Raw genomic sequence first — 57,671 nt, 5'->3', positions numbered from 1 at the left:
AACCACCTGCGCGCGCTTTACGCCCAATAATTCCGGACAACGCTTGCCACCTACGTATTACCGCGGCTGCTGGCACGTAGTTAGCCGTGGCTTTCTAACAAGGTACCGTCAAGGTAGCGCCAGTTACTACGCTACTTGTTCTTCCCTTGCAACAGAGTTTTACGAACCGAAATCCTTCTTCACTCACGCGGCGTTGCTCCATCAGACTTTCGTCCATTGTGGAAGATTCCCTACTGCTGCCTCCCGTAGGAGTCTGGGCCGTGTCTCAGTCCCAGTGTGGCCGATCACCCTCTCAGGTCGGCTACGCATCGTTGCCTTGGTGAGCCGTTACCTCACCAACTAGCTAATGCGCCGCGGGTCCATCTTATAGTGACAGCCGAAACCGTCTTTCAACTTTAAAACATGTGTTAAAAAGTATTATTCGGTATTAGCCCCGGTTTCCCGGAGTTATCCCAATCTATAAGGTAGGTTACCCACGTGTTACTCACCCGTCCGCCGCTAAAATTTTAAAGGTGCAAGCACCAATAAAATTTCCGCTCGACTTGCATGTATTAGGCACGCCGCCAGCGTTCGTCCTGAGCCAGGATCAAACTCTCCATAAAAGTAGTTTGAAAGCTCATTTGCTTTGCTAGCGATCCAACTTCGTTAGAAGTTGAAATCTATTGTTTGCTTCATTTAAGTAGCTTGTTTCATTAACGTTGCTTGTTCAGTTTTCAAGGTTCATTGTGTTGTCGTTGTGACAACTTTTATATCTTACCATTTACATAAGGTGAATGTCAACAACTTTTTTAAAAAGTTTTTAATTCATTTTTCCGATGTAAATTTAGTAACTTTTTTACTTTATCACTCTAAAGTCGAAAAGTAAAGATGTTTGTAATTTTTTGCGTCATGTTTTAGCGACAAGAAATAATATACCACCCTCACAACTATATTACAATAGTTATTTCAAAAAAATATTACTTTTTATCAAATTCTATATCCCTTCCCTTAATTCCTTTTAATTAATATAGAATGGAATGCCTAACAGCTTCCCCATCTTTATATTTTTCTATACCTCTAACTGCCAACACACTCTCGCAGTCGCTCACAAACAAATAATAATGCCTTTCTTTCTATAATAAAGAAAAGAGCCCTGCGAATACCGCTGGACTCTTTTAAAATTAAACTTATTTCATTGTATGACGCATTGTCGGGAATAATAAAACATCACGAATTGATGGTGAATTCGTTAATAGCATTACTAAGCGGTCGATACCGATACCTAAACCACCAGTTGGCGGCATACCGTATTCTAATGCTTCGATGAAATCATTATCCATTTCATGTGCTTCATCATTACCTGCTTCTTTCTCGGCCATTTGAGCTTCAAAGCGCTCGCGTTGATCGATTGGATCATTTAATTCTGTGAAGGCATTTGCATGCTCACGACGAACGATAAATAGCTCAAAACGGTCTGTGAAGCGTGGGTCTTCAGGATTTTTCTTCGCTAACGGAGAAATTTCCACTGGGTGACCTGTTACGAATGTAGGTTGTACTAATGTTTCTTCTACTTTTTGTTCAAAGAACTCATTAATGATGTGTCCTACTTCGTGTGTATCTTTAATTTCCACACCGTGTTCAGCAGCGAGTTTACGTGCTTCTTCTACAGTCATTGGTGCCCAGAAGTCTACACCTGTTGCTTCTTTAACTGCATCTACCATGTGCACGCGTTTCCAGCCAACACCTAATTCAATTGTATCTTCACCATATTGTACAGATGTTGTGCCAAGTACGTCTTGAGCCACATGTGCAATAAGGTTTTCTGTTAAATCCATAATATCGTTATAGTCTGCATATGCTTCATATAATTCAATCATTGTGAATTCCGGATTGTGACGAGTTGAAATACCTTCGTTACGGAATACACGGCCGATTTCATATACTTTCTCCAAGCCACCAACGATTAAGCGTTTTAAATGCAGCTCAATTGCGATACGCATATATAATTCCATATCCAATGCATTGTGATGTGTAATAAACGGACGAGCCGCCGCACCACCTGCAATTGTATGCAGCATTGGTGTTTCCACTTCCAAATAACCATTGTTATCTAAATAGTTGCGGATTGCGCGAATGATCTTTGAACGTTGGATGAATGTTGTTTTCGACTCATCATTTGTCATTAAGTCAACATAGCGTTGACGGTAACGTTGTTCTACATCTGTAAGACCGTGGAATTTATCAGGTAATGGGCGTAACGCTTTTGTTAGGAAAGTGAACTCTGTCGCTTTAACAGATAATTCTCCTACTTGTGTACGGAATACTTTACCTTTTACCCCTACGATATCTCCAAGATCTGCTTTGTTGAATAATTCATACGCTTCTTCACCGATTGCATCTTTACGTACATAAATTTGGATTTGGCCAGCTAAGTCCTGGATATGCGCAAAACCTGCTTTACCTTTACCGCGCTTTGTCATAATACGTCCAGCGATTACAACTTCACGTGGGTTTTCTTCTAATTGCTCTTTATCAAATTGCTCATTTTCTGCAATAACTTCGTTCGATAAATGTGTGCGTTCAAAACGGCTGCCGAATGGGTCCATACCGTTTTCGCGAATATCTGTCATCTTCTGGCGTCTCACCAAAAGTTGGTCGTTTAATTCTTCGATATTTGACACGTATTTCACTCCTTAATGTTTTTGCGCTCCAAAACGGCACAATAGTCCATAATGTTTCCATTGTACAGTATTTCTTTTAGTGATTCACCTGTTTCGAATTAATTTTAAATATCAGATAATTCTGTTAAGCGAATTTCCTTTACATAATAAAAAGGCATCATAAGCTGATGCCTTTTACTACTGTTTATACTATAACCGCTTCTTCTTCGTATTCATCTGCAACACTGTTTAATAGAATACGTAAATCCTGCTCAGTCTCAGTTAAATTGATAGCATTACGGATTTTCCCGTTTCCGCGAATTCCTTTTAAATACCATGATGCATGTTTACGCATTTCTCTTACCGCCACTTTTTCGCCTTTAAGTGCTTTTAAGCGTTCAAAATGAAGTAAACAAACGTCCATCTTTTCACGGATTGAAGGCTCTGGAATTTGAATACCTGATTCCAAGTATTTCACCGTTTGATAAATCATCCATGGATTCCCTAAAGCAGCACGACCAATCATAACGGCGTCTGCATTCGTATGTTCCAGAATGCGCTTTGCATCTTCCGGTGTTTCCACGTCCCCATTTGCGATAAATGGAATGCTAATATTTTTCTTCACTTCTGCTAAGACATCCCAGTTTGCCTTACCTTCATACATTTGCACACGTGTTCGGCCATGCATGGCAATTGCAGCTGCACCTGCTCGTTCTGCTGCTTGGGCATTTTCTACAGCGAATACACGCTCTTCATCCCATCCGATACGCATTTTTACTGAAACCGGCTTATCAACTGCATCGACAACAGCTGAAACCATCTCGTAAATTTTGTTCGGATCAAGAAGCCATTTTGCGCCGGCTTCACATTTAATAATTTTGTTTACAGGACATCCCATATTGATATCGATAATATCGGCTGTTGTATGTTTGTCTACAAACTTTGCTGCCTCTACTAAATTTTCTTTGTCTCCTCCGAAAATTTGCAGTGTCATCGGATTTTCGCGCTCATCGATATAAAGCATGTCCAATGTTTTTTTGTTGCGGATATTCAACGCCTTATCACTGATCATTTCCGCGTATACTAACCCTGCTCCAAACTCTTTTACAGTTAAACGGAAAGCCGAGTTGCAAATTCCGGCCATCGGGGCAAGAACGACACGGTTATCCATAATAATATCGCCTATTTGGAATGGCTTTTGGTCGATGTTTGACACCTTTTTGTTCCCTCCACTAGGTTATTCACCTTTTAATTCGTTTATATCTATTTGTAATACATCTGCAATTGTTTGAAGTTGTTCTTGTGAGGCAATTTTCTCGCCTCGTTCAATACGCCCTAAAATGGTTACAGATATACCTATATATTTTGCAAATTCGGTTTGCTGAATTCGTTTCAATTTTCGAAAGGCCCGAATTCTGCGACCGTATTGATTTTCTTCCACAGATTGACGCCTTCTTTCTCTATATCAAGTGCATGTAACGCTTTTTGCACGCCTACAAGCATATCATAGTTTTGCGTCATAATCTCTTCTAACGGTACAAGCACGAATGCACGCTCATACATACGAGGATGTGGAACCGTTAAATTTTCTGTTTCATACTGTTCTTGACCATACAGCAAAATGTCCAAATCGATAATTCGCGGTCCCCAACGGAATTCACGAATACGACCAAGATCGTTTTCGATTTTTTGGCATTGCGCTAGAAGCTCAAAAGCATCTAGCTCTGTTTCAAGAGCGACGGCAATATTTAAAAAATCGGCCTGATCTGTATAGCCTACTGCTGCTGTTTCATAAATTGAAGAAATCGCTGTTACTTTAATCGCCTCTTGTGCAATGAGCAGTTTCACCGCGTCCTGTAAGTTTTGCTCACGCTCACCGATATTCGTACCAATCGATAAATACGCTGTCGTCGTCATACGAATTGCCCTCTTGTAATTTCGACTGCGACTTCTTTATAATGCCCAGGAATTGGAGGATCAGGCTTAATAATTTCGACGCGGCACCCAAAAATCTGACCTTCATACTGCGTTAAAATACTCGAAGCAACTTTTTCGGCAACCGCTTCAATTAATTTATACGGTTTCCCTTCAATCACTTCTTTACAAATATCATAAACGCCAACATAGCTTACCGTATGATCCAGCTCATCCGTCTCACCAGCAAGCTTCATATCAACAGCAAGCGAAACATTAGCACGAAAGCGTTGTCCTAATACGTTTTCTTCCGGTAATACACCGTGATAACCAAAAAACTGCATTTCTTTTAAATGAATGTAATCCATTGCAAACTCCTTAATGTCTCGGTGCCAATTCACCTTGTACTTCAAATTTCCCTACAAGTGCATCCATCATTTTCACTGTCCGCGCCACTTCCTTCACATCATGAACACGCATCATATGGCAGCCTTTTTGAACACCAAATGCACAAGTAGCGGCTGTCCCTTCCACTCGTTCCTCAACAGGTAATTCTAAAATTGATCCAATCATACGCTTGCGTGATGTCGCAAGCAATACCGGATATCCTAATGCAACAAGCTCATCGAGGCGCTGCATCGTTTCAATACTTTCACTTAGACTCTTCACAAAACCGATGCCCGGATCAAGGAAAATATGCTCATCACGTACTCCTGCTGCTTTTGCAATTGCAATGCTTTCCTGCATATCGGCCATATATTCGGCAAAGTAGTTATCATACTGATCTGATAGGCGGTTATGCATTAAAATGATCGGCACATCAAGTTCCGCTGCAACATTTGCCATTTCCGGATCTGCTTTTGCGCCCCATATGTCATTAATAATATGTGCACCTGCTTCAATTGCAGCCCGCGCTACATTGGATTTATACGTATCGATGGAGATAATCGCAGGTACTTCTTTTAAAAGCGCTCGAATTACCGGTACGACACGTGCAATCTCTTCCTCATCGGAAATTCTTATATAGCCGGGGCGTGTTGATTCCCCGCCGACGTCGATAATTTTCGCTCCATCTGCCACCATTTTTTTCGCCTGGGCAACAGCTTTTTCAACAGAATTGAACTTGCCGCCATCCGAAAATGAGTCCGGTGTTACATTTAAAATGCCCATCACGAACGTTTCTTTGCGAAAATCCAGTTCAATCCCATTTAATGTGAGTACTTTATAGTTTTCTAACATGACGGTCTCCTAAACACGTAATGATTTTTTGTACATATGCTTGATGCAGCTTTTTGTAAAGTCTGCCTTCACTGCCGGCGAACTGTACCTTTCCAATACGGGAAATCGGTACAAGCTCCTGTACAGCGGTTGTAATAAAGCATTCATCCGCCTGTTCCAACTCCCATGCCATAAAGCGTCCTTCCCGCACCGGGATTTGGAGTTCAGCAGCGAGTTGAATGACTATTTTTCGGGTAATGCCCGGTAAAATGCCTAAATTAGTAGAAGGCGTATATAGTATACCATCTTTTATCCAAAAGACATTTGACGTAATGCCTTCTGCGACAACACTGTCCTGGTCGGTAAAGAAACCTTCCTGTGCCGCTAAACTTGTTAACTCTAAACGTGCCCGGACATTATTGCCGTAATGATGACTTTTATAGCGGATCTGCTGTTCAGGGGTATTCCGCACTGTTTTCAGCCAGACCGCTTCTTTTTCTTTACCACGTACCATATTCGGCAGTTCTTTACGAAACAGAATAACGGTTGGTTCAGTATATTCTGATGGGGCAAGTCCAATCGGATGTACACCAGCCGATACATTTAAACGAAAATACCCTTCTTTGCCGTCCTGTGCATTGAGCTTTTCAATGACTTCTCCTATGTCCTCTAGCGTATACGGAAAATGAATACGGTATTCTTTTAACGCTTCCAGCAGGCGGCTGAAATGTTCGCTCAAATAGACAGCCTTTCCTTCATATGTCCGAAACGTTTCAAAAAAACCAAGCCCATATAAAAAGCCATGGTCGAACGGGGAAATTTTCAAATCCTGCTCATCGATATACTGGCCATTCATCCAACAAAGCATTACCCATTCCTCCTAACAATACGTCTCAATAAATGTTCGTAACAGCTGCTTGCCGTCTTCAGTCATAATTGACTCCGGATGATATTGAACCCCTTCAATCGGATATTGTTTATGACGCAGCCCCATAATTTCGCCTTCCTCTGTCCAAGCCGTCACTTCGAGGCAGTCCGGTAATGTTGTAGGCTCTACAATCAGTGAATGGTATCGCGTTGCTAAAAACGGGTTCGCATTCTTTCTGTGCAGCCCCACCCTATTATGAAGAACAGGGGATGTTTTTCCGTGCATCAATCTTTCCGCGCGTACTACATCACCGCCAAATACTTGTGCAATTGCCTGATGACCTAAGCACACACCTAAAATCGGAAGCTTCCCTGCGAAATGTTCGATAATGGATAGACTTTCTCCGGCATCATTTGGTGTACAAGGCCCCGGTGAAATAACAAGCATCATCGGTTGGAGCCTTTCAATTTCTTCTACCGTAATTTCGTCATTGCGCTTAACGACCAGTTCATGACCGAATTCACCGAAGTATTGCACCAAGTTATATGTAAACGAATCATAGTTATCAACCATTAAAATCATTTGCTCACCTCTTCTGCCATTGCTTTTGCCTGCCACATTGCTCTCGCTTTATTCATCGACTCAATATACTCGTTTTCCGGAATCGAATCGATGACTATTCCGGCACCCGCCTGAATGTATGCAATACCATCCTGAATATACGCTGTACGGATAACGATATTTAATTCCAGATCGCCTGTATAGCCAATCCAGCCGATCGATCCTGTGTATAGACCACGGCGTACCGGCTCAAGTTCTTCAATAATTTCCATCGTACGGATCTTCGGTGCTCCTGTAATCGTTCCACCCGGGAACATCGCCCGAATGACATCCGCATTTGTTTTTCCTTGCGCAATCTCCCCTCGAACATTCGAAACGATATGCATCACATGTGAATAATGCTCAATCACCATGAACTCATTTACTTCTACCGTTCCGTATTTGCTCACCCTTCCTAGGTCATTGCGTTCCAGATCAACGAGCATGACATGTTCTGCACGTTCTTTTTCATGTTCGATAAGCTCATTGGCCAATGCCAAGTCCTGTTCCTCCGATGCTCCGCGCGGGCGTGTCCCTGCAATCGGTCTTGTCGAAAGCTCATTCCCTTTACGTTTTACGAGCAACTCCGGAGAACCGCTCACTACCGCAAAATCCTCGCTTTCAATATAAGCCATATACGGTGAAGGATTAAATGAACGAACCGCCTCATACACCGCAATTGGTGCTGACGAAAGTTTTTTCGCCTGCCGCACAGACAAATTCACCTGGAACACATCGCCTTGTCCAATATAATGCTGAATTTTATGTATTGCAGCTTCAAATGCATCTCCGCTGAATGAAACTTGAAGTTCCGCTTCATCCTGCTGCATATTTTTTGCTGTTTCCTGATTAAAATGGCGCTTTTTCAAGCCGGCTTCGGCATGCTGCTGCCAATCTGTTTGCCATGAAAGTAAATCAACTTCACTAGTAGAGAATTTCATCAATGTCACTTCGCCCGTTTGGACATTATGTACTGCCCAATGATCGAACAAGTAAAAATAGAGATCCGGTACTTTTAAATCGTCTTCTGTCACATTTGGAAGCAACTCAATCGTGCGCGCATAATCATATGAAATAAATCCAATGGCTCCACCTTGAAAATCAGGAAGTGCCGGATTCGCTTCAAGCTTGTACTCGGCGATCACTTTTTCCAGCTCTGCGAGTGCTTCACCTGTTTTCAGCTCTGTCTCCCCACTTTTCCAAGTCAGCTCAAGACCTTGTGCCACTGACTTTGCCGTTGCGATTGGTTGCCATGCAGCGATTGAATAATGCCCTCCACGACCGCTTTCCAAAAACGCTCGTTGTTTTTCCTTTGTCGTCTGTTCCTGGAAACTATAATAAAATTCATCGTTTGTCATGTAAAATGTATGTGTTTCTAGTTGTTGCATCAATTTACACCTGCTTTGCCTTTTTCTTAATTAAACTCGATAACGCTGTAAAAATCCATTTTTAACTTAGCAGTTCCAAAGAAAAAAAGCCATTTTACGAGAGTGATTCTCGCAAAATGGCTTTTAAAAATCTGTTAGACAAATTTTAATTAGTCTTCAAATTGGTATAAAGGTGTTGATAAGTAACGCTCACCGTTTGATGGGATAATCGCTAATACGTTTTTGCCTTTACCTAAACGTTTTGCTGTTTCGATTGCTGCGTAAATTGCTGCACCTGAAGAAATACCAGCTAAAATACCTTCTTCGCGTGCTACTTTACGTGCATATTCGAAAGCTGTTTCGTTTTCAACCGGTAATACAGAATCATATACTTCTGTGTTTAATACGTCCGGAATGAAACCTGCACCAATACCTTGGATTTTGTGTGGGCCAGGGTTACCGCCTGAAAGAATTGGAGAATCTTTAGGCTCAACAGCGATAATTTCGATTTCAGGGAATTTATTTTTCAATACTTCGCCTGCACCAGTAATTGTACCGCCAGTACCTACACCAGCAACAAATGCATCTAATTTTAAGCCTTCTTGCTCGAATGCTTCCGCAATTTCAGGACCTGTTGTTAAGCGGTGAATTTCTGCGTTTGCTTCGTTTTTGAATTGTTGTGGCAAGAAGTAACCTTCTGATTTAGATAATTCTTCTGCTTTTGCAATTGCACCTTTCATACCTTCTGGACCTGGTGTTAATACTAAATCAGCACCATAAGCACGTAAAAGGTTGCGGCGCTCTAATGACATTGTTTCAGGCATTACTAAAACTGCTTTGTAGCCTTTAGCTGCAGCAATCATTGCTAAACCGATACCAGTGTTACCAGAAGTCGGTTCGATGATTGTACCGCCTGGTTTTAATGTGCCGTCTTTTTCTGCTGCTTCAACCATAGCTAAAGCTAAACGGTCTTTTACCGAAGAACCTGGGTTAAAGTATTCAAGTTTTACGTAAACTGTACCTTCATTTTCACTTGTTGCATTGTTTAATTTTACGATTGGTGTGCGACCTACTAAGTCCGCCACTGAATTTGCTAATTTACTCATTTTATCCATTCCTCTCCAAATCCCTACCAATTCAATAGGTTTTACTTAATTTGTATCTTATCAATTTTTAATGCTACTTGTCAATTAATTGAAACGATATTTTTGGAAAATTTCTGACTATTTCAGTTTATTTAATAAAAAAGGCATGGACAGCAAAATTGATTTCCATTCCGGGGACGCTTTCCGGGGGCACGAGGCCAACAAGATGTTGGTCACAAAAGCGTTGCCACAGGACGTGGCGTTCTTAGCTTTTGTTCCTAGTCTCAGGCTCGCGCTATTCCCCCAGGAGTCGCCCCTCCATTCCAATCAATTTTAAAAAGTAGCAGTTTCTCAATAAAAGTTCCCCCTTTCACTAAAAACTCCAACTTCTGTCCTTGCCCGCCTTCAATCTTGCGTTAGTTTTTTGATTCTCCGTAGAACCATGTCGCATCAAATTCTGCCCAGAAAGCTTCCGGTGTAATCGATGGCGGCAGCTGCTCTAAAGCGAGCTGGCGTTTTACATGCCCTTCTACTTCATCAAAGCTGAATGACTGCCCTTCCATGTTCTCTGTCACGGTAACAATCGCATAGCGCCCATCGCTTAATACAAATGGTTTGGAAGTTTCTTTTTCCTTCAGTTTTTCCACTTCCGGTAAAATTGCCGGATCGACTGCCGATTGACTTGAAGAAATAAAGCCAATATCGCCGCCTAAACTAGCCGAAGCTGTATCCAGTGAATGTTCGCGTGCCAAAACCGCAAAATCAGAGCCGTCCTTCAGCTCTTTTTCCACCCGCTCCGCGTCCTCTTTTGAATTCACGATTATGATACTAGTACGGTGGGTAGTCGGAATATTATAAATCGATTTATTGTCTTCATAATATTTTTTGGCTTCGTCCTCTTTTACTACAATATCATTTGTCAGTACTTTATCCAGAATAAGCTGTGCCCGCATTTTTTGGCGCAGTTGTTCTGGAGATAAACTATGTAAAGATGTATCGTTTGAGTCTTGTGCCGAGCGTAATAAAGCAATTTCCAAATCTATTTCTTCTTCTTTTACTTCGAGCTTATATTTTTTGGCCGCTTTTTCCATGACGGCTTCATTTACTAAGCTCTGCAATGTTTCTTTTCCGTATCGGTTTTCCATTTCAGTAAGCCATTGTTGGCGTGTAATCGGTTCTCCCTCGACGGCAGCAATACTTTCGCCGCCGCCATCTGCTTTTTCTGATGTTTTTTCATCAGATGGGAGTAACCATAGCACAAACCAAAATAGATTTCCGACCAATAATATTAGCAATAACAGCAACGTAGGTTTTGTTTTTAAGCGTCGTTGTGTGTACGGTAAATTATTTTGTGTTGGTTGTGGTGTTTGGTGTAAATTACGATTGGATTTCATTCACAAAGCCTTCAAGTTCATTTTTATCGAAGTGGTACTTTTCTAAACAGAAGTGGCATTGCGCTTCTGCCTGACCATCTTCGTCAATCATTTCCTGAATTTCACCGACACCTAAACTGATAATTGCCGCACCAAAACGCTCTTTTGAACATTGACATTGGAACTGTACAGGCATTGACGAAAGGATTTGAACATTTCCTTCTCCTAATACCGCCTCTAAAATTTGCTCAGGTGAATATCCTTTTTCAATCATTTTTGATACAGGCTCAATTGAAGACAAACGTTTTTCGATTGCTTCGATCGTTTCTTCTTCACAGCCCGGCATTAATTGAATGATAAAGCCACCTGCAGCCAGAATTGTATTATCCGGATTTACCAGTACACCTAAACCTACTGATGAAGGTACCTGTTCAGATGAAGCGAAGTAATATGTGAAGTCTTCAGCGATTTCTCCTGAGACAATTGGTGTTTGACCTGAGAACATATCACGTAAACCTAAGTCTTTAACAACTGTCAGTGCCCCTTCAGAACCGACACCTGCACGTACATCAAGTTTTCCTTGTCCATTTAATTCAAAGTGAACATGCGGGTTTGTAACGAAGCCACGCACATCTCCTTTGGCATCTGCATCGATAACCATTGGACCGATTGGACCGTTTCCTTCGATTTTTACCGTAATTTTGTCGTCCCCTTTTAACATTGCACCCATCATTACAGATGCTGTCATTGAACGACCTAGCGCAGCAGATACAACCGGCCATGTATTATGACGGCGTTGTGCTTCTCCTACAGTTTCAGTTGTATTTGTTGCAAATGCGCGAACTTGTCCGTCATATGCAATCCCTCTTACTAAGTAGTCTTTCATGTTGAAATTCCTCTTTTCTATTGATTTCTTTTATAAATCGTCGCAAGCCCCTTGAGTGTCAAAAATGGATCGACGACATCAATCATCTGGGTTTCATTTGCGATTAATTTTGCCAGCCCGCCAGTTGCTATAACGAGAGGCTCTTCTTTACTTTGAGCCTTCATACGACTGACGATGCCTTCTACTTGTCCTAAAAAACCGTAAAAAACACCTGCTTGCATAGCGGCTACCGTATTTTTTGCCACAACTTGCGATGTATGGGCAATTTCTATGCGGGGCAGCTTGGCAGCACGCGTATAGAGCGCCTCTGTTGAAATGGCAATGCCGGGTGCAATGGCCCCCCCGGCATAATCACCACGCTCATTAATATAGCAATACGTGATTGCAGTACCAAAGTCGATAATAATCAGCGGTCTGCCACTATATTGCTGTAATGCAGCAACCGCATTCACGATACGGTCTGACCCTACTTCACGCGGATTTTCATACTTTATATTCAAGCCTGTTTTTACACCGGGCCCTACAATTAAAGGCTGGATATTGAAATATTTTTTACACATTAATTCAAGTGCAAACATGATAGGTGGCACAACTGAGGATATAATAATCCCTTTTACTTGTTCAAATGAAATGCCTTCATGAGCAAAAAATGCCTTAAACTGCATCGCATATTCATCTTCAGTTTTTCGTATGTTTGTTTCTGTCCGCCAATGATGGATAAGTTTATCCTGATGATAAATTCCTAAAATAATATTGGAGTTACCTGCATTCATTACTAAAATCACAAGTGGCACCTACTTTTCCTGTACTGAAAAAAATCATACCATATTTGGCCATCTACTATACAGTATTCAGTATTTTTAGCCGGCAATCCTTCCCTTTCAACAACATCCATTAATTTCCTGAGAGGGCAGATGCATTTCGCAACTTATTACGAAGAAAAAACTGACTATCTCCTTTTCCCAGGAAATAGTCAGTTTCGTTGTATTATTTTAAACGGTCTTCATCGATGCCTTGCGGGCGATCATCTGACGCGTCTTTCGGTAAATCTTCAACTGTCGGTGATTTCTTTTCACCTTGAACTTCGTTATTGATTGAAACATTACCAGCAGTTTCAATTGTTGGTGTTGCTTCATTTTTTTCATTTGGAAGCTCTGATTCTACTACCACCTCTTCAGGAGGTAATATACCGTGATCGCGTAAATGTTCGATTTGCTGTGCATTTAACGTTTCTTTTTCAATTAACGTGTTAGCGATTAAATCTAGTAAATCACGACGCTCGGTTAAAATACGTTTCGTACGAGCATATTGCTCATCCACGATACGCTGAACTTCTTTATCAATTTCGTATGCTACTGTATCAGAATAGTTTTGGTCTGAACCGAAGTCACGACCAAGGAATGGATTACCACCTTGGTTTGAACCGTATTGAACAGCACCAAGACTATTGCTCATTCCGTATTCTGTTACCATTGCACGCGCAATACTCGTTACTTTCTGGAAGTCATTATGTGCACCTGTTGATACTTCGCCAAGTACAATTTCCTCCGCAACACGTCCGCCAAGTAATCCGGCGATACGGTCAAGTAACTCTTGCTTCGTTGTGAAGAAACGCTCTTCTTTCGGTAACATGATGGCATAACCACCAGCTTGGCCACGAGGGACAATTGTTACTTTATGAACAGTATCAGCTTCATCCAATTCAAGACCGACAACTACGTGACCGGCTTCATGGAATGCAACAAGCTTTTTCTCTTTTGGAGAGTACACACGGCTTGCTTTTGCAGGACCGGCAATTACGCGGTCGGAAGCTTCATCAATATCTGCCATGTTAATCATTTTTTTGTTTTTACGAGCTGCTACAAGAGCTGCTTCGTTTAACAAGTTTTCTAAATCCGCACCTGAGAAGCCTGGTGTACGTTGTGCAACAGCAGCCAGATCAACTGTATCTGATAATGGCTTATTGCGTGCATGTACTTTAAGGATTGCTTCACGGCCTTTTACATCTGGGTGACCAACCGTAATTTGACGGTCAAAACGACCAGGACGTAATAATGCTTTATCTAGAATATCCGGGCGGTTTGTTGCAGCGATGATAATAATACCTTCGTTTGCACCGAAACCATCCATTTCAACTAGTAATTGGTTTAATGTTTGTTCACGCTCATCGTGTCCACCACCAAGACCTGCACCACGTTGACGACCTACTGCATCAATTTCATCGATGAAAATGATACATGGGGCATTTTTCTTAGCATTTTCAAATAAGTCACGAACACGAGATGCACCGACACCGACGAACATCTCTACGAAGTCAGAACCTGAAATCGAGAAGAATGGTACGCCCGCTTCACCGGCAACAGCACGTGCAAGTAATGTTTTACCTGTACCTGGAGGACCTACTAATAGAATCCCTTTTGGAATACGTGCACCGATATCAGTGAATTTACGGTGATCTTTTAAGAAATCTACTACTTCAACAAGCTCTTGTTTCTCTTCGTCGGCACCTGCCACGTCATTGAAACGAACTTTTTTCTTCGTGTCATCAAATAATTTTGCTTTTGATTTCCCGAAGTTCATCACCTTATTACCGCCACCTTGCGATTGGCTTAGTAAGAAGAAGAATAAAATAATAATGATGACAAATGGAATAATGCTCGTAAGGAATGTTACGAATCCACTTGTTTGTGGTTGTTCTAAAATTTCCAGTCCTGGATACTCGCCATTTGCAGCTTGTTCTTCAATTTGCAAAATACGGTCTACAGAAGTTTGGTCATTTTGTAAAACGTTTACTGTGAAAGTTTCGCCATCTTCAGCGCCTTTCATCTGACCTACAATTTTATACACGCCTCTTTCAGGCTGTATTTCCATAGAAGCAATCTCATTGCTCTCTAAAGCCTCAAAAAACGCATAGTAATCAAGGTTTTCAGTTGTCTTTTTTCCACCATTAAATGTTCCAAAAATCCCGATGATCACGAGAAATATTAGTAAATAAAATATGGTGTATCGAAATATTCGATTCATCCCCAGCCTCCTCACAACGTTACAGAAAAACTATAAGTAAAATCTTAACATACGTTGAAATTTTCATACAATAAAAAGCACCGCACATTTTAAACGTTGAAACGAATTATGACAAAATGCGCTCATTTACTACTTATGTCTGGATGCTTGCCTCAAAATTGAAGGTTTGTACAATCCAGAATATTAAAATGAGTATACTTCACGTTTTAAAATTCCAATGTAAGGTAAGTTACGATATTTTTCTGCGTAATCTAAACCATAGCCTACAACAAAACCGTCTGGTACTTCAAAGCCAACAACATCTGCATTTAATTCCACTTTACGGCCAGATGGCTTATCCAATAATGTTACGATTTTAATCGATTTTGCTTTACGGTATTTAAATAAATCTACTAAATAGCTTAATGTTAAACCGCTGTCGATAATGTCTTCAATAATAATGACATCGCGACCTTCCACACTTGTATTTAAGTCTTTAAGAATTTTTACTTCCCCAGATGATACCGTTGCATTCCCATATGAAGTAACATCCATAAAGTCCAGCTCTATATAAGAATCGAAACGTTTCATCAGATCCGTCATAAATGGCATTGCACCTTTTAACACCCCGACAGCTAATGGGAACATGTCTTTGTATTCCTCTGTCAGTTGAGCACCAAGCTCTTTAATGCGTTCCTGGATTTGTTCTTCTGTAATCATAATTTTTTCGATGTCATTTTGAATCATGAGTAGATTCCTCCTTTTATTGTTCAAACTTTCTAAAGACGTTCATTGCTATCGACAATAAGCACCATTTCATGCACTGCCGACTTTACATTAGAAAATTTATTGTTAACGCGTACAGCTACTATCGCTAAAAGGTCATCATCAGCATCGACTAACAATGGCCAGCTAGCTCTTTTTTTGAAAGGAATCTTGTCATCAATAAAAACTCGAGATACTTTTTTCTGATGCTGCATACCTTGTAGCAAAATACGATCCCCTTGTTTGGGAGCCCTTACGCATAACGGAAACGATACTGATGATGCGGCGAAAAAGTGATGCGGATACTTTTGCAGTAAGTCCTCATCACATTGTGCAAGTTCCCCAATATATATGCGCATCGTTCCAAGCACACACCACTCATTCAAAGCGATTTGTTGATCTGATGTTAGCAAGTCCTGCTGCTTGTACTCAAATACAACTTCATCGTATTGTTGACGCGCAATAAAATTCTCCGGTAAATCAAGTGCACGACTTCCATCCGACGTTGAGAATAACGTCAGAATCGTCGTACAAAGTGCGTAGCTTTGAATCGTATTTGAATCGTTATAAAGATAACTTAATAGTATTAAAATGAGCCTCCTTTGTAAAGCAAGCGGCTCTTTTTGTAATGCCGAAACCTTCACTTTATAACAATTTTTGTCGACTTTCTGAAAAAGTTTCGAAAAACGCTCTTCTGCAAGCTCCATTAAATACGAATCATCATCTAAAAGCTGCTGTGAAATGTGGACTGCATGTTGTGAAACAAGGGGGTTTTCTTCCTTCAAAACTGGTACGACATTGTGACGGTAACGGTTGCGGGTATAGTCATCCTTTGCATTGCTAGGATCTTCTCGGTATAAATGGCCTTTACTATGTAAATATTCCCCAATTTCGTCTTTTGTAACCATCAAAAAAGGTCTGATTAATGTAAATTGTTGAAATTTACGTGACGGTAAAATTCCTTTCAACCCGTTTAGTGAACTCGCTTTCGTCAAGGCCATTAACATGGATTCCAACTGATCGTCCGCATGATGTGCAGTTACGAGTTTTGAAAACTTATGTTTATGCATGACGGTTTCAAAGAAATGATAGCGTTCCTTCCGGCAAATTGCCTGAATGTTTCCGCCTTCCGCTTTGTGGATTTCTGCAATGGGTATCGCACAGCTATAGAATGGAATCGCCCAGTCACTGCATGCTTTCTCAACAAATTGGCGGTCTTCGGCAGATTGTTCGCCGCGCAGCATATGGTCTACATGCGCCACGGCGAGTTCAATTTTAAAATAGTGCCGGAAATGATAAAAAAAAGAAAGAAGCGCCATTGAATCAACGCCTCCTGAACAAGCAATTAGTAGTCTATCTCCGCTTTTTATAAGCTCTTGCTCTTTTATATAAGCTAATACTTGATGTTCCAAAGTGTGCATTTACTCACCTCATATTACATTTCAATGTGTGATTGCTGGTCTGAATACTTGCCACGGTTTTATTACATGCTGCAAACGGAATAACATCACAGTGCAATCATCAGCAATTGGGTATCTTTGTTTAAATTGCATCATGACATCATATAGGACAACCTGGATGGAAGCACCGTTTTCCAGCCCTTGACGAATCAGCCTGATAAATAATTGCTCCTGTGCATCCCATTGTGCAGATGGTGAAAATAACCCGTCCGAAATCATTAAAATAACATCCTCTGATAATAGTTGTATCATTTCCGTATCAACTGCAAAATTTGGTAAAAAACCAATCGGGGCACTTGTACTTTCGATTTTGAATAAATCGTTCCCTCTTAACACATAGGTCGTCATGCCTCCCGCTTTCCAACACCATAAGTGGCCGAACTGTAAATCGACAAGAGCGAAATCCATCGTTGCATACATGTCCGAATCGTTTTTCAGCGACATCACATAATGCATTGTGTGCATTGCTGTTTCAGGATCCATATTGTAAGTAAGACAATCCTGCATCATTTGAATTAAACGTTCACTTTCACGATTCGCTCTTACATTCGTCCCCATTCCATCGGACAGCATAATCGCCATCAGCCCCGGATGGATCGGGAATACACGATAGGAATCACCGGAAATTGCATGGTTTGCATGGGAATACGTATATATATCATACTCCAACTGATAACGAATTGCTGAAGTAAACTTAATTTGGCGATAAAAAATAGGCGATTGCTGCTCGTAAATCTGTTCACCTTTTAATGGTTCATGCAAATATTCAAACAGTTGCTGTTCTAGTTGCTGGATAACGACATGTGCATCCCGATGATCTGCGACATAACACACGAACTCCCGGTTCCCTATTTCATTTTTTATCCACTGAATATGTAAACAGTGAATATCATTTTCTTTTAAAAATTGCTGCATCTCCCCATCAATTTCAGATGTGCCGATTTCTAGTCGCTGACTGTTTAACAGTTTTTCAAAGTGGCTGCTTAAATCACGAAGCTGTAAGGCAATCATCTTTTTGCCATGATAGAACTGTCTTTCCATATGCTCTTTGTGTAAAGCTGACTCTAGTTCTTCCAGCAATTTAGAAGATTTGATGCATTTCCCTTTCAGCTGCTCTTCCACCCGAATCCAGCTGACCGGTTTCGTGCTTCTTTTCGCCAAGCGCCACGAATCGATAATTCCTTCCATCTCCCCTTTTCTCCCCCAGCATTCTTCATATTTGAAACAGCTGGAGCAAATGAGAAACGGTTCTGCAGTTGTCTTATTTTTCGCCTTATTTTGTGTGAAATGATCAAATACAAGCTCTTTCATAAAGGAAACAAATTGCTGAAATTGCTTAAGCTGCACTTCCACTACTTCATTGCGGTTCACCTGAATGACACTGACTGTAGTTTGTTTATAGTACATTTTGCAGTATTCAAGTATATTTTTCGGTAACAGCAGGAAAATGATGGCCCCTGTAAGCATCGACATAAAATAAATACTATCAATTGGTAATGTCGCATCATAAAAGAAGAAAAAAATACTCGGCAAAAAACTAAATATCGCAACAATATAACGTCCCTGATTTTGTACAAAAGCAGCGACCAGTCCTGTACAGGCATATAAAATCATCATACCTGTGAATGATAAGTTTGCTAAACCGATAAAAAAGCCAAGTGATAATGAAAAGATGACTGTAGCACCAACCGTCGAGGAATAGGCTACAAGGCAAATGAGGAAGTGAAGGACGATCAGCGCCATTGAAAAGTAGAAAAGAGTCAAGTTTTCCATGCCGATCAGCATACCGGCCAAAACGACAATAATTGCCGTAATTTTTTCTCTTGTCCACTCAATGTTTCCATTTTCTTTACTTGGCATTGTCAAAATACGCATAAAGAATAGAATTGAAACCGCAAATAAACATTCATATACGATATAAAATAATGTCATGACAGATGGCATACCACTATGAAGCAGCATTTGCCACGCTAGTTGAACAGCGATAATGGTAGTCCCTAGCAAAAAATACGGGGAAATTTTTATAAACTTAAATCGTACGAGACATTCCATGAAGAAAAGCTGCACTAAAACAACGGCTGCTTGTCCAAAGCCTAGAAAGAGGGTTCCGAGTATTCCCCCTAGTAAAGCGCTCTTCTGAAATGAGACAAATCTCGTTCGAATAACTAGCCAAAAAGGTAAAAATAACGGAGTAACAGCTTCAAAGAAGACTGCCTGAGCAAAACAAAAAGCTGCAAACGCTATAACACTCGCTATTATTATTCTCGATTTTTCTTTATATAAGAATAAGTTTAAGTTTAGTGTTTGAAACTCATTTTGATTATTTAATGTCACCATTTTTACTATCACCTTTTCTTTTTAACGCTATTATATAAAGCTGAAAAAGTGAATTTTGTCTGTTTGTAGGATTGGCGCCAAAAAATTGTTCGACTGTTTTTTTACGGGAATATGCGCGTTTTTTCACTTTTTTTATTAGTAATTGCAAAAAATAATAAGCAGTAATTTTCAGTGTAGTTTGGTAGAGGAAATATTAAAAAAATAGTGTTGACACTCTATAGACTGCAATGTATTATTAGTTTTGTTGTTAATTTTGGCGGTGTAGCTCAGTTGGCTAGAGCACTCGGTTCATACCCGAAAGGTCGTGGGTTCGACTCCCTCTGCCGCCACCATTATAGGCCCGTTGGTCAAGTGGTTAAGACACCGCCCTTTCACGGCGGTAACACGGGTTCGAATCCCGTACGGGTCATCTCAAAAGCTGTTTAGGAACATTGTCTTCCTAGGCGGCTTTTATTTTGCCCTTTTGCTTGCTTTGTAAATTACTGACACACTTTCTTTCTAATCCTTTATACTTATTGTATAGGAGGAGGCGTTTTCTTTGGTGCAGAACTTTACATATTTAGCTTTTCTTTGCGGCATTAGCATGCTTCTAGTTGTTGGAGGCGTCTTATTGACAAACTTGCCGCTCCCATTACAAATAATTATGATTGCAATCGGATTAATTGGCGGTATTTTTTGCTTTGTTACCCTTATTCGGGTACTCATCAATCATAATGCCGAAAAAGAATGATTTAATCATGAACCCCATTTCACAAGAAAAAGCGATGGATTGTAAGAATTACTCTTACAATCCATCGCTTTATCATCTATTTGACACTTTTTCTACGTTCAAACAGCCAGCAAAATTATCCTCTGCGAGCTCCACGGCCACCGCGCTTAGACTCAGTTGCACGCTTTAATGTAGTTAAACGCTCATCGCTATCTTTTAAGAAACGCGCCATCTTCTGTTCAAAGTTCTCTTTTGGTTGACGATCATTACGATCGTTAGAACGGTTGTTTTCGCGACGAGGACGCTGTGGACGCTCTGGTCGCTCAGCTTGAGGCTTTGCTTTACGAATTGAAAGACCGATCTTTCCATCCGCTTCAACATTCATCACTTTAACTTCGACTTCATCGCCTACTTTAAGATGCTCGTTAATATCTTTTACATAGTTATCTGCCACTTCACTGATGTGAACTAAACCTGTTTTACCATCTGGAAGCTCGACGAATGCACCGAAATTTGTGATGCCTGTTACCTTACCTTGTACTTTGCTGCCTACTTCAATTGACATAAAAAAAATGCTCCTCCTTAAATTTTAAGAGACTCTTCGATTGAAAAGCCATTTATCAATTATAATGAAACTTTTGTTGAATAGCTTCTTCTCTAATTATAGCTAACATAAAAAGAGTGTCAACAAGACACTCTACCTAAAGGCAATAAATACCAGGAATTTTAGCTTAATATTACCATGCTGACTGGTTTTTTATTAAATTTCAAAGTCACATTTTTCTTTGGATAACGCATAATACATTATTCTTTGTCATCTTCAGGCTTGTCTTTATTTTCTTTGTCCGATTTATTCGGTATTGTGAAAATAATTTCGCCCTCTTCAGAAAGGAAAAATTCTTTTCTTGCAAGCTTCGCAATATACTCATCATCTTCCAGCTTCGCAATCTGCAAATTTAATAGCTCTTGTCTGTGAAGCGCTTCTTCCAATCGTTCTTCAACCGCGGCTTTCGTTTCTTCCTTTGCGGCGAGGCGTTCACTCTGGACCATGTTTGCTTTTATTAATGCTGCAATTACTACAGTGGCTAAAATGAAAAATACTGCTAATCTTCTGCGACGACGTACAGCAATTTTTGCTTTAATTTGAGCTTTTGCTTGCGGATTTGAGCGGACATAGTCATTATTCAACGACTGGACATTATGGTTATGTAGCTCTTCTTGCACATTTTTTCTTCCCATTTCCGTCTCCTCCCTCACAATCAATAGTTGTTATCATTATACGAGTTCATTGCTGTGTTTTAAAGTTTTTTAACAAATATTTCTTGAAAAACTTAATAAAGGGACGGCAAATAAATAATATAATCCCTATTATCAATTTTATAATATTTTTAACAAGCTTTATTACAACATGTCCAATAAAAAAAACCGGCTTCACAAATAAATTTATACACACTCTTCCAACAAAGCGGATAATTTTTTGGAACAGCAATTCATATGTTGCAATTCCGGCGATTTGGGCAAGTGGATCAACTACCCGCCATTGCCCTCCTTTTACTAAAAATAATAAATAAAACGTAGTAACCCCTAATATTAACCAGACTATCCATTCTAAAATCCATGTAATACGTCGAATATTTTTTAGAGGGATACGATTTACATTAATTCGGATACAATCGATAATTGCACCTACAGCAACTCCGCTTATAAACATGACAAGAATGCTTATAAGCTGCGCACTCATCATCATCCAAACAATTTATGAAGGAAACTTTTCGATAAGCCACTCTCGCTTTCATCGTATTGGAATTGCTTCACTTCCCCTTCTAACGTTAGTAATCCCTTGTCCACGTCTAAATGAACAATACGCAGTTCCTCTCCACGAATCAATAAATGACCCTGTGATGTATTCACATAAAATTCTTCCTGATCAAATCGCTCGATACTTTTAACAGATGTCATGTCCATCCGTTTACGATTACGTACCGTTACTAAGTGATCCCCAGACGAAATGGTATAGCGCGCGCTTTCTTGATGAATAGTCAATGCAAGTCCCCCTTTGAGCTTATAGTTGTACACTATATGCAACAACGGAAAGAAGCATGACTTAAAAAGTTGGTCATGCCCTATTCTTATTCTTCATCATCTATAAATTCAGGTTCAACTTTCTCTAAACGCTCTTCTTTTATTATCGTAAACATTTTTAATGCATCTTCTTTTTTTACATTTTCACGAATTTCTTCGACACGTGCTGTAACGATTTTTTGACCGAAACGAATTGCCAGCTCATCGCCTACTTTTACAGTACTGCTTGCTTTTGCCACTTTATCATTAATTGTAATACGGCCTTGTACCGCTACTTCTTTCGCTAATGTACGGCGTTTAATTAAACGTGAAACTTTTAAAAATTTATCTAAGCGCATTCCATTACTCCCCTTTTTCCAGTTGTTTTGCTTCATTCCAAAAAGCATCCAGCTGTTCTAATGTAAAATCTTCGAACGACTTGCCGCTCTTTGCTACACTTTGCTCGACGAAATGAAAACGGCGGGCAAATTTTTCATTGGCATGCAGCATCGCTTCTTCAGGTGAAATTTTATAAAAGCGTGCGATGTTCACAAGTGTGAATAATACATCTCCGAATTCATCGGTACGGCTTATTTCGTTACCTTGCGTTATTTCTTCGCGGAATTCTTGCCATTCTTCCGTAAACTTCTCCCATGCATCATCAGCATTCGGCCAATCAAAACCGACTGACGCCGCTTTTTTCTGGTAGTTGTATGATGTTTGAAGCGATGAGTACGGACTATATTCGTTCTTTAATAAAGGTTCGTCATCTGCATGCCCTTTTTCCTGCTTTTTAATTGCTTCCCAATTGGCTGTTACAGTTTCCGCATCCTCTGCCGTCACATCCCCAAACACATGCGGGTGACGTCGAATCATTTTTTCGCTAATCGATGCAAGGACTTCTTCCAATGTGAAATAACCGTTATCTTCCCCGATTTGTGCATGTAGAAACACTTGTAAAAGGACATCGCCAAGCTCTTCCACCATAGCAAAGTCATCTTCGGCATCGACCGCTGCTAAAAATTCATGCGCTTCTTCCAGTAAGTATTTCTTCAATGATTCATGCGTCTGTTTCTGATCCCAAGGACAGCCGTCTGGGCCGCGCAATTTAGCAATAATTTGTCGGAATGTTGTCCAGTCCCTTAATGCTTCCTCATCAGATTGAACAGGAGGCACATATACTGTCGTCAAATTATTGATTTCTGCTGCCTGATCAAGCTCATAAAGCGGGACCGTACGCAATGATTCCTGTGAAGATCCCGCTGCCGTAACAATCGTTACCGGGTAGTCATCGCGGTACTTCTCCATCAATGTAAGCTTTACTTCTGATGCACTGAACGAATCGTACACCTGAGCAATCAAAATGTGCTGACGCATGTTCATATCATGGATAGACATGCTTGTCCCGTCCAATAGCTGAAACCCTTCTATCGGATCAATCTTTAAAGCCCCGAATATCGGGTCCAAAAAGCTTTGTCCGCCCTCAATTACAAGGCTGATCTGTCCGCTTTGGTCCGCTTCAATTAAGTGCTGGACGGTCTGCTCTGCTACGAGCGGATGACCTGGAACAGCATACATAATGTCCTCTTGTGCTACAGCTTCAATAAGTCGCTTTGCAATTTCTTCATAAACGGGACCGAACGAGCCATGCTTAATATACACATCATCAAAGCTCGTAAACTCGATTCCTTCCAGTTTTAAGTCCTGTATGACAGGATGGTCCTCTGTTCGTACGTATATTTTTTTGGCTGCTTTAATTTTTTTGTAAACACCCATTTGCATTTGTTCAAAATCGGCTGCTCCTAAGCCGATAACAGTTAATTGATTCAAGTTATACACCTACTTCTTTCGATTTAACATTAATTGATAGGCAGCCATTCTCCTGCCGAGCGGGATTAAGAACCAATCCTTTTCTGTTAAGACACGCATTTTTGCGACTGCAGTAATGAAGGCGCCTGCGCCGAGCACGACGAGCACACCACTGTAAATAAGTGCATCAAATCGACTGAACAGGCCGGTAAACAAGCTATTTAAGCTGTAAACAGCACCTTGTACGACAACGGTCATGACGAGACAGGCAATGGCCAGTTTTTTATAAAACGTACGATTCGCCAGGCGGATCGCCGTCAGTTTTTTTAAATAAATGATAAGTGCGGCAGCTGTAAAAATCAGTCCGATATTACTTGCTATTGCCGCGCCCAGCACATCATAATGCGGGATTAAAATAATGTTCCCTAAAAATTTTAATACGATTCCAAGCCCTAAAAAAATGGCAGGCCCTTTTAATTTACTATAGCCTTGTAAAATTGCTGTAAAGGTTAAAATAATCGATAACGGAATAATTTGAAACGAATAGAGCTTCAATACATTGGAATAGGCATCCGTCTTGAACAGCATTTGATTTACATATGGCATAACAAGTATTAATCCAAGTGCCGCAGCAACTCCAAATATAAGGGAGCTCCGGAAAGTCAATTGAATAAACGGCTTGGCGCCACGACCATTAGGCTGATTTGCCTTTAATGCAACGAGCGGCACAATGGCCAGCGATAAAGAAGTTGCAATAACGATTCCAAGCTGGACAAGCGGTTGACCACGGTCATAAATTCCTTTCACTTCCATCGCTTCAAGGACAGGCATTCCCGCGTGGACAAGCATTTTATATATCGTAAAGGAATCTACAAGTTGAAAGCACAACAATAACAGCGCACTCATGCTGATTGCGATACTGTATAATGTGACCTCTTTTAAAATTGGCCAAACTTTTACTCGGACTATTTTTCCGGAAGGTACATACTGTCTTTTCAAAAAGTAGAGCAACAGGATAATACCCGCTATTTCTCCGACAACTGTACCGAGCATCGCCATTTTCCCTGCAGCATAAACAGATTGCGTATATTGCAGCAAAACAATCGTTCCGACTAATATTATCGATACCCGGATCATTTGTTCGAACACTTGGGCATAGGCAACCGGCTGCATCTTACTTTCCGATTGGAAGTTACCCTTTAAAACTGCAAGAAGCGGCATACATAACGTAATAAATGAGCCAACTTGCAATAACCCCGCCAGCTGAGGATCTTCCATCAAATTTGCTAAAGGCTGTGCACCAAAAAATAAAAGACAGAAAAAGATAAGGGCCAATGCTGTTAAATAGTAAAAAATAATGCGTGATACAGACCGTTTCTCCTCATATGTACCGCCACGTCCTTCAATATCTGCGAGCATTTTGGAAATAGCAACAGCAAACCCGCTTGATGTCCATACGACAAAAAACGAGATAAAAGGATACACTTGCTGATACACATAAAATCCTTGATCACCTACTAAGTTTTGATAAGGAACCCGGTAGATGGCACTTAATATTTTTACTAAAAGGGCCGCTACAGTCAGAAGAAGAGCGCCCTTCATATAATTTTTCATACCATAGCTTTGCGAAGTCATTCTATTTCCTTCCTCTATTTCATACAATGTACTAATTATATCATGAAAACCATTTGCTAATTTTACTCGAGGAATTAAAAAAACGCCCATTACTATGGACGTTTTGAAGTGATTTTAGTTTTCCATTTGTTTTGCTAAAAAATGAGCTGCTGTTTCAGCAGTTTTTTGCTCTACTTCACCGATGAAATGGGCCCGTGATATTAAATAAATAGCACCAATCGGATCTCCATTCGAAACTATCGGTACGATGCAATACGATTTCACTTGTTCATACTGTCCTGCTACAAGTTCAATCGACATCTCCAGCTTTTCACTTACAGGTGACCTGTTTTTAATAATATCTTCTGCAAACACAGTTAAACGTCTCGCAACATAATCTTTTTTCGAAACGCCTGCAACAGCAATTACTTCATCTCGGTCACTTATTAATGTCGGGGTACCTAATGTTTCAAATAATGATTCCGCATATTGTTGTGCGAATTCTCCTAAATCATTAATCGGCGAGTATTTTTTTAAAATCACTTCTCCTTCGCGGTCCGTATAAATTTCAAGGGGATCCCCTTCCCGGATGCGAAGCGTTCTTCTAATTTCTTTTGGGATAACAACACGACCTAAATCATCGATGCGGCGAACTATTCCTGTTGCTTTCATCGTTCATGTTCCCTCACTTTCCATCAATTCACAGCATGATGCTCCTAGTATGGAAAGAAATACATGAAACTATGCATTGTTCGAGACGGATAAAATAATTTTTCTCTATGCAGGAACAAACATGATGATTTACCTAATTTTCTGTAAACGGATATAGGAAATTATAACGTTTTCGTTCATATTATGTTTTATTTTTGTAAAAAAGGCTATTAACAAAATAAACAGGTTTTTTTTGGAGGTGCAATAATGGTAAGAGTTGATCCTATCACATCAACACCTGATGCATATCGTCAGCAGCAATATTATGCAGGAACTCATTTAGCTTATTACCCTGATTTATCGAAAGAACGTGCAACAGCTATTTCAAAATTTGAAAATGGCATTTTTAAGCGTTACCTTGAAAAGTCAAATGGTCAGCGCGATTTAGTATTTGCCTCCACTACAAGAGAAAAACAGTTTTTAGAAAAGCGTGAAGAGCATCATAATCGCGAAGAACTGCTCCAACGCTTAAATTATTCGAACGGAGTACATTATAGTGTGCAACAATCTTTCCTGTAATTCATTTATTGTATCCAAAATAAAAGAGAGGAAATCTTAAAAGTCCAATACTTTTAAGATTCCCTCTCTTTTTTTATGATTCTTTTTTGGCAGCTGCGATAATTTGCATCATTTTTTCTACTACTTCAAATGGCAGGTGATTGCCGCATTTATTGTAATCTACTGTAATGACTAACTGTGTTCCTTCCATCCCAAAGCCGACCGCACGACCAAACTCCATTGATTGCTCAACGATTTGCGCACCGTTTGTATTGGCCGTTCCTTCTTCTGATAGAATAATAGATACAATTTGCTGCTTTTCTTTTATTGAAAGCACATTCGCTTCTTTTGCCCAAACTTTCATACGGGCCACACGCATCAGGCGCTCTGTTTCAACCGGTAAATCTCCAAAGCGATCTTGCAGTTCATCGATAATTTCCAGATAATCCTCTATGCGTTCCATCGCTTTAATCCGCTTATACATTTGGATTTTTTGGTAGCCATCCGGAATGTACGCATCAGGAATGTACGCATCAACATGAAGCATAATCTCGACATCCTGCTTCTCTTCTCTCTTCACACCAGTGCGACGCTCTTCAACAGCTTCTTCCAGCATTTGCGAGTACAGATCAAAACCGATTGAATCGATAAAGCCATGCTGCTGAGCACCAAGTAAATTCCCTGCACCACGAATCGATAAGTCACGCATTGCAATTTTGAAACCTGACCCTAATTCCGTAAATTCTTTTACTGCCTGCAGACGCTGCTCCGCCACTTCAGTAAGAACTTTATCACGTTCATACATAAAATATGCATAGGCAATACGATTTGAACGCCCTACACGTCCTCGTAGCTGATACAGCTGGGAAAGTCCCATACGATCCGCATCATGGACAATTAAAGTATTTACATTTGGAATATCTACACCTGTTTCAATAATCGTTGTCGTGACAAGTACATCATACTCACCTTCGATAAACGATAAAATAACCGATTCAAGCTTCGCCTCCGTCATTTTCCCGTGCGCAAAGGCAACTCGTGCATCCGGAACAAGCATCTGAATTTCTTCTACTCTTCTTGTAATATCCTCTACACGATTATATAAATAGAACACTTGTCCGCCACGCGCCATTTCACGTTCAATTGCTTCACGTACAAGGGCTCCGTTATGCTCCATTACATATGTTTGTACAGGGAAACGGTTTTGTGGCGGTGTTTCGATAACAGACAAGTCACGCACCCCTACCATCGACATATGCAGTGTACGCGGAATTGGCGTTGCTGTTAATGTCAGTACATCGACATTCGTTCGAAGCTGCTTGATCTTCTCTTTATGTGTAACACCGAAACGCTGCTCCTCATCGACGATAAGCAGTCCTAAATCCTGATATACTACATCCTTCGATAAAATACGGTGTGTACCAATCACCATATCCACTGTACCTTCTTTTAAGCCTTTTAACGTATCTGTTTGCTGCTTTTTCGAGCGGAACCGGCTAAGCAGTCCTACATTGATTGCATAGTCCTCAAAACGCTTTGAGATCGTTTCATAGTGCTGTTGTGCCAAAATCGTAGTCGGCACTAAAAAAGCCACTTGTTTGCCATCTAAAATAGCTTTAAATGCAGCACGAATAGCAACTTCCGTCTTTCCGTATCCTACATCACCGCAAACGAGGCGATCCATTGGACGTTCCCGTTCCATATCCTTTTTCACTTCAGCAATAGTACGTAATTGATCTTCTGTTTCCTCATACGGGAAAGCCGCCTCGAAACTTCGTTGTTCATCCGAATCCGGAGAAAAGGCATAACCTTTTTCTGCTTCCCGTTTTGCATAAAGTTTGATTAAATCATCTGCAATATCCTGTACTGCATTCGAAACTTTCTTATGTGTTTTCTTCCATTCCGTGCCGCCGAGTTTATGAAGTTTCGGTTCTTTTTCACCGGATGGTACATAACGCTGAATCAGTTCGATTTGATCGACAGGTACATATAACTTGTCATCTTCACGGTATCGTACATGCAAATAATCTTGATGTGTACCATTCACAACAAGTGTTTCAATACCAATATATTTTCCGATCCCATGATGTACGTGTACAACATAGTCGCCTGATTTAATTTCAGTATATGACTTGATCCGCTCAGCATTTGTCATTTGCTGCGGGCGTGATTTTTTCTTTGCCTGCTGTTTAAAGAGCTCATCATCCGTAACAACCGCTATTTTCTGTAATGGCAGCTCAAAACCTGACGACAATGGCGTATTGACTAAATAAATACCCGGTGCATCGGCATAACCGATTGTTGACGCGATATGGTAGTCATTCAGTAAATTCTGCATCGCCTTTATCCGGCTTTCCGAACTCGCTGTAAATAATACAATGAACTTGTCGTTTGACCAACGTTCGATCTCATTTTGCAGCAAAGCAATTTGACCGTGGAATTGCTGCATCGGTTTACATGAAATGTTGATCGTCTTTTTAAGTGTGATGCCGGCAAATGTTCTTGTGAATAATGCGAAATACATTTTCTGCTGTTTCAGCATTGAAAGTACTTCTTTTAATGAATAGGATGGCTTTACATCATGAAGCATTTTGCCGCCTTCAATCAATGAAATAAACCATTCATTTTCTTCACGTTCCCAGGCTTCCATCACTTCCTGAATACGACCGAGTTCATCAAATAAAACAAGACCATCTTCTTTAAAGTAATCGCCTAAAAAATACTGCTTCTCAAATAAGAGCGAGCCATATTTTGCGATATGATCCGGCAGATGACCAAGCCTCAGCAGCTCAATATCATGCTGAATATTTTGCATGAGCAATTCCTGTGTTTCCTTTTTACGCACCTTTTTTAAACTAGCAGCCAATGATTCTTCCAGACGTTCTGCAAGTTTTATACGCTCTTCTTTCGTTAAAAGAAGTTCTGCGGCAGGGAAAATTTTAATTTTATTTAATTTTTCAATTGAGCGCTGATTGTCGGCAGAAAAAGTACGAATTGAATCCACTTCCGTATCAAACAACTCGATACGGATCGGGTCTTGTGCGTATGGTGGATAAATATCCAAAATTCCGCCGCGCATCGCAAACTCACCTGGCGTTGTAACCATTTCACTTCTCGTATAGCCCATTTCAACAAGCTTATCCAACCAAATAGTGATGTCGACATCCTGACCAATGGAGGTGTTAAGTTCGTAACCAAGCCACTTTTCGGGTGAGCTTAGAATGCTGCGCATACCTGCAGCCGGAATAATATAGATTCCGCGCTCCTGATTGACTAAACGGCCTATTGTAGCGATACGCTGTGCACGCAGCTCATGGGAAGACGTCGTCATATTTGCAGCGATAAACTCCTCGGCAGGATAATAATGAACATGCCCTTCACCAACTAATGCAGTCAAATCATCTACTAACTTTTGTGCCTGCAATAGATTTGAGGACACGATATAAATCGATTTATTTGTCTCTTGATAGATTGTATGGATCAATGCAGGTCTTGCGCTTCCCGTTAGTCCGGTAATAAGGTGATCGTTTGCTTGACCCTTTTGAATATGGTCTATCATATTATCAATCTGTTTATCTTTTTTAAATATTTGATGTATCGTATCCACGTCTAGTCCCCCTTCTCTTTTTCGATAATTGAAAACGTAAATGGAAAAAGCCTTGGCGCAGTTTATGCGACCAAAGCAACTCCTCTACTGTAACCATCTTTTTAACGCATAGTAATCGGGAAACTGACGCAATGATTCTTCACAATGCTCACAAATGCTGTAAACGGTCGTTTCTCCCCGTTCATTTTTTTTGATGAATTCATCGATTTCACCTATTTCAAACAGATGAAGCTTTTGAACCGTTTCTTCTGCATCGAAAGGCAAAGTACCAATCTCTACCTCACAATGTCTACAGCGGTAGCGTACAGGCATCTCCCATGGCCTCCTTTAAACACTTATGTATATTAAAGTCTAACCATTTTTTGATTAAATTATGCGCCGTTAAATTTATTCATAACTTCTAAGAACGGCTTTGTTAAAGCTGTTTCCACAGCATCACAGCTCTTTTCGACAGCTTCTTTTACAATTGGCTGATCCTCTTTTGAAAATTTGGCCAATACGTAGTCCGCAACTTTCATACCTGCTGGCGGACGGCTTACTCCGACACGGATTCGGTTAAATTCCTGTGTTCCCAAGTGCTGAATTAATGACTTAATTCCGTTATGTCCACCGGCACTTCCTTTGCCGCGTAATCTTAACTTACCCGTTTCCAGATCTAAATCATCATAAATAACAATAATATCTTCAATTTCTATATCAAAATAATCCATTAGAGGTCTAACACATTCTCCTGATAAATTCATATATGTTAATGGCTTCAATAAAATGACTTTTCCTTCAGGACGATGAACTGTTGCATACATACCATTAAATTTAGTTTGGTTTAATGGTGCATTCCATCGATCGGCTAATTCATCAATCACATCAAAACCTATATTATGGCGTGTATGTTCATATGGTTTTCCCGGATTTCCTAAACCAATAATTAATTTCACTAGTAATCGCATCCTTTTTCTCTAATCGCCTTTATTTTATCATATATCCTTCTGAAAAGTATGTATCGTCCCCTAGTATTGAGCCAATGATCTTGCACGAATTTTCCTTACAATGTACAGCAACAAAAATCCTACTGCTGCGAAAAAGCGAACGGCTGTCGACAAATACATCGCTGTTTCCATCGAGTAGGTTTCCAGCAGCCAAATTCCGATTTGCGGAGAAGAAAAGGCGATGAAGGCAAGCAGCACATTGTAAGTCGTAATACAATATGTGCGGACTTCCTGCGGTGAATTTTCCAGCAATAAATTAAATAATATTAAAACCGTCCCTGAAACAAATAGGCCTGAAAGAAAGGACATCGCGGCTAAATAATACAGGTTAGTCGATAAAACCATCAGCAATGGCGCTGTCGACATACCAAAAGCAACCCAGACGAACACACTCATATTGCCATATTTTTGCGACCATTTACGCCAAAGCGAAAATGAAAAGATTTGTGCAATCATATTGGCGACATTGAACATACTAATCCAAAAAATCGTTGCTTCCGCATAACGGACATTATAAATATTGAAAACACCCCATGCCATTTGCCAGCCAAAGTTAAATACAAGTGCAACAATTAAAAACAGAACATATTTATTGTTTTTAAATATTGACCAATCCATTGCGCGTTTCTTTTCTGTATTCAGTTCACGCTCCGGTTCATCATGCTTTAGTAAAAAATAAAGCTCCACAATTCCGACTACAAATGTAAACATGAACAGTATTTGATAAGCTATCCTGTTGGAGGTCATGTCTTTCATGACAATGCCGATTGTTAATGTAACGAATAAGCCTACGACTGTCAGCAAGCGATTGCGATCACTGAAAAACTGGGCTCGCCGTGATTCCTCAATAATATTCCCGATAAAAGACTGCCAGCCCATATTAGCCATCGTATTCGGGACGCTCATCGCAGCAATCAGACCAAGCAGCAACCATGAACCAAAACTTCCCGGCACATAACTGATGAAGGCAATTAACAGAAAAACAAAGCGTGCTGCCAATACAGAGAAAGCAACAAGCCTTTTTTGCTCGAATGCACGGTTTAATAAAATGGCAGCCGGCAATGTCATAAGCAGTGTAATTAGCGGTGGCAAGGAACTGATCAATCCCACTTGATAGTTCGTCGCACCAAGAATCATCATTGCAAAAATCGGGATATAACTGTTTGAAGTATTTTGTGCAACAGCAGATGCCATCCCGTGATAAATACTCATTTTTTCATTATGTGTTCTCATAAAGACCTCTAATTATTCATAATATTTACTCATCTCCATCTTATTATACTTATTTTCTTTCGGATGTCGAAGTATTTTTTCGGCATTAAAAAACCGCTCTATATAATAGAGCGGCCTGTCCAATTGCTTAATCTTCTCTACCTGGTTTTTCAGGCGATAATTTTTCTCCCGTTGCATCAAGATCATCGGCTGTTACATTCTCTGCATCTGCATCAACATCTTCAACTGGTGCTGCTGGCGGTGTTACCGTTGCTAATGTAAAGTCATCATTATCTACAATCGTAAACGCTGTAAATTGATCACGCACATTACCCACAGATAACGATTCACCAACTGCTAATTCGGATACATCGATTTCAATTGTGTCTGGAATTTCACTTGGATTCACTTTAATTTTCAATGTATGGTTAGGTTGAGTAATGACTCCACCTTCTTTAACACCAACTGAAGTTCCGATTAATGCGATTGGAACATCCACCTCAAGTTCTTCTTTCATATTGATAGCAAGGAAGTCAACATGCTTCACATGTCCTTTTAGTGCATCACGTTGGATATCAGTAAGTACTGCATTTACTCTTTTCCCGCCTACTTCAATTTTAAACACGCTTGTTGAACCATATGTTTGAACTGCTTTAGCAGTATCTCTATAATCCAACGAAATTGGTGTTGTTTCTGTTTCATAGCCATACAGCACACCTGCCAATTGGCCTTCATTTCTAAGTTGGGTTAATATCGAACGTTTCCCAGTTTCTCGCTTAGTTGCTTGTAATACTGTAGTCATATTCCATCGTCCCCCTTAATTAATTATACAAAGATACATTTACCCTACCCTTGTCTACACTAAACATATTAAATTGTCAGATTTTTTGCAAATATTTGCATATAGGGAAAATAGGACATAAAAAAACCAGCTTAGGAAATAAAATTCCTAAGCTGGTTTGCAATCGATTAGTCAAATAATGTACTAACAGATTTGTTTTCGTAAATACGTGAGATTGCATCTGCCATTAATTTCGCAACTGATAGTTGTTGAATTTTTGGAGATAATTTTTCTTCAGATAATTGAATTGTGTTTGTTACAACTAATTCCTTAATCGGAGAATTTTCAATACGCTCAATTGCCGGACCTGATAATACAGGGTGTGAACAACATGCGTAAACTTCTTTAGCACCGCTCTTAATTAATGCCTCTGCACCAATCGTAATCGTACCTGCCGTATCGATAATATCATCGATTAAAATACATACTTTACCTTCTACATTACCAACAATGTTCATTACTTCTGCCACGTTCGGTTTTGGACGACGCTTATCGATAATAGCGATCGGAGCTTTTAAGCGCTCTGCTAATTTACGCGCACGAGTTACACCACCGTGGTCTGGAGAAACAATAACCAATTCCTCTTCATTGAAACCTTTTGTTCCGAAATGTTCAGCAAGTAGTGGTACAGCCACTAAATGGTCGATTAAAATATCAAAGAAACCTTGAATTTGAGGTGCATGTAAATCCAATACGATTACACGAGTTGCACCGGCAGTTTCAAGTAAGTTTGCTACTAATTTAGCAGTGATTGGTTCACGCGCTTTTGCTTTACGGTCTTGACGTGCATAGCCATAGTAAGGCATAACAACGTTTACTGTACGAGCAGACGCACGTTTAACAGCATCAATCATAATTAAAAGTTCCATTAAATGCTCATTTACAGGTGCAGAAGTAGATTGAACGATAAATACATCCATTCCTCGAATACTTTCTTCAATGCTAATTTGGACTTCTCCATCACTGAAGTGTTTAACGGATGATTTCCCTAGTTCTAGACCCATTTCATCAGCAATCTCTTTGGCAAGTGGATTGTTAGAATTTAATGAGAAGATTTTTAATTTTGAGTCAGCGTATTGATACGGCATGATGGCCTCCTGTATTTTAGTTAATTTTATTTTGAATTTAATTTACTCACATAGCCTAATTTATTTTCCTGACGAGCACGTGCAATTGCCAATGCATCTTCCGGAACTTCTTTAGTAATTGTCGATCCTGCTGCAATGAAAGAACCTTTTTTCAATGTTACCGGAGCAACTAAGTTCGAATTACATCCAATGAATACATCGTCTTCAATAATTGTTTTATATTTGTTCTTACCGTCATAGTTAACAGTGATTGAACCGCAGCCAATATTTACGTTACTGCCGACTTCTGCATCGCCAATATAGCTTAAATGAGACACTTTCGTATCATCACCTAGCGTACTCTTCTTCACTTCAACGAAATTACCAATTTTTACATGGTTTCCTAATGAAGATTCCGGACGTAAATGTGCAAACGGACCTACTGCTGTTTCACTGCCAACTTGGCTGTTTAGCACAACTGAACTATGAATCGTTGTCGCATTGCCAATTTGACTGTCAACAATATGACTATTTGGACCAATTTTACAATCTTCGCCAATAACCGTTTTTCCTTCAATAATCACTCCAGGTAGAAGAACCGTATCACTTCCGATTACCGCGTCTGCACTAATATGTGTAGAAATCGGATTTATAATCGTTACACCATTGCGCATATGACGTTCATTAATACGTGCACGCATAAGCTCCTCTGCCTGAGACAGAGCAAAACGGTCATTTACGCCAAGTGTTTCATCAAAGTTTTCTGTTACATAAGCGGCAACTGTTTCACCTTGCTTTTGTAAAATTTCAATAACATCCGGTAAATAGAATTCACCTTGTGCATTTTCATTTTTAACGAGCTTAAGTGCTTCAAACAGTGCTTCATTATCAAAGCAGTATGTGCCTGTATTAATTTCTTTCACAAGCTGCTGTTCAGAAGTAGCATCTTTTTGTTCAACAATTTGCGACACTTGCCCATGTTCGTTACGTAAAATACGGCCATAGCCAGTCGGGTCATCTGTAACCGCTGTCAAAATAGTTGCTTTTGCATTTTGTGATGCATGTTCATCAAGCAGTGCCTGCATTGTTTCAGGGCGAATTAACGGAGTATCACCACATACTACAAGTGTAGTTCCGCTAAGTCCGCTTAAAATCGGCTCAGCTTGCTGAACTGCATGCGCTGTACCTAGTTGTTCTTCTTGTAAAACATACTCACTCTTATTTCCTAGTGTTTCTTTTACCAGCTCTGCACCATGTCCTACAACAGTTACGACACGCTCAACATTTAATGAGCTGATATGATCGATTACATGTTCCACCATAGGCTTTCCGCATACTGGGTGAAGCACTTTATATAATTTGGACTTCATTCGTGTACCTTGACCAGCCGCTAGCACGACCGCAAAAATATTCGTCATATTACAAGTCCTCCAATTTAGCTCATTTTCTCTTATGACTATAAAGCAATTTCATAATCTTTTCAAGGTATTCAGACTTGACAAATGTTTGAATTTAAAATATCTATAGTAGTTTGACACATTTTCTTTTGTGTACTAATTCAGCAAAAAATTACGTTAAAAAGTAAATAATCAGTATATTTTCGATCTTATTGTAGTTTTTACTTTTCTGTTATAGAACATTTCTGTCTATAAAAATTCACAAAAAAAAGAGCCCCCTCATATGAGTGACCCTAATTAACATTAAACATTCACTTCTTCAAGCTCCAAAGTTCCCTCTGTGTTTTCTTCAGCAGATGCATGGAAAGCTTCCAAAACGATTTCTTGAATTTTATTGCGCGTATTCGAATTAATCGGATGTGCAATATCACGGAATTCGCCATCTGGTGTTCTTTTGCTAGGCATCGCTACAAATAAACCAGTATTCCCGTCAATTACACGAATGTCATGAATAACAAATTCATCATCTAGCGTAATTGAAGCAATTGCACGCATACGTCCTTCTGTTTGAACACGTCGTAATCTTACGTCAGTTACTTCCATTATTTATACCCCCTGTAGTTTGATTTGTAATTTTTAGTATTCGGGATGAAAAACTGTAATCCTTCTATCATCCATTAAATTTCTAAAAATACATCATTTATCAATAGAATACAATATAATGTAATTTTTTTCTATCTACAATTTTTATAATTATTAAAATAAACTAAATATTCTACTTATTTATAAAGATTTTCTTAATAACTGCTATAAATAGAGTCAAAATATTTTTCCAATAAAAAAAATCCACGTCTTTTCTATAATTAGAAAGTCGCGGATTTAAGCTATAAACAATATAAGAATGAAGAAATTATTATTTTACTAATGCAATAACTTCAATTTCAACTTTTACATCTTTTGGTAAACGGGCAACTTCTACTGCCGAACGAGCTGGCTTGTGCTCACCAAAATGACTTGCATACACTTCATTCATTATAGCGAAATCATTCATGTCTTTCATAAACACTGTTGTTTTTACAACTTGGTTTAAAGAAGAGCCGGCTGCTGCTAAAACAGCTTTTAAGTTTTCGAATACTTGATTTGTCTGTACTTCGATATCGCCATCTACAAGTTCCCCTGAAGCTGTCAGTGGAATTTGGCCTGAAGAATAAAACATGTTATTTACTACAATACCTTGTGCATATGGACCGATTGCTGCTGGTGCATTTGTTGTTGAAACAGTTTTCATTTTAATTTCTCTCCTTTTGAAAAAAATTACCTTCACTTAATGCAATTGTGCGATCTTTCTCATTTACTTCCTTCAGTTTTACTAAAGAATAGTAATCATCCACTAATGTAACATCAGCATGCTGTGCTTCTACTAATACCGCGATACCTGCCAACTCACATTCGAATTCTTCCAGTAGGTTCTTCATACCATTCATCGTGCCGCCGACTTTCATAAAATCATCGGTAATTAAAACACGCTGGCCACTTTTCATACTGCGTTTTGATAAAACCATCGTTTGAATACGACGAGAAGATCCTGATACATAATTAATACTCACTGTTGAACCTTCCGTCACCTTGCTGTCACGACGTACAACAACAACCGGCACATTCAAATGTCTTGCAATCGCATGTGCAATTGAAATTCCCTTTGTCGCTACTGTCATAATGACATCAATTTGACGATCTGCAAACACGCTCGCAAATACTTTACCTACACGATTCATCAATTCCGGATTCCCTAAAAGATCCGTCATAAATAAATAGCCGCCAGGTAATAGTCGATCGGATTGACTAAGTTCTCCCATAAATTCCCCAATTATATCACGAACTTCTTGTTCCGCCATTTTAGGGATATATTTAACACCGCCTGCTGCACCAGGTACGGTAATTAAAAGCCCAATTCCTTTTTCTTCGAATGTTTCCTTTACAATTGTTAAATCTTCACTGATTGAAGACTTTGCAGAACTGTAAAGCTCAGAAAAATAAGTTAGCGGGATCAACTGATGCGGATGCTCAAGCAGATAATAAGTCATATCTACAAGGCGTTCACTGCGCTTCCATTTCATGCGACCCTCTCCTAAACATTAATAATTAAAATACGAATATTTAATAGTCAAATTACCATAATTATACGTATTTATGCAAGTGGATTTCGTTCCCCTAACATACGTACTACATAAACTTCCTCACAAAAACCACGTAATCCATTATAAATTCGGCTAACACGTGCTTCATTTTCCACCAGCCCAAATACTGTCGGACCACTGCCGCTCATTAGTACCGCGTCGGCACCAAAGCGCTGCATTTGCTCTTTAATTGTTATAACTTCCGGATGAAGCTTAAATGTTACAGTTTCCAAAACATTTCCAAGTGAATTGCACATTAGTTCATAATCTTCGGTTTCTATTGCTTTAATCATTTCTTTCGTGTTTGGGTGCTGTAGACCTTCAATATTCAATCCACCATATACATCCGCTGTCGATACGCCAATTTTCGGCTTGGCCAAAACGACCCAGCAAGTTGGAGGTGCAGATAGTTCTTTAATCTTTTCCCCGCGTCCTGTCGCTAAAGCTGTACCGCCATAGACGCAGAACGATACGTCAGAACCGATTTTCGCTCCATGTTCTGCAAGCTCGTCCAACGTTAAATTTAGTTCCCACAACTCATTTAACCCGCGCAATGTAGCCGCTGCATCGCTGCTTCCACCCGCTAGACCCGCAGCTATAGGAATTTGCTTCTCGATTGAAATCGTTACGCCATCTTTAATACCGTATGTATTTTTTAAAAGCTCTGCTGCCTGGTATGCAAAATTCCGCTGATCATCCGGAACAAAATTATCGGTTGAAACGATTTTAATTTGACCGTCTGCTCGTGATTCCAGTCCAATTCGATCCGCCAAATCGACCGTTGTCATAATCATTTCCACTTCATGATAATTATCCGGACGTTTATAAAGCACATCGAGTGTTAAGTTGATTTTTGCGGGTGCTTTTACGTATAACATTGAAAATTCCTCCTACTGTATAAGGCACGCATAATATGTAATACGCGATTAAAATTCTATTGCCCCTATTTTACCATACGGGAGCCTTGTATTATGCACGAAAACATTCACTTTTCTTCGCAAATTATCGTAAAAAAACGCATGCCGGGCAATACAGTAGTAAGACATTCTAAGTATTAGGTAATTTCATTTCCTCACATCAAAATAACACCACCGTAAGCGAGAACCTACGATGGTGCCATCTTTGTGTCAACTTATTTTTGGTTGTTTTGCGATTGTTTAGCCAAGCCTTCCTGAGCCATTTCAACCGCACGCTTTACCATGTTTCCTGCATCACGAGCTCTAATTCCGCCCCAACCTTCACGTTGAACTACGTCATAAAATCCAAGTTCTTTTGCAATCTCTTCCTTTAGACGACTGGACATAATTTTTTGTCTTGCCATGCAAAAAACCTCCTTTTCGTTGACGCTTTTAGCATGTGCAAAAAAGAAAAAAACACTCACTTTAAATGAGCGCTTTTTTAAAAATATTAAAATAAGTACTAGAAAAACTATTTGATGGTAGCTACAGCATCATCTAAAAAAGTAATCTCTACTGCTTCGGTAAGTATATCTGTGTAACTGTAAGATACGCGTTTACACGCATTATCTTCCTGCTTTAGTTCAATAACGAACACTGCATGGTAAGTGTCACTTAAGACGCCTTCGCATTCAATTGTTTTCTTGCGACCACCATTTGCTTTTAATTGCAAACGTTTACCCAAATGACTATCCAATGATTTTTTAATGTCTGCTAACGTTTTTGGCATTTTCGCATACACCTCACTGTAAAACAGTATACCATGATGTAGTTAAAATGTCAATAAAATATAATATTTTATCACCGTGATACAGAGTCGTCAACTTTTTTCTTAAGATTTCTTAAAAATTTTTAATGTGAAATTCACTTTATTGTCGTACACAAAAATGAGGATGTAAGCAGTCCGCTAATTTGCCAAATTCTTGAATTGACAATGTTTCACCACGACGTGATGGTTCAATTCCGGCTTCTTCCAATGCTTGAAGGATAAGCTCTTTATTTTGCTTACCATTAACAAGTCCATTTTGTAAATTATTTAAAATTGTTTTACGACGTTGTGCAAATGACGCTCGGGACACTTCAAATAAGAAGTCCTCATCAATTACTTTTACTGGAGGGTTTTCATGTTTGATTAAGCGGATTACCGCCGAGTCCACATTTGGCTGTGGCATAAATACCGTTTTCGGCACAACCATCGCAATTTCCGCTGTTACGTAATACTGAATGGCAATCGATAAAGAGCCATATGCCTTCGTACCAGGTTTTGCGGTAATACGATCCGCCACTTCTTTCTGCATCATCACGACAAAGCCGCGAATCGGTAAGCGATCATTTAATAACTTCATTAAAATTGGTGTTGTTACATAGTAAGGTAAATTAGCAACGACCATAATATCCTCAATACCTGGCATTTCTTCTGCGATTACTTGTGCAACATCCGCTTTTAAAATATCTGAATGGACAATCTTTACATTGTCATAAGGGCTCAATGTATCTTCCAGAACAGGTAAAAGGCGTTGGTCGATTTCAAATGATACGACCTTCTTTGCTTCGCGTGCCAAATGCTCTGTCAAAGCCCCTATACCAGGTCCAACTTCAATCGCTCCACTGTTTTCCGTTAAATTAGCGTGACTGACAATATTACGTAAAATATTCGGGTCGATTAAGAAGTTCTGTCCTAAGCTCTTTTTAAATGAAAATCCGTATTTTTCTAAAATTTCTTTTGTACGTACCGGTGTAGCAATGTCTTTATGCATGCGTATCCTCCTGATCTAATTGCGAAATGGCCTCTGCAAACTGCTCGATTGTTATTTGAAACATCATCAGTCTTTTATGAAGCTGTTTACCGTTTGTCATGCCTATATTTAAAATTTCACCTAACTGGTCCCGGCGTTTTTTGGATTGCGGGTGGCCTATCAGTTTGGCTGTCATTAAATCTTCCAGTGTAATTTTCTCTTCAATTTGTGAATCCGCCAATGTATAGACATTGCTTAATGCTTCACGGATGTCTTCATCATTTGCGTGTTCAATCCCTAAACCTTTGCCGTTTTTGGCGATTGTTTTCGCCTTTGCTAAAAACGCATGCTTCACACCTGGTATCCGCTCTTCTATAATCGCGCGAATACGGCGGCCCGGGTAATCAGGGTCCGTAAATACAATGACGCCTCTCTTTTTCTGGGCATGGGCAATACGGCGCAGTACTTCATCAGAGATTGCAGAACCGTTTGTTTCTATAGTATCTGCTCCTGTCGCACGCTTAATCGCTGTTGTATCGTCTTTTCCTTCAACAACAATAATCTCTTGTATATCCAAGAAACGTTCCTCATTTCTAACATAGTCTTTCGCTATTTTACCACAGATCGCACTTTGTTACCGCTGTGCTAACTTCAAGAACAAAAGTGCTCAATCGCCCGCTTAGCTCCGAGTGGGCAAAACGCCACATCCATGTGGCATGCCCCCAATGACTCACGTCGTGTGAGCCGCAAGACTAGGAGAGCCGGACGCAAAAGTAAACGCTCCACCACTTTTGCACGAGGGACCTAATGGTGCAAGGAGCTGGCGCTTTAGCCTAGACGGGGACAAAACTTTCTTACAAAGTTATACCCAATGCTAAAATCTAGATTTCCTTCACAATGAAAAAAGCTCCCTCGCCATCAGTCAAAAAGCGAGAAAGCCGATATACATTTTGGATTGTTGAACATACAAAACAGCTGAATAAACAATTATGCCTCGGCATGATTGTATTCAGATTTCCCTTGAAGAATAGCAGGTCGGTCAGCTTTTATCACAAAAAATATGTGTTTAGTGACTTCCATCACTGTCTCAAAGGTTCTTCCACTTCAGCTTGAAATTGCAAAAAATCATTTAGTTCAATACTTTAATACGAACTTTTTTACGTCCCCAGCTTTTTGCTTTGGACGTTGTCGGTACTAAAACATCAATTTTTTTACCTTTTATAGCTCCGCCTGTATCAGCAGCTACAGCATTCCCGTAGCCTTCAACCCATACTTTTGTTCCTAATGGAATAACTTTAGGGTCTACTGCAATAACTTTCATATCCGGATTTGCGCGCAGGTTAAGACCTGCTGCCGAAATACCTGAGCAGCCTGCACAATTTGGTGTATATGCTGTTGCAGTTACATAAAACTCTTTCCCTGAGCTTGGTTCACTTGATCGGGAAACATTTGCAGTGACAACTTTTGTCCCTACAGATACAACTTTTGTTTTTGGTTTTTCAACTACTTTTTCAGAAGCAAGCTTTTTCGATACGACTTTACCATTCTCTTTAACGATAGAATATGTGCGTTCTACTTTACCTTTTTTACCTTCTGAAACAACCTTTTCTTTGCCCTTTAATAAAGAAGAATCATTTTTCTTTTCAATTGCGAAATCTACTGATTCTTCCACTACATCGGTAACCTTTTCTACGCGAACAACTGCGATTTTATCGTTTGGAGTGATAACTTCCTCCAAACCTTTGTCGACCCGATCCGATTCTCCTAATTGAACCTCTTGTTGTTTTAAAAAGTTAGCGACCGTAGTCGAAGTGGACCATACTTGTCTCTCTTTTTTGCCATCGACAAGCGTTAACTGAAACGCTTTTTGAATATCGATTTTGTTATCGGCTCCTACTTCTGTATCTAAGCTTTGTGATACAAGATCATGCTCTGTTACTTCAATATTTGCTTCTTCCAAAACGTTCTTCACTACATTTTCAGTTGTCCAAACTTTAGACTGATTTCCATCAACTGAAATTACTACTTCTTTTGCCTGTTCCCATTCTATTGACATTCCACTATCAATACTGGTACTCAGTGAGGGTGATACTTTATCGTATTTTGTATAATCTATATTTTGAGCTGTCAGTAGCTCATCAACCGTAGTTGCGTGTGTATAAATTTTTGTGGTTTCTCCGTCAACTGTTAACGTGACAGGAGTTTTAGTTCCATGGTATAGAACAAATGCAATTACAGATACAAACAGGACTACAGAAAGAATTCGGACCCCTGTTTGCTTACTCCTCAATGATCCTAAGAACTGGCTTTTCATGGATTGATTTGACATGAAAATAACGCCTCCTTAATACAAAGTTGGATTATACGTACTAGTTTTCTTACTGTCAATAAAAAAGAATTTATCAAAAATTGGGCATTTTGCTTGAACTCGTACTGCAACTAGTATTGGAGGCGACTTATCATCTTAAAGCTTTTGCACTTAGAAAAACAATCCTAACATAAAAATCCGAAATTAATTTCTACTGTTTTTTAGAGTTTTTCATCATTGAATTTTAAAGAAGCGCTTGGCATTTTCCGTAGTTTTTTTAGCAACTTCTTCCACAGGCAATTCCTTCAGGCGAGCAATCTCCTCTGCTACCAATGTAACGAATGCCGGTTCATTTCGTTTTCCTCGAAATGGATGCGGAGCTAAATACGGCGCATCTGTTTCAATCAGCAAATGTTCCAGTGGAATTTCTGCCGCGACTTCTTTTGGCTGACGTGCATTTTTAAATGTTACCGGTCCCCCAAGACTAATCATGAAATTCATGTTTATACATTCGCGAGCTGTTTCAACACTACCGCCGAAACAATGCATAATCCCGCCCACAGCTGCTGCATCTTCTTCTTTTAAAATCTGCACAACATCTCCTGTTGCGTCACGATTATGAATAATAATTGGCAATTCGAGCTTTTTTGCTAATTGAATCTGCTTACGGAACCAATACTGCTGAACATCTTTCGGAGATTTATCCCAGTAATAATCCAAACCAGTCTCACCGATTCCAACAACTTTAGGGTGCTGCGCAAGCTGTTCGATCCAGTTTAAAAACTCATCTGTACAATCAACTGCATCTACCGGGTGCCAACCGATTACTGCGTAAATAAAATCATAATCCTCTATTAGTTGCATCGCACGCTCTATCGTTTTTTTATCGAAGCCGATTACAACCATCCTTTCAACATTTGCAGCAATAGCACGGTCTATAACTTCCTGTAAATCTTCATCATACTGATCTGCGTTTAAATGGACATGTGTATCGATAAATGTTTTCATCTTCATTTCTCCTATCGTGTATTGTACTCATAGATCATATTTCTTAGTTTTCAGTATTATTACATATAGATTACAAAATACTCTTTTATTATTGTTTACATATTATAAAACGATAATCATTATACCAGTAATCCACTTATCATCCTTTTTCATCCAAAATTAAATTATATTTATATAATTTATTATTATATGTTATTAAGTAAATGAAAAAGTCTGCTGAACTTTTCGGGTCCAACAGACTGTTTTCACATTACTTTACTTGTGCACCATTTGCTAATTTCGGATCAACAGTAGCCAATGTTAAAACTCCGTCATGTGAGCCTGCTAAAATCATCCCTTGAGATAATTCGCCGCGTAATGTAACAGGTTTTAAATTTGCAACGACAATTACCTTTTTACCGATAAGTTCTTCCGGTTTGTAATGCTCTGCAATACCCGATACAACTTGACGTTGTTCATAACCTAAATCAACCTGAAGCTTTAATAATTTCTTGGCTTTCGCTACTGGTTCACATGCTACTACTGTTGCAACACGTAAATCTACTTTCATGAAATCGTCAATTGTAATTTCTTCTGTATCCGGTGCTTCAACCGTTGTTGTTTCCTCTTCCTGTACTGTTTTTACAGAGCTCTGCATTTGCTCACGAATGTAAGCAACTTCCACTTCTGTATCAAGGCGTGGGAAGATTGGTGTTCCTTTTTCAGCAACTTTTATGTTTTTCGGAATAACATTACCGAATGTTTCAATTGTGTCCCAATGTAATGATTTTTCATCAAGACCTAATTGTTCAATAATTTGTTTTGGCGCATTTGTCATAAATGGCTGTATCATAACTGCAATATGACGTAAGCTTTCTGCCAAATTATTCATAACAGCGGCAAGTTTATTTTTGTCAGATTCCTCTTTTGCCAATACCCATGGAGAAGTTTCATCAATATATTTATTTGTGCGTGAAACTAATGACCATATTTCAGAAAGTACGACACTAAACTGCATTTTTTCCATACTTTCTTCATATTTAACACGTACATTTTCAGCATGTTCTTTTAATGCTGCATCATATTGTGTTGCTTCCAAGTTTTCAGTAGGAATTACCCCATCGAAATACTTATTCATCATGGAAACTGTTCTATTTAAAAGATTTCCTAAATCGTTTGCCAAGTCGAAATTTGTACGCTCAACAAATGATTCAGGTGAAAATACGCCATCTTGACCAAATGGCAGCTCACGCAATAAGAAATAACGTGTTGCATCTAAACCATATCGCTCGATTAACATTTCCGGATACACGACATTCCCTTTAGATTTCGACATTTTTCCGTCTTTCATCATAATGAAACCGTGTGCAAAAATTTTCTTAGGTAATGGTAAATCCAATGCCATTAAGAAAATCGGCCAGTAAATTGTATGGAAACGAACAATATCTTTCCCTACTACATGGACATCTGCCGGCCAGTATTTATTGAATAGTTCTTCATTGTCAGAACCGTATCCTAATGAAGTAATATAGTTCGATAATGCATCGACCCATACGTAAATAACGTGTTTCGGATTCCCTGGTACTTTAATTCCCCAGTCAAATGAAGTACGTGAAACAGATAAATCTTCCAGACCCGGTTTAATGAAGTTATTGATCATTTCATTTTTGCGAGATTCCGGCTCGATAAACTCTAAATTATTTTCATAATAAGCAAGCAGGCGGTCTGCGTATTTCTTCATATTAAAGAAATATGACTCTTCTTTAACTTTTTGCACATCTCGTCCACAATCCGGGCACTTTCCATCGACTAATTGCGTCTCAGTATAGTAGGACTCGCAAGGGACACAATAAAGTCCTTCATATTCACCTTTGTAAATGTCGCCGTTGTCCAAAAACTTCTGGAAAATTTTCTCTACAGAATCTTTATGACGTGATTCAGTGGTTTGAATAAAGTCATTATAGGAAATATCCATAGTATTCCATAATTTTTTGGCACCTTCAGCAATTTCATTTACATAATCTTGTGGATGCATATTTGCTTCCTGTGCTTTTTCTTGAATTTTTTGTCCGTGTTCATCCATGCCTGTTAAAAAGCGGACATCAAATCCTTTTAAACGCTTATATCGCGCTATTGCATCAGATGCAACTGTCGTATATGCAGTACCGATATGGAATTTTCCACTCGGGTAATAAATTGGGGTTGTTATATAGAATGTTTGTTGTTCACTCACGAAAGTGCCTCCATTTGTTTGTTAAGTATAAGTCTTATTCTAACGAAGTACGAAAATTGTTTCAATGAAAGTTTATCGGAATTCAGATTTGTCGAAAAATCAAAACTAAATATTGGGAAATGGTTAAATCTTTCCGACTATTCACAATTTTCTATGGTAATTTTTTTTTATAATTTCCTTAAAAAGTACAAATATGACAAAAAAGTTCCTTAAATGAAGGAAATATGAATGCTAAATTATTGACGTTTATGGTATTAGTTGGTATGATTTTAACTAGATCAGGATGATGTCGAATTTTGACGAATTTAAATAACTTTTTTATATAGGAGGAAATATTAATATGAAATCAACAGGTATCGTACGTAAAGTAGACGAATTAGGACGTGTAGTTATTCCAATCGAATTACGCCGTACATTAGGTATTGCTGAAAAAGACGCTTTAGAAATTTATGTGGATGACGACAAAATCATCTTAAAAAAATACATGCCTAATATGACATGTGCAGTAACTGGTGAAGTTTCTGATGAAAACATGCGTTTAGTAGGCGGTAAATTAATCTTGTCTTCTGAAGGTGCCGAAGCACTAATGAAAGAAATTCAAGAAAACTTAAAAAAATAATACCACTTACTTAAATAACTGAAGCGGCTACGCGTTTACTAAATTAAGTAAAGTAAAGTATTATATTACCAAATAAAAAAAGCGTTGAAAAGTATGTTGACTTTTCAACGCTTTTTTATTGATGATATGCCTGATAAACGTCACGTTTCGGTAAATTGCGTAATTTGGCCACTTCTTTAATGGCTTCTTTTGAAGATATTTGAGTTTCTTCTATTATATAAGTAACATGGTCTTCCAATGACATAGACGTCCAGTACGCTTCTTCTTCTTCATCGACCTCACCGGAAGTATTCCCTTCCAGCACGATGCAGAACTCACCGCGTATTTCATTTTCATTTGCCCAAATGATCGCTTCGTCTATTGTACCTCGTAAAAACTCTTCAAATTTCTTTGTTAATTCCCGTGCCAGGGTAATTTTGCGGTCACCTAATACGAGTTGTAAGTCTTTCAATGTCTCCTTTAAACGATGTGGCGCTTCATAAAAGATCAGCGTCTCTTCACGTTTCGACAGTTTTTCCAATTGTTCTCGGCGTTCCTTTTTATTTCGTTTTAAAAATCCGAAGAAATAAAATGGCTGTGGAGAAAGTCCTGAGGCAATCAGAGCGGTTAAAGCGGCATTGGCTCCAGGGATTGGTACAACAGCAAACCCTTCCGCGACTGCTTTTACGACAATATCCGCACCAGGATCTGAAATACATGGTAAACCTGCATCACTTACTAACGCAATGGATTTTCCTTCTTGTAAATAGCCCAGCAGTTTCTCTCCGCCTACTTCAATATTATGTTCATGGTAACTAATAAGCGGTGTTTGAATATCGAAATAATTGCATAGCTTTTTCGTATTGCGCGTATCTTCTGCAGCAATAATATCGACTTCTTTTAATATACGCAGAGCACGCATCGTCATATCTTCTAAATTGCCAATAGGTGTCGCTACTAAGTATAGGCAGCTCCCTTGTTCGTGCTGGCTACTTTTTTGTGAGTTCATCTGTAGCACTCCTTATATACTTTATTTTTTGGGGACGCTTTAATTGTTTAAAGGCATATTCCGCGGACATCGCCTGCTGTTTTGTATCAAATGTTTCAAAATAAATACATGTTACCGGTCCGCGTGCCCGTGTATATTTTGCCCCTTTACCTGCATTATGTGCTGCAATTCGCTTTTCTAAATTATTCGTATAGCCTGCATATAGTGATGCATCACTGCACTCTACCACATAAAAGTAATGTTTATTTTCCTTCTCCATATAATAGTGCCCTCACTTCTGGCGTATACACATTGTTATCCTCATATACGTATAATGGTGGCAATACTTTCAAGTCCGGTTTTCCGTCTTTAATTGCTTCAATCAACAATGTATTCGCTTCTTTTCCGCGTTTCGGATAAACAAACTGAATACGCTTCGGCTCCAGACGATTTGCACGCATCGCACTTACAATATCCAAAAGCCTGCCTGGTCTGTGTACAAAGGCTGCCTTTCCACCTTGTTTTAATAGACGGCTTGTTGCTTCGACTGCTTCATCAAGCGTTAAATAAAGCTCGTGTCTAGCAATCGCATAGTGCTCGCTCGTATTTTTTTCACTTAATTCATGTGCCAAAAAATAAGGAGGGTTACATGTGACAGCATCATATTTTTCAATACCAAGTGTACCAGGTGCATCTTTTACATCACCTAGCTGCATGTCGATCTGTTGTGCCAAGTCATTGTATGCAATGCTGCGTGTTGCCATATCATGCAACCGCGGCTGCAGTTCTACACCTGTAATTTTTGCATTTGTCCGCGCACTCAAAAAAAGAGGAATTACCCCATTGCCTGAACATAAATCAATAATATGTCCTTTATTTTTTGGGACTTGTACAAAACGCGCCAGCAATACTGCATCCAATGAGAACGAAAAGACAGACGGGCTTTGAATAATCCGTAAATCTTCCGCCAGTAAATAATCTAATCGTTCATCATCCTTCAACCATTGTTCCACTATTAAATCCTCCACTTAACGGCTATTTTTAATCAGCCTTTTCTAAACAAAAGACTGATATCTACTTTAGCAGATTCAGCCTTTTGTTTTAACCATTTTGTTTATTTAAAAATGATAGACAGAACAAACAATCTTCACCTTTACGTGAGCTTCCAAAATGCACATGACATACGTGGAAACCTTCATTATAAAGCCTTGCCAAATTATCGTACCCTTCGCCAATATCTACTGGTTCTTTTTTCAGCTCTTCTACTACTCGTTTACTTGCAGTTGCTTCATTCGCTAATAGTTCTTCTAAGCGCGTACGTAGGTGAAGGTTTTCTGTTTGAAGCGTCTGATGCTCCTCCATCATATGCGCAACAAATTGCTTAAGTGCGCTAAATTGCTGTTGCATTGATTCAAGCTGTTGTTCGAACTCCATAACAGTATCCAAAAAATTACGGTCCTTCACTCAAGCCACCCCATTAATTCTATCTATATCAGATTTTTCTCATATTGCATAAGCTCTTCAAGCGTATATTCAACCATACGCTCCTGCTTCGTCAAATATACTTGAATGAGTCGCTCTAATACATTTAATCCGACGACTTTGCCTTCGCCTTCTGGTGTCATTGATAAATCACCGATGTCTGGCATACCTTCTTTTGCAATTTCATAATCATCATTTTCGTATTTTAGACAACACATTAAACGTCCGCATAAACCGGAGATTTTTGTCGGATTCAGCGATAAATTCTGATCCTTTGCCATTTTAATCGATACCGGCTCAAAATCACCTAAAAATGTCGAACAGCAAAGCATTCTTCCACATGGACCAATCCCGCCAAGTAGTTTCGCTTCATCACGAACACCAATTTGACGTAGCTCGATTCGCGTACGGAACACACTAGCTAAATCCTTTACTAATTCCCGGAAATCTACACGTCCTTCTGCTGTAAAATAAAAAATAATTTTATTACGATCAAATGTATATTCAACGTCAACGAGCTTCATATCCAACGAATGCTCCACAATTTTCGTATTCGCTAACTCAAAGGCACGCTTTGACTCAATAGTGTTTTCTTCTACCTGGAAACGATCACGTTCATTGGCTGGGCGAACTACTTGTTTTAATGGTAAAACAACATCATTTTCCCCGACTTGTCGCATTGGTACAACGACCTTGCCATATTCAATTCCCCGCGCAGTTTCTACGATTACATATTCGCCAACTTCCAAAATATAAGCGGCTGGATCAAAATAATATATTTTACCCGCTTTTTTAAAGCGAACTCCGACTACATTATACAAATGTATACCCCTCCTGAAGATTCAGCATAAGCTGTTCCATCAATAACGTACGATTCATATTACGATTTAAATTCGTGCGGGCCTGCAAAATAGACTGCATTTGTCGTGACAGCTTTTCATATGTCAATACGAGCGCCATTTCATTAAATCGTTGATACATATCGGGATACGTGCACTTTGCTTGCTGATTCGCTTTAATCGCTACAATATCGCGGTACGAAAACAGCAGCAAATCCAGTGCTAGCTCCATATCTTCTTTTTCTTTGAAGAGTGGTAGCCATTCTTCATGAATATATAATAGTGCTTCATGAACATTTTGATGAACAATCTCTACTAATTTTAACACTGTTTTTCGTGCAAGTACAAATTGCTCATCATTTGCAAGTGCAATAGCTGTTTCAAGATCATTTGTCACCATGCTTGTTGTCGATGCCATTGAATTTGTAATTCCCTGTTCTACTAGCTGATCGAGCAGCGTAGTACGAGGTGCTTTAGCAAATTTAATGTGCTGACAACGAGAACGAATCGTCGGAATGATAGATTGGATTTGCTCAGTTAATAAAATTGCCACGATCTGTCCGTCCGGTTCTTCTAAAAACTTTAAAAGCATATTAGCAGAAGCAATGTTTAATTTATCTGCATGGTGCAGCACATAAATTTTCTTGCCTTCCTCTACACCTGTCATCTTCATTTCAGCAACTAAATCTCTTATTTGATCAATTTTAATAAATTGTCCATCAGGCTCTACTTGCCAAATATTCGGATGATTTCCCGAATCGACCCGTCTGCAATTTCGACATGTTTCACATGGAACATTTTCTGACAAATTTCCGCAAAGAAGAAGTTTCATAAAAAAAGAGACGACATCACGTTTGCCCGTACCTTTTTCACCATCAAATATATAGGCATGTGCTAAACGATCTTTATCTACAATTGTTTGTAGTTGCTTCATCACTACAGGTTGCAGCTTTGTAAGCTCTTCAATAGTTCGTGTCAATTCCCTCACCTTTTTCATTTCCTGCTTCTATTTATTTGAATGCCCTATGTACAATTCAAACAATATATATTCTGCCTGGAAAAATGCCCGTGTCTAGTGCACATCAAAGACACGGGCATTTTTTACATATACAGATTTATTAAAAGTCCCTTAATCTCGCCAATTTTCGCTAATAACTCAATAGACTCTTTTTCTTCATTTAAAATATCTTCTGCCAATTCGACAAGATGCTCATCAATTGTTTCGACAATTTTTAAGCGGCGGCCTTCACCAAATCGGTTCCATGTATGTGATTGCTTCGTCTCAAGTCCATAATCTACAGCTTCCTGTAAAAAACGTTTCACAAGCATTTTAAAGCGTGCCAATTCACGTAAATTCCGTGATCGCGCTACACGGTCTCCCGCTGTAGAAATATCGCCCATTAATCTAGTGAGCTGCTCTGACTGCATTTTCGACTCTTGCTTTACAATCATGTCACCAAAGCGATTGCCGTTTTGATTTGCCGGACGCAAATCATTGCGATTCGCATTTAAATTTGTGCGGAGATTTTGATTAATCTTCATTTACCATTCGCCTCCAAAAAAATAATGCCCCACTATACTTACTACCGAACTCGGTTGTGTACGCGCAAGTCATGTTGGCTGCGCAAATTTACCAATACCGACTGGGGCTTCAATTTCCTTCAGTCTGTTGAAAGAAATTAAAAATGATGGAATTGTTCGATTGGTAATACAAATACAATCGCTCCTCCAACTTCAACTTCAACAGGGTACGGGATGTAAGAATCTGCGTTACCCCCCATTGGAGATACAGGAGCAACCATTTGCTCACGTGACCGGCAATTTTCACGAATAATATCTAATAACTTCGGAATTAAAGAATCATCCGTACCTATTAAAAATGTCGTATTCCCCGATCGTAAAAATCCACCTGTACTCGCTAATTTTGTCGCACGATAGTTGTTTTTTGTTAATGCATTCGATAAGCGGTTGCTATCTTGATCTTGCACTACTGCTACTACTAACTTCATCCGTACTCACCCCTTCATTGAATTGGTTCCTCTATTATATCATAAATAAAAGGTACACTTCATTTACTTTTACCCTAATAGCGGATTTAAAATCCCCCATACTTCTTCTACCACCATCTCGATAGGCTGGTCGGCATTCACCATTTTAAAACGGTTAGGGTATCGTCTCATTGCTTCCTCGTACCCTTCATATACTTTTTTATGAAATGCCAGACCTTCCGTATCCAATCTGTTAATTTCATCGCTGCGTGTCGCATGAATTCGTGCTAATCCTTTTTCAGGTGCAATATTAAAGAAAATCGTTATATCCGGAAGACGCTTTCCTATCGCAAATTCATTAATGGCAAGTACATCATCAACTCCGATTTCCCGTGCATAGCCCTGATATGCCAATGACGAGTCAATAAATCGATCGCATAGTACATGCTTTCCTTGTTCCAATGCAGGCATAATTTTTTCGTAGAAGTGCTGTGCCCGTGCTGCAGCATATAATAATGCTTCTGTTCGTTCATGCATTTTTGTATGTGCCGGGTCTAAAACAACGGCCCGGATTTTCTCAGCGATTTCAATCCCGCCTGGCTCACGTGTTAGTAATGCCTCAATACGCTTTTCCTTTAAACGCTCGCCAACTGCCTTTAATACACTCGTTTTTCCGGCACCTTCCCCGCCTTCAAACGTTATAAATAAATTCCTTTGCATTTTTATATTCTCCCTGCATCTATATTATGACTTGTATTAATTTCTCCTGTAATCTATGATCTCCCTGGAACATTGCCCCGATGGCAAGCAGCTCCTCTAACTGGCCAATTTGTACTCCCGTAATTTCTTCACCTTGTACAAGTAATGGAATTCCAGGCGGATACGGAATAAGTGTTGTAGCTGCAATACGTCCGATAGCTCGGTTGTAGGGTATCCATTCTTTTTCTGCCCTCTCTATTTCATCAAAGCTATACTGAGATTGTGTAATAGCCGTCGTTTCGAAGCTTTCGATTTCATTTGTATTTTCAATGGTTGGAAACTTTTTTAAATGTGTATATGCCTCTTTCATACGGTTACATATATCCGCAATTGAATAAGAGTCTCCCTGCTTTAACAACGGTAAAATTAAAAGTACTTGTTTTGCATCTGCCAATTCTACATATACATGAAATTTCTCTAATGCCTCTTTTAATTGAAATCCTGTATAACCCGGAGCACGGACTAATAGTTTTAATGGATCACTCACTTCAACAACCTGTAAACCTATTCTTCCTGTCAAAGACTCAATAAATATCTCACGTTTCTCCATAAGATACGTGTAATCAGCTTCCGTGTAATTCGCCACATAACTTCTTGCATCATCTAGGGAAGCTAACAGGAAATACGACGGACTACTCGATTGTAACATACGTAAATAACGGTTTACTTTCTGCTCACTTACTAATGATGATTTCATATGTAAAAAGGAAGCCATGGTCATAGCGGGTAATGTTTTATGTGCGGACTGGACAACAATATCTGCACCTAGCTCCAGTGCCGATGCGGGCAGCTTCTCAGATACAGTTAAATGGGCTCCATGTGCCTCATCAACTAGAACAGGAATGTTATATGCGTGGCACAATTCAATTTGTTTCGCCAAATCATCTGCTGTTACACCGTAATACGTCGGATACGTAAAAATAGCGGCTTTTGCATTGGGATAGCTCGCTACCGCTTGCTCTAATGTTTTAAAATCGATACAACCTGCTGTCTGACTTTTTATATCCCATTTTGGTGAAACATATACAGGGTTCACTCCTACAAGTTCCAATGCATGAAAAATAGATTTATGTGCATTTCTTTGAACAAGTACTGTATCTCCCTTTTCACATGTTGCATAGATCATAGCCAAATTTCCAACTGTTGAGCCATTCACTAAAAAGAAACTACGACTTGCTCCATATGTTGATGCGAGAAGCTGCTCTGCCTGTTGAATGGCTTCTTCTGGATGATGGAAGTCATCCAGTCCTGTCAGTTCGGTTACATCGTACTTTAATGCCTGTTTTATTTCGTTGGGTAAATTCGAAAGCAACCCATTTTTGTGTCCAGGCACATGAAAAGATTGCGGATCATCCGCAACAAACTTTTTTAATGCTTGAACGATTGGTCGATCATTGTTCACCACGTTCACCTCATTTTCATTGTCCTTCTATTATAAGATGCATCCGTCTTTCAGACCACCATTGGCGTTGGAATTACGACTATTAGTAACTGCATCCATCATTGCTTCTAGGCTTTCATTTCCCCAATACTCAATGACAACAAAACCCTTTTTTGAACAAATTATAATGGTTACTTTCTGCAGTAAAATAATATATAGTATTAGCTTTTAAACAAAACAAAAAACCCACTGATTTCTCAGTGGGTTTTTACATATGCGAAGCGACGTCCTACTCTCACAGGGGGAAGCCCCCAACTACCATCGGCGCTAAAGAGCTTAACTTCCGTGTTCGGTATGGAAACGGGTGTGACCTCTTTGCCATCATCACTTCACTATTACGGCTTCCAATACACGGCGCTATCCTTCGTCAACTTCCTTCGTTCTTTCAGTCACGTACTTGAGTACGCTCCTTCAATCACTCAGTCGTTTCCTCGACTAGCTTGTGTCTTGAAACCCTTAGAAAGATCATTCTTTCAAAACTGGATAAACGTTTCATTGAGTTTGTGCAATAAAATGTGGTTAAGTCCTCGACCGATTAGTATTCGTCAGCTGCATGCGTCACCGCACTTCCACCTCGAACCTATCTACCTGATCGTCTTTCAGGGGTCTTACTTACTTGCGTAATGGGAAATCTCATCTTGAGGGGGGCTTCATGCTTAGATGCTTTCAGCACTTATCCCGTCCATACATAGCTACCCAGCGATGCCTTTGGCAAGACAACTGGTACACCAGCGGTATGTCCATCCCGGTCCTCTCGTACTAAGGACAGCTCCTCTCAAATTTCCTACGCCCACGACGGATAGGGACCGAACTGTCTCACGACGTTCTGAACCCAGCTCGCGTACCGCTTTAATGGGCGAACAGCCCAACCCTTGGGACCGACTACAGCCCCAGGATGCGATGAGCCGACATCGAGGTGCCAAACCTCCCCGTCGATGTGGACTCTTGGGGGAGATAAGCCTGTTATCCCCGGGGTAGCTTTTATCCGTTGAGCGATGGCCCTTCCATGCGGAACCACCGGATCACTAAGCCCGTCTTTCGACCCTGCTCGACTTGTAGGTCTCGCAGTCAAGCTCCCTTATGCCTTTACACTCTACGAATGATTTCCAACCATTCTGAGGGAACCTTTGGGCGCCTCCGTTACTCTTTAGGAGGCGACCGCCCCAGTCAAACTGTCCGCCTGACACTGTCTCCTACCCCGCTAAGGGGCATGGGTTAGAAGTTCAATACAACCAGGGTAGTATCCCACCGACGCCTCCTTCGAAGCTGGCGCTCCGAGATCTCTGGCTCCTACCTATCCTGTACAAGTTGTACCAAAATTCAATATCAGGCTACAGTAAAGCTCCACGGGGTCTTTCCGTCCTGTCGCGGGTAACCTGCATCTTCACAGGTACTATAATTTCACCGAGTCTCTCGTTGAGACAGTGCCCAGATCGTTACGCCTTTCGTGCGGGTCGGAACTTACCCGACAAGGAATTTCGCTACCTTAGGACCGTTATAGTTACGGCCGCCGTTTACTGGGGCTTCAATTCACAGCTTCGCTTGCGCTAACCGCTCCTCTTAACCTTCCAGCACCGGGCAGGCGTCAGCCCCTATACGTCACCTTACGGTTTTGCAGAGACCTGTGTTTTTGCTAAACAGTCGCCTGGGCCTATTCACTGCGGCTTCTCTAGGCTATGCACCCAAAGAAGCACCCCTTCTCCCGAAGTTACGGGGTCATTTTGCCGAGTTCCTTAACGAGAGTTCTCTCGCACACCTTAGGATTCTCTCCTCGACTACCTGTGTCGGTTTGCGGTACGGGCACCTCTCACCTCGATAGAGGCTTTTCTTGGCAGTGTGAAATCAGGAACTTCGCTCATACGAGCTCGTCATCACAGCTCAACGTTAGAGTATGCGGATTTGCCTACATACACGCCTTACTGCTTGAACACGCGCAACCAACGGCGTGCTTACCCTATCCTACTGCGTCCCCCCATTTCTCAAACGGTGAGGAGGTGGTACAGGAATATCAACCTGTTGTCCATCGCCTACGCCTATCGGCCTCGGCTTAGGTCCCGACTAACCCTGAGCGGACGAGCCTTCCTCAGGAAACCTTAGTCATACGGTGCATGGGATTCTCACCCATGTTTCGCTACTCATACCGGCATTCTCACTTCTAACCGCTCCACCAGTCCTTCCGGTCTGACTTCAACGCTGTTAGAACGCTCTCCTACCACGCATACTCAAAGTATGCATCCACAGCTTCGGTGAATCGTTTAGCCCCGATACATTTTCGGCGCAGCGTCACTCGACCAGTGAGCTATTACGCACTCTTTAAATGATGGCTGCTTCTAAGCCAACATCCTGGTTGTCTAAGCAACGCCACATCCTTTTCCACTTAACGATTACTTGGGGACCTTAGCTGGTGGTCTGGGCTGTTTCCCTCTTGACTACGGATCTTATCACTCGCAGTCTGACTCCCGTGTATAAATATCCGGCATTCGGAGTTTGTCTGAATTCGGTAAAGCGAGATGCCCCCCTAGTCCAAACAGTGCTCTACCTCCGGTATTCTCAATCACGAGGCTAGCCCTAAAGCTATTTCGGAGAGAACCAGCTATCTCCAGGTTCGATTGGAATTTCTCCGCTACCCACACCTCATCCCCGCACTTTTCAACGTGCGTGGGTTCGGGCCTCCAGTGAGTGTTACCTCACCTTCACCCTGGACATGGGTAGATCACCTGGTTTCGGGTCTACGACCACGTACTAATTCGCCCTATTCAGACTCGCTTTCGCTGCGGCTCCGTCTTCTCAACTTAACCTCGCACGTAATCGTAACTCGCCGGTTCATTCTACAAAAGGCACGCTATCACCCATTAACGGGCTCTAACTACTTGTAGGCACACGGTTTCAGGATCTATTTCACTCCCCTTCCGGGGTGCTTTTCACCTTTCCCTCACGGTACTGGTTCACTATCGGTCACTAGGTAGTATTTAGCCTTGGGAGATGGTCCTCCCGGATTCCGACGGAATTTCACGTGTTCCGCCGTACTCAGGATCCACTCTGGAGGGAATGAACTTTTGACTACAGGGCTTTTACCTCGTTTCGCGGACCTTTCCAAGTCGCTTCGTCTAGTTCATTCTTTTGTAACTCCGTATAGAGTGTCCTACAACCCC

The 57,671-nt window shown here is 40.0% G+C and carries 56 protein-coding genes, 2 tRNA genes and 3 rRNA genes (2 of these 61 running past the window's edge); 5 read left to right on the top strand and 56 right to left on the bottom strand.

All coding sequences use genetic code 11. The annotated features are described in order from the left end of the window. The 18 genes from MKY27_RS00505 to MKY27_RS00420 all read right to left on the bottom strand — a co-directional run. A 16S ribosomal RNA gene (locus tag MKY27_RS00505) occupies nucleotides 1-602 on the bottom strand; it reaches 954 nt to the left of the window's first position. Between the two features lie 564 nt (nucleotides 603-1,166). Continuing rightward, the gene (gene lysS / locus MKY27_RS00500; protein WP_339196835.1) at nucleotides 1,167-2,669 is read right to left on the bottom strand and encodes a lysine--tRNA ligase; all 1,503 of its coding nucleotides are present in this window, start codon (nucleotides 2,667-2,669) and stop codon (nucleotides 1,167-1,169) included. A gap of 175 nt (nucleotides 2,670-2,844) precedes the next feature. After that, complete coding sequence (gene dusB, locus MKY27_RS00495) at nucleotides 2,845-3,855, bottom strand: tRNA dihydrouridine synthase DusB (RefSeq protein ID WP_079523104.1); 1,011 nt, start codon at nucleotides 3,853-3,855, stop codon at nucleotides 2,845-2,847. 21 nt (nucleotides 3,856-3,876) lie between these two features. Then, nucleotides 3,877-4,080 carry a helix-turn-helix transcriptional regulator gene (locus tag MKY27_RS00490; protein WP_339196834.1) on the bottom strand — a complete coding sequence of 68 codons (204 nt, stop codon included), beginning with the start codon at nucleotides 4,078-4,080 and terminating at the stop codon, nucleotides 3,877-3,879. After that, nucleotides 4,032-4,556 (bottom strand): 2-amino-4-hydroxy-6-hydroxymethyldihydropteridine diphosphokinase, encoded by a 525-nt coding sequence (gene folK, locus MKY27_RS00485; protein ID WP_339196833.1) that lies wholly within the window; start codon nucleotides 4,554-4,556, stop codon nucleotides 4,032-4,034. The genes MKY27_RS00490 and folK overlap by 49 nt, the downstream gene beginning before the upstream one ends. Next, complete coding sequence (folB, locus tag MKY27_RS00480) at nucleotides 4,553-4,921, bottom strand: dihydroneopterin aldolase (RefSeq protein WP_339196831.1); 369 nt, start codon at nucleotides 4,919-4,921, stop codon at nucleotides 4,553-4,555. Before folB ends, folK begins: the two co-directional genes overlap by 4 nt. A 10-nt stretch (nucleotides 4,922-4,931) precedes the next feature. Beyond that, nucleotides 4,932-5,792 (bottom strand): dihydropteroate synthase, encoded by an 861-nt coding sequence (folP, locus tag MKY27_RS00475; protein WP_339196829.1) that lies wholly within the window; start codon nucleotides 5,790-5,792, stop codon nucleotides 4,932-4,934. Then, nucleotides 5,776-6,639, bottom strand: a complete 864-nt coding sequence (pabC, locus tag MKY27_RS00470) for an aminodeoxychorismate lyase (RefSeq protein ID WP_339196826.1) — start codon at nucleotides 6,637-6,639, stop codon at nucleotides 5,776-5,778. The genes folP and pabC overlap by 17 nt, the downstream gene beginning before the upstream one ends. 12 nt (nucleotides 6,640-6,651) lie before the next feature. After that, the gene (gene pabA, locus MKY27_RS00465; protein WP_339196824.1) at nucleotides 6,652-7,221 is read right to left on the bottom strand and encodes an aminodeoxychorismate/anthranilate synthase component II; all 570 of its coding nucleotides are present in this window, start codon (nucleotides 7,219-7,221) and stop codon (nucleotides 6,652-6,654) included. Further along, a complete protein-coding gene (locus MKY27_RS00460) occupies nucleotides 7,218-8,627 on the bottom strand; it encodes an anthranilate synthase component I family protein (protein WP_339196822.1) in 1,410 nt (469 codons plus the stop codon). Before MKY27_RS00460 ends, pabA begins: the two co-directional genes overlap by 4 nt. Nucleotides 8,628-8,776: 149 nt before the next feature. Further along, nucleotides 8,777-9,712, bottom strand: a complete 936-nt coding sequence (gene cysK / locus MKY27_RS00455; RefSeq protein ID WP_251691514.1) for a cysteine synthase A — start codon at nucleotides 9,710-9,712, stop codon at nucleotides 8,777-8,779. A 395-nt stretch (nucleotides 9,713-10,107) separates the two neighbouring features. Next, nucleotides 10,108-11,085: a peptidyl-prolyl cis-trans isomerase gene (locus tag MKY27_RS00450; RefSeq protein ID WP_339196820.1), complete on the bottom strand. Its 978-nt coding sequence runs from the start codon at nucleotides 11,083-11,085 to the stop codon at nucleotides 10,108-10,110. Beyond that, nucleotides 11,069-11,950: an Hsp33 family molecular chaperone HslO gene (hslO, locus tag MKY27_RS00445; RefSeq protein WP_339196818.1), complete on the bottom strand. Its 882-nt coding sequence runs from the start codon at nucleotides 11,948-11,950 to the stop codon at nucleotides 11,069-11,071. Before hslO ends, MKY27_RS00450 begins: the two co-directional genes overlap by 17 nt. Before the next feature lie 17 nt (nucleotides 11,951-11,967). After that, nucleotides 11,968-12,735: a type III pantothenate kinase gene (locus tag MKY27_RS00440; protein ID WP_339174677.1), complete on the bottom strand. Its 768-nt coding sequence runs from the start codon at nucleotides 12,733-12,735 to the stop codon at nucleotides 11,968-11,970. A gap of 202 nt (nucleotides 12,736-12,937) precedes the next feature. Continuing rightward, nucleotides 12,938-14,974: an ATP-dependent zinc metalloprotease FtsH gene (ftsH, locus tag MKY27_RS00435; RefSeq protein ID WP_339196816.1), complete on the bottom strand. Its 2,037-nt coding sequence runs from the start codon at nucleotides 14,972-14,974 to the stop codon at nucleotides 12,938-12,940. Nucleotides 14,975-15,157: 183 nt separating this feature from the next. Further along, complete coding sequence (gene hpt, locus MKY27_RS00430; RefSeq protein WP_339174675.1) at nucleotides 15,158-15,700, bottom strand: hypoxanthine phosphoribosyltransferase; 543 nt, start codon at nucleotides 15,698-15,700, stop codon at nucleotides 15,158-15,160. Nucleotides 15,701-15,732: 32 nt separating this feature from the next. Further along, nucleotides 15,733-17,139 (bottom strand): tRNA lysidine(34) synthetase TilS, encoded by a 1,407-nt coding sequence (gene tilS / locus MKY27_RS00425; protein ID WP_339196815.1) that lies wholly within the window; start codon nucleotides 17,137-17,139, stop codon nucleotides 15,733-15,735. A 21-nt stretch (nucleotides 17,140-17,160) separates the two neighbouring features. Further along, nucleotides 17,161-19,515: a SpoIIE family protein phosphatase gene (locus MKY27_RS00420; RefSeq protein WP_339196814.1), complete on the bottom strand. Its 2,355-nt coding sequence runs from the start codon at nucleotides 19,513-19,515 to the stop codon at nucleotides 17,161-17,163. 255 nt (nucleotides 19,516-19,770) lie between these two features. Here MKY27_RS00420 and MKY27_RS00415 point away from each other — a divergent pair. The 3 genes from MKY27_RS00415 to MKY27_RS00405 all read left to right on the top strand — a co-directional run bounded on the left by MKY27_RS00415 (nucleotide 19,771) and on the right by MKY27_RS00405 (nucleotide 20,245). Next, nucleotides 19,771-19,847 (top strand) — tRNA-Met (locus MKY27_RS00415). 5 nt (nucleotides 19,848-19,852) lie between these two features. Beyond that, nucleotides 19,853-19,924: transfer RNA gene (locus tag MKY27_RS00410), tRNA-Glu, on the top strand. 132 nt (nucleotides 19,925-20,056) lie between these two features. Continuing rightward, nucleotides 20,057-20,245, top strand: coding sequence for a sodium:potassium antiporter (locus tag MKY27_RS00405; protein WP_339199569.1), 189 nt, complete (start codon nucleotides 20,057-20,059; stop codon nucleotides 20,243-20,245). 115 nt (nucleotides 20,246-20,360) lie between these two features. Here MKY27_RS00405 and MKY27_RS00400 read toward each other — a convergent pair whose 3' ends face one another. The 8 genes from MKY27_RS00400 to spoVT form a co-directional block, all read right to left on the bottom strand. Beyond that, complete coding sequence (locus tag MKY27_RS00400; protein ID WP_008408265.1) at nucleotides 20,361-20,789, bottom strand: S1 domain-containing RNA-binding protein; 429 nt, start codon at nucleotides 20,787-20,789, stop codon at nucleotides 20,361-20,363. Between the two features lie 239 nt (nucleotides 20,790-21,028). Further along, complete coding sequence (locus tag MKY27_RS00395; protein ID WP_339196813.1) at nucleotides 21,029-21,463, bottom strand: septum formation initiator family protein; 435 nt, start codon at nucleotides 21,461-21,463, stop codon at nucleotides 21,029-21,031. Between the two features lie 46 nt (nucleotides 21,464-21,509). After that, a complete protein-coding gene (gene yabQ / locus MKY27_RS00390) occupies nucleotides 21,510-21,971 on the bottom strand; it encodes a spore cortex biosynthesis protein YabQ (RefSeq protein WP_339196810.1) in 462 nt (153 codons plus the stop codon). Further along, complete coding sequence (yabP, locus tag MKY27_RS00385) at nucleotides 21,968-22,267, bottom strand: sporulation protein YabP (protein ID WP_008408271.1); 300 nt, start codon at nucleotides 22,265-22,267, stop codon at nucleotides 21,968-21,970. The genes yabQ and yabP overlap by 4 nt, the downstream gene beginning before the upstream one ends. An 86-nt stretch (nucleotides 22,268-22,353) precedes the next feature. Then, nucleotides 22,354-22,644, bottom strand: coding sequence for an RNA-binding S4 domain-containing protein (locus MKY27_RS00380; RefSeq protein WP_079523123.1), 291 nt, complete (start codon nucleotides 22,642-22,644; stop codon nucleotides 22,354-22,356). A gap of 4 nt (nucleotides 22,645-22,648) precedes the next feature. Then, a complete protein-coding gene (mazG, locus tag MKY27_RS00375; RefSeq protein WP_339196805.1) occupies nucleotides 22,649-24,115 on the bottom strand; it encodes a nucleoside triphosphate pyrophosphohydrolase in 1,467 nt (488 codons plus the stop codon). Nucleotides 24,116-24,124: 9 nt separating this feature from the next. Then, a complete protein-coding gene (locus MKY27_RS00370; protein ID WP_339196803.1) occupies nucleotides 24,125-25,729 on the bottom strand; it encodes a polysaccharide biosynthesis protein in 1,605 nt (534 codons plus the stop codon). Between the two features lie 114 nt (nucleotides 25,730-25,843). Further along, a complete protein-coding gene (gene spoVT / locus MKY27_RS00365) occupies nucleotides 25,844-26,380 on the bottom strand; it encodes a stage V sporulation protein T (protein ID WP_339174666.1) in 537 nt (178 codons plus the stop codon). Between the two features lie 246 nt (nucleotides 26,381-26,626). On the opposite strand from spoVT, the gene MKY27_RS00360 reads away from it, so the two are divergent. After that, nucleotides 26,627-26,938: a hypothetical protein gene (locus MKY27_RS00360; protein WP_339174665.1), complete on the top strand. Its 312-nt coding sequence runs from the start codon at nucleotides 26,627-26,629 to the stop codon at nucleotides 26,936-26,938. Between the two features lie 73 nt (nucleotides 26,939-27,011). Here MKY27_RS00360 and mfd read toward each other — a convergent pair whose 3' ends face one another. The 18 genes from mfd to metG all read right to left on the bottom strand — a co-directional run bounded on the left by mfd (nucleotide 27,012) and on the right by metG (nucleotide 46,424). Beyond that, complete coding sequence (gene mfd / locus MKY27_RS00355) at nucleotides 27,012-30,524, bottom strand: transcription-repair coupling factor (RefSeq protein WP_339196800.1); 3,513 nt, start codon at nucleotides 30,522-30,524, stop codon at nucleotides 27,012-27,014. An 84-nt stretch (nucleotides 30,525-30,608) separates the two neighbouring features. Beyond that, nucleotides 30,609-30,836 carry an anti-sigma-F factor Fin family protein gene (locus tag MKY27_RS00350; protein ID WP_008408283.1) on the bottom strand — a complete coding sequence of 76 codons (228 nt, stop codon included), beginning with the start codon at nucleotides 30,834-30,836 and terminating at the stop codon, nucleotides 30,609-30,611. Between the two features lie 59 nt (nucleotides 30,837-30,895). After that, nucleotides 30,896-31,459: an aminoacyl-tRNA hydrolase gene (gene pth / locus MKY27_RS00345; RefSeq protein WP_339174663.1), complete on the bottom strand. Its 564-nt coding sequence runs from the start codon at nucleotides 31,457-31,459 to the stop codon at nucleotides 30,896-30,898. Nucleotides 31,460-31,531: 72 nt separating this feature from the next. After that, the gene (locus tag MKY27_RS00340; RefSeq protein WP_339196797.1) at nucleotides 31,532-32,743 is read right to left on the bottom strand and encodes an MFS transporter; all 1,212 of its coding nucleotides are present in this window, start codon (nucleotides 32,741-32,743) and stop codon (nucleotides 31,532-31,534) included. Between the two features lie 127 nt (nucleotides 32,744-32,870). Next, nucleotides 32,871-33,524, bottom strand: coding sequence for a 50S ribosomal protein L25/general stress protein Ctc (locus tag MKY27_RS00335; protein ID WP_339196794.1), 654 nt, complete (start codon nucleotides 33,522-33,524; stop codon nucleotides 32,871-32,873). Between the two features lie 167 nt (nucleotides 33,525-33,691). Continuing rightward, on the bottom strand, nucleotides 33,692-34,651 hold the full coding sequence (locus tag MKY27_RS00330; RefSeq protein ID WP_339174660.1) for a ribose-phosphate diphosphokinase: 960 nt from the start codon (nucleotides 34,649-34,651) through the stop codon (nucleotides 33,692-33,694). A gap of 26 nt (nucleotides 34,652-34,677) precedes the next feature. Next, nucleotides 34,678-36,048, bottom strand: a complete 1,371-nt coding sequence (glmU, locus tag MKY27_RS00325) for a bifunctional UDP-N-acetylglucosamine diphosphorylase/glucosamine-1-phosphate N-acetyltransferase GlmU (protein WP_339174659.1) — start codon at nucleotides 36,046-36,048, stop codon at nucleotides 34,678-34,680. Between the two features lie 282 nt (nucleotides 36,049-36,330). After that, nucleotides 36,331-36,630, bottom strand: coding sequence for a septation regulator SpoVG (gene spoVG, locus MKY27_RS00320; protein WP_339174658.1), 300 nt, complete (start codon nucleotides 36,628-36,630; stop codon nucleotides 36,331-36,333). A 310-nt stretch (nucleotides 36,631-36,940) separates the two neighbouring features. Further along, nucleotides 36,941-37,315, bottom strand: coding sequence for a RidA family protein (locus MKY27_RS00315; protein WP_339174657.1), 375 nt, complete (start codon nucleotides 37,313-37,315; stop codon nucleotides 36,941-36,943). 1 nt (nucleotide 37,316) lies between these two features. Continuing rightward, entirely contained in the window at nucleotides 37,317-38,144 is an 828-nt protein-coding gene (purR, locus tag MKY27_RS00310; protein WP_339174656.1) for a pur operon repressor, read from the bottom strand. Nucleotides 38,145-38,215: 71 nt separating this feature from the next. Then, nucleotides 38,216-39,082: a 4-(cytidine 5'-diphospho)-2-C-methyl-D-erythritol kinase gene (gene ispE / locus MKY27_RS00305; RefSeq protein ID WP_339196791.1), complete on the bottom strand. Its 867-nt coding sequence runs from the start codon at nucleotides 39,080-39,082 to the stop codon at nucleotides 38,216-38,218. Nucleotides 39,083-39,336: 254 nt separating this feature from the next. Continuing rightward, entirely contained in the window at nucleotides 39,337-39,525 is a 189-nt protein-coding gene (locus MKY27_RS00300) for a small, acid-soluble spore protein, alpha/beta type (protein WP_339174654.1), read from the bottom strand. Between the two features lie 107 nt (nucleotides 39,526-39,632). After that, nucleotides 39,633-39,890, bottom strand: a complete 258-nt coding sequence (locus MKY27_RS00295) for a Veg family protein (RefSeq protein WP_008408296.1) — start codon at nucleotides 39,888-39,890, stop codon at nucleotides 39,633-39,635. 139 nt (nucleotides 39,891-40,029) lie between these two features. After that, on the bottom strand, nucleotides 40,030-40,917 hold the full coding sequence (gene rsmA / locus MKY27_RS00290) for a 16S rRNA (adenine(1518)-N(6)/adenine(1519)-N(6))-dimethyltransferase RsmA (protein WP_339196789.1): 888 nt from the start codon (nucleotides 40,915-40,917) through the stop codon (nucleotides 40,030-40,032). After that, nucleotides 40,910-41,473, bottom strand: coding sequence for a ribonuclease M5 (gene rnmV / locus MKY27_RS00285; protein ID WP_039967429.1), 564 nt, complete (start codon nucleotides 41,471-41,473; stop codon nucleotides 40,910-40,912). The genes rsmA and rnmV overlap by 8 nt, the downstream gene beginning before the upstream one ends. Before the next feature lie 552 nt (nucleotides 41,474-42,025). After that, nucleotides 42,026-43,225 carry a ubiquitin-like domain-containing protein gene (locus tag MKY27_RS00280; protein ID WP_339196786.1) on the bottom strand — a complete coding sequence of 400 codons (1,200 nt, stop codon included), beginning with the start codon at nucleotides 43,223-43,225 and terminating at the stop codon, nucleotides 42,026-42,028. A gap of 213 nt (nucleotides 43,226-43,438) precedes the next feature. Further along, complete coding sequence (locus MKY27_RS00275) at nucleotides 43,439-44,212, bottom strand: TatD family hydrolase (protein WP_339196785.1); 774 nt, start codon at nucleotides 44,210-44,212, stop codon at nucleotides 43,439-43,441. Between the two features lie 250 nt (nucleotides 44,213-44,462). Continuing rightward, a complete protein-coding gene (metG, locus tag MKY27_RS00270) occupies nucleotides 44,463-46,424 on the bottom strand; it encodes a methionine--tRNA ligase (RefSeq protein WP_339196783.1) in 1,962 nt (653 codons plus the stop codon). A 340-nt stretch (nucleotides 46,425-46,764) separates the two neighbouring features. On the opposite strand from metG, the gene MKY27_RS00265 reads away from it, so the two are divergent. Further along, nucleotides 46,765-47,043 (top strand): AbrB/MazE/SpoVT family DNA-binding domain-containing protein, encoded by a 279-nt coding sequence (locus MKY27_RS00265; protein ID WP_008408305.1) that lies wholly within the window; start codon nucleotides 46,765-46,767, stop codon nucleotides 47,041-47,043. Nucleotides 47,044-47,158: 115 nt separating this feature from the next. Here the strand turns inward: MKY27_RS00265 and rsmI are convergent, their stop codons facing one another. The 12 genes from rsmI to MKY27_RS00205 form a co-directional block, all read right to left on the bottom strand. After that, complete coding sequence (gene rsmI, locus MKY27_RS00260; RefSeq protein ID WP_339174649.1) at nucleotides 47,159-48,031, bottom strand: 16S rRNA (cytidine(1402)-2'-O)-methyltransferase; 873 nt, start codon at nucleotides 48,029-48,031, stop codon at nucleotides 47,159-47,161. Further along, a complete protein-coding gene (locus MKY27_RS00255; protein ID WP_339196781.1) occupies nucleotides 48,012-48,290 on the bottom strand; it encodes a GIY-YIG nuclease family protein in 279 nt (92 codons plus the stop codon). Before MKY27_RS00255 ends, rsmI begins: the two co-directional genes overlap by 20 nt. Next, the gene (locus tag MKY27_RS00250; RefSeq protein WP_339196778.1) at nucleotides 48,274-49,023 is read right to left on the bottom strand and encodes a tRNA1(Val) (adenine(37)-N6)-methyltransferase; all 750 of its coding nucleotides are present in this window, start codon (nucleotides 49,021-49,023) and stop codon (nucleotides 48,274-48,276) included. The genes MKY27_RS00255 and MKY27_RS00250 overlap by 17 nt, the downstream gene beginning before the upstream one ends. A gap of 88 nt (nucleotides 49,024-49,111) precedes the next feature. Beyond that, complete coding sequence (gene yabA, locus MKY27_RS00245; protein WP_339174646.1) at nucleotides 49,112-49,474, bottom strand: DNA replication initiation control protein YabA; 363 nt, start codon at nucleotides 49,472-49,474, stop codon at nucleotides 49,112-49,114. A 23-nt stretch (nucleotides 49,475-49,497) separates the two neighbouring features. Continuing rightward, nucleotides 49,498-50,313 (bottom strand): stage 0 sporulation family protein, encoded by an 816-nt coding sequence (locus MKY27_RS00240; RefSeq protein WP_339174645.1) that lies wholly within the window; start codon nucleotides 50,311-50,313, stop codon nucleotides 49,498-49,500. After that, nucleotides 50,306-51,310: a DNA polymerase III subunit delta' gene (holB, locus tag MKY27_RS00235; RefSeq protein ID WP_339196775.1), complete on the bottom strand. Its 1,005-nt coding sequence runs from the start codon at nucleotides 51,308-51,310 to the stop codon at nucleotides 50,306-50,308. Before holB ends, MKY27_RS00240 begins: the two co-directional genes overlap by 8 nt. Nucleotides 51,311-51,432: 122 nt before the next feature. Further along, nucleotides 51,433-51,873 carry a YaaR family protein gene (locus tag MKY27_RS00230; protein ID WP_339196774.1) on the bottom strand — a complete coding sequence of 147 codons (441 nt, stop codon included), beginning with the start codon at nucleotides 51,871-51,873 and terminating at the stop codon, nucleotides 51,433-51,435. Between the two features lie 137 nt (nucleotides 51,874-52,010). Next, complete coding sequence (locus MKY27_RS00225) at nucleotides 52,011-52,340, bottom strand: cyclic-di-AMP receptor (protein ID WP_079523149.1); 330 nt, start codon at nucleotides 52,338-52,340, stop codon at nucleotides 52,011-52,013. A 69-nt stretch (nucleotides 52,341-52,409) separates the two neighbouring features. Next, nucleotides 52,410-53,039, bottom strand: coding sequence for a dTMP kinase (gene tmk / locus MKY27_RS00220; RefSeq protein ID WP_339174641.1), 630 nt, complete (start codon nucleotides 53,037-53,039; stop codon nucleotides 52,410-52,412). Between the two features lie 19 nt (nucleotides 53,040-53,058). After that, a complete protein-coding gene (locus MKY27_RS00215) occupies nucleotides 53,059-54,480 on the bottom strand; it encodes an aminotransferase class I/II-fold pyridoxal phosphate-dependent enzyme (protein WP_339196773.1) in 1,422 nt (473 codons plus the stop codon). A gap of 255 nt (nucleotides 54,481-54,735) precedes the next feature. After that, nucleotides 54,736-54,851: ribosomal RNA gene (gene rrf / locus MKY27_RS00210) — 5S ribosomal RNA — on the bottom strand. Nucleotides 54,852-55,034: 183 nt separating this feature from the next. Next, nucleotides 55,035-57,671, bottom strand: a 23S ribosomal RNA gene (locus MKY27_RS00205) (it continues 292 nt past the right edge of the window).

The sequence above is a fragment of the Solibacillus sp. FSL R5-0449 genome, from assembly GCF_037975215.1.
Classification (GTDB): domain Bacteria; phylum Bacillota; class Bacilli; order Bacillales_A; family Planococcaceae; genus Solibacillus.
The sequence above is the reverse complement of the archived record's forward strand: the minus strand, read 5'-3'. Positions and strand labels throughout refer to the sequence as shown.

Bases quoted from the DNA above. Each gene is read 5' to 3' on its own strand.
- folK (WP_339196833.1), bottom strand. From the start codon at position 4,556: ATGACGACGACAGCGTATTTATCGATTGGTACGAATATCGGTGAGCGT.
- folB (WP_339196831.1), bottom strand. From the start codon at position 4,921: ATGGATTACATTCATTTAAAAGAAATGCAGTTTTTTGGTTATCACGGT.
- folP (WP_339196829.1), bottom strand. From the start codon at position 5,792: ATGTTAGAAAACTATAAAGTACTCACATTAAATGGGATTGAACTGGAT.
- pabC (WP_339196826.1), bottom strand. From the start codon at position 6,639: ATGCTTTGTTGGATGAATGGCCAGTATATCGATGAGCAGGATTTGAAA.
- pabA (WP_339196824.1), bottom strand. From the start codon at position 7,221: ATGATTTTAATGGTTGATAACTATGATTCGTTTACATATAACTTGGTG.
- MKY27_RS00460 (WP_339196822.1), bottom strand. From the start codon at position 8,627: ATGCAACAACTAGAAACACATACATTTTACATGACAAACGATGAATTT.
- cysK (WP_251691514.1), bottom strand. From the start codon at position 9,712: ATGAGTAAATTAGCAAATTCAGTGGCGGACTTAGTAGGTCGCACACCA.
- MKY27_RS00450 (WP_339196820.1), bottom strand. From the start codon at position 11,085: ATGAAATCCAATCGTAATTTACACCAAACACCACAACCAACACAAAAT.
- hslO (WP_339196818.1), bottom strand. From the start codon at position 11,950: ATGAAAGACTACTTAGTAAGAGGGATTGCATATGACGGACAAGTTCGC.
- ftsH (WP_339196816.1), bottom strand. From the start codon at position 14,974: ATGAATCGAATATTTCGATACACCATATTTTATTTACTAATATTTCTC.
- hpt (WP_339174675.1), bottom strand. From the start codon at position 15,700: ATGATTCAAAATGACATCGAAAAAATTATGATTACAGAAGAACAAATC.
- tilS (WP_339196815.1), bottom strand. From the start codon at position 17,139: ATGCACACTTTGGAACATCAAGTATTAGCTTATATAAAAGAGCAAGAG.
- MKY27_RS00420 (WP_339196814.1), bottom strand. From the start codon at position 19,515: ATGGTGACATTAAATAATCAAAATGAGTTTCAAACACTAAACTTAAAC.
- MKY27_RS00400 (WP_008408265.1), bottom strand. From the start codon at position 20,789: ATGTCAATTGAAGTAGGCAGCAAAGTACAAGGTAAGGTAACAGGCATC.
- MKY27_RS00395 (WP_339196813.1), bottom strand. From the start codon at position 21,463: ATGGGAAGAAAAAATGTGCAAGAAGAGCTACATAACCATAATGTCCAG.
- yabQ (WP_339196810.1), bottom strand. From the start codon at position 21,971: ATGATGATGAGTGCGCAGCTTATAAGCATTCTTGTCATGTTTATAAGC.
- MKY27_RS00380 (WP_079523123.1), bottom strand. From the start codon at position 22,644: ATGCGCTTAGATAAATTTTTAAAAGTTTCACGTTTAATTAAACGCCGT.
- MKY27_RS00370 (WP_339196803.1), bottom strand. From the start codon at position 25,729: ATGACTTCGCAAAGCTATGGTATGAAAAATTATATGAAGGGCGCTCTT.
- spoVT (WP_339174666.1), bottom strand. From the start codon at position 26,380: ATGAAAGCAACAGGAATAGTTCGCCGCATCGATGATTTAGGTCGTGTT.
- MKY27_RS00360 (WP_339174665.1), top strand. From the start codon at position 26,627: ATGGTAAGAGTTGATCCTATCACATCAACACCTGATGCATATCGTCAG.
- MKY27_RS00350 (WP_008408283.1), bottom strand. From the start codon at position 30,836: ATGCCTGTACGCTACCGCTGTAGACATTGTGAGGTAGAGATTGGTACT.
- MKY27_RS00340 (WP_339196797.1), bottom strand. From the start codon at position 32,743: ATGAGAACACATAATGAAAAAATGAGTATTTATCACGGGATGGCATCT.
- MKY27_RS00335 (WP_339196794.1), bottom strand. From the start codon at position 33,524: ATGACTACAGTATTACAAGCAACTAAGCGAGAAACTGGGAAACGTTCG.
- MKY27_RS00330 (WP_339174660.1), bottom strand. From the start codon at position 34,651: ATGCCGTATCAATACGCTGACTCAAAATTAAAAATCTTCTCATTAAAT.
- glmU (WP_339174659.1), bottom strand. From the start codon at position 36,048: ATGACGAATATTTTTGCGGTCGTGCTAGCGGCTGGTCAAGGTACACGA.
- spoVG (WP_339174658.1), bottom strand. From the start codon at position 36,630: ATGGAAGTAACTGACGTAAGATTACGACGTGTTCAAACAGAAGGACGT.
- MKY27_RS00315 (WP_339174657.1), bottom strand. From the start codon at position 37,315: ATGAAAACTGTTTCAACAACAAATGCACCAGCAGCAATCGGTCCATAT.
- purR (WP_339174656.1), bottom strand. From the start codon at position 38,144: ATGAAATGGAAGCGCAGTGAACGCCTTGTAGATATGACTTATTATCTG.
- ispE (WP_339196791.1), bottom strand. From the start codon at position 39,082: ATGTTATACGTAAAAGCACCCGCAAAAATCAACTTAACACTCGATGTG.
- MKY27_RS00300 (WP_339174654.1), bottom strand. From the start codon at position 39,525: ATGGCAAGACAAAAAATTATGTCCAGTCGTCTAAAGGAAGAGATTGCA.
- MKY27_RS00295 (WP_008408296.1), bottom strand. From the start codon at position 39,890: ATGCCAAAAACGTTAGCAGACATTAAAAAATCATTGGATAGTCATTTG.
- rsmA (WP_339196789.1), bottom strand. From the start codon at position 40,917: ATGCATAAAGACATTGCTACACCGGTACGTACAAAAGAAATTTTAGAA.
- MKY27_RS00280 (WP_339196786.1), bottom strand. From the start codon at position 43,225: ATGTCAAATCAATCCATGAAAAGCCAGTTCTTAGGATCATTGAGGAGT.
- MKY27_RS00275 (WP_339196785.1), bottom strand. From the start codon at position 44,212: ATGAAAACATTTATCGATACACATGTCCATTTAAACGCAGATCAGTAT.
- MKY27_RS00265 (WP_008408305.1), top strand. From the start codon at position 46,765: ATGAAATCAACAGGTATCGTACGTAAAGTAGACGAATTAGGACGTGTA.
- rsmI (WP_339174649.1), bottom strand. From the start codon at position 48,031: ATGAACTCACAAAAAAGTAGCCAGCACGAACAAGGGAGCTGCCTATAC.
- MKY27_RS00255 (WP_339196781.1), bottom strand. From the start codon at position 48,290: ATGGAGAAGGAAAATAAACATTACTTTTATGTGGTAGAGTGCAGTGAT.
- MKY27_RS00230 (WP_339196774.1), bottom strand. From the start codon at position 51,873: ATGAAGATTAATCAAAATCTCCGCACAAATTTAAATGCGAATCGCAAT.
- MKY27_RS00225 (WP_079523149.1), bottom strand. From the start codon at position 52,340: ATGAAGTTAGTAGTAGCAGTAGTGCAAGATCAAGATAGCAACCGCTTA.
- tmk (WP_339174641.1), bottom strand. From the start codon at position 53,039: ATGCAAAGGAATTTATTTATAACGTTTGAAGGCGGGGAAGGTGCCGGA.